The organism is Paramaledivibacter caminithermalis DSM 15212 (assembly GCF_900142245.1).
In the GTDB taxonomy this organism is placed as follows: domain Bacteria; phylum Bacillota; class Clostridia; order Peptostreptococcales; family Caminicellaceae; genus Paramaledivibacter; species Paramaledivibacter caminithermalis.
The window spans coordinates 1-57,671 of the sequence record NZ_FRAG01000002.1; the positions used below are offsets into that span (position 1 = coordinate 1).

General features: G+C 29.8%; 49 protein-coding genes, 1 rRNA gene and 1 riboswitch (1 of these 51 running past the window's edge). Of the genes, 41 read left to right on the forward strand and 9 right to left on the reverse strand.

The features are described 5' to 3' along the window. Positions 1–234: 234 nt before the first annotated feature. The 6 genes from rrf to hisC all read left to right on the forward strand — a co-directional run bounded on the left by rrf (position 235) and on the right by hisC (position 8,664). Positions 235–351, forward strand: a 5S ribosomal RNA gene (rrf, locus tag BUB36_RS01000). Between the two features lie 223 nt (positions 352–574). Further along, positions 575–1,588, forward strand: coding sequence for a nucleoid-associated protein (locus tag BUB36_RS01005; RefSeq protein WP_073146527.1), 1,014 nt, complete (start codon positions 575–577; stop codon positions 1,586–1,588). Positions 1,589–1,700: 112 nt separating this feature from the next. Beyond that, the gene (locus tag BUB36_RS01010; RefSeq protein WP_073146528.1) at positions 1,701–4,106 is read left to right on the forward strand and encodes an ATP-dependent DNA helicase; all 2,406 of its coding nucleotides are present in this window, start codon (positions 1,701–1,703) and stop codon (positions 4,104–4,106) included. A 487-nt stretch (positions 4,107–4,593) separates the two neighbouring features. Further along, positions 4,594–5,226 (forward strand): hypothetical protein, encoded by a 633-nt coding sequence (locus BUB36_RS01015; RefSeq protein ID WP_073146529.1) that lies wholly within the window; start codon positions 4,594–4,596, stop codon positions 5,224–5,226. 229 nt (positions 5,227–5,455) lie between these two features. Next, entirely contained in the window at positions 5,456–7,168 is a 1,713-nt protein-coding gene (gene recJ, locus BUB36_RS01020) for a single-stranded-DNA-specific exonuclease RecJ (protein ID WP_073146530.1), read from the forward strand. Positions 7,169–7,554: 386 nt separating this feature from the next. Beyond that, positions 7,555–8,664, forward strand: coding sequence for a histidinol-phosphate transaminase (gene hisC / locus BUB36_RS01025; RefSeq protein ID WP_073146531.1), 1,110 nt, complete (start codon positions 7,555–7,557; stop codon positions 8,662–8,664). 511 nt (positions 8,665–9,175) lie between these two features. On the opposite strand, the gene BUB36_RS01030 is transcribed toward hisC, so the two are convergent. After that, positions 9,176–9,823, reverse strand: a complete 648-nt coding sequence (locus BUB36_RS01030) for a GntR family transcriptional regulator (protein ID WP_073146532.1) — start codon at positions 9,821–9,823, stop codon at positions 9,176–9,178. Between the two features lie 306 nt (positions 9,824–10,129). On the opposite strand from BUB36_RS01030, the gene BUB36_RS01035 reads away from it, so the two are divergent. The 5 genes from BUB36_RS01035 to BUB36_RS01055 all read left to right on the forward strand — a co-directional run bounded on the left by BUB36_RS01035 (position 10,130) and on the right by BUB36_RS01055 (position 17,635). Further along, positions 10,130–10,900 (forward strand): dimethylarginine dimethylaminohydrolase family protein, encoded by a 771-nt coding sequence (locus BUB36_RS01035; protein ID WP_073146533.1) that lies wholly within the window; start codon positions 10,130–10,132, stop codon positions 10,898–10,900. 318 nt (positions 10,901–11,218) lie between these two features. Then, positions 11,219–12,676 (forward strand): alanine/glycine:cation symporter family protein, encoded by a 1,458-nt coding sequence (locus BUB36_RS01040; protein ID WP_073146534.1) that lies wholly within the window; start codon positions 11,219–11,221, stop codon positions 12,674–12,676. Between the two features lie 496 nt (positions 12,677–13,172). Beyond that, entirely contained in the window at positions 13,173–13,541 is a 369-nt protein-coding gene (locus BUB36_RS01045) for an ArsR/SmtB family transcription factor (RefSeq protein ID WP_073146535.1), read from the forward strand. 23 nt (positions 13,542–13,564) lie between these two features. Next, positions 13,565–15,730 (forward strand): heavy metal translocating P-type ATPase, encoded by a 2,166-nt coding sequence (locus tag BUB36_RS01050; RefSeq protein ID WP_073146536.1) that lies wholly within the window; start codon positions 13,565–13,567, stop codon positions 15,728–15,730. A 540-nt stretch (positions 15,731–16,270) separates the two neighbouring features. Then, positions 16,271–17,635, forward strand: a complete 1,365-nt coding sequence (locus BUB36_RS01055) for an MATE family efflux transporter (protein WP_073146537.1) — start codon at positions 16,271–16,273, stop codon at positions 17,633–17,635. A 28-nt stretch (positions 17,636–17,663) separates the two neighbouring features. On the opposite strand, the gene BUB36_RS01060 is transcribed toward BUB36_RS01055, so the two are convergent. Continuing rightward, on the reverse strand, positions 17,664–17,978 hold the full coding sequence (locus BUB36_RS01060; RefSeq protein ID WP_073146538.1) for a hypothetical protein: 315 nt from the start codon (positions 17,976–17,978) through the stop codon (positions 17,664–17,666). Between the two features lie 221 nt (positions 17,979–18,199). Here BUB36_RS01060 and BUB36_RS01065 point away from each other — a divergent pair, with 221 nt between their 5' ends. From BUB36_RS01065 to BUB36_RS01145, 17 genes are all read left to right on the forward strand, one after another. Then, complete coding sequence (locus BUB36_RS01065; protein WP_084111571.1) at positions 18,200–18,883, forward strand: response regulator transcription factor; 684 nt, start codon at positions 18,200–18,202, stop codon at positions 18,881–18,883. A gap of 15 nt (positions 18,884–18,898) precedes the next feature. Continuing rightward, the gene (locus tag BUB36_RS01070; RefSeq protein WP_084111573.1) at positions 18,899–20,314 is read left to right on the forward strand and encodes a sensor histidine kinase; all 1,416 of its coding nucleotides are present in this window, start codon (positions 18,899–18,901) and stop codon (positions 20,312–20,314) included. 94 nt (positions 20,315–20,408) lie between these two features. Then, positions 20,409–21,626 carry a S1C family serine protease gene (locus BUB36_RS01075; RefSeq protein WP_073146539.1) on the forward strand — a complete coding sequence of 406 codons (1,218 nt, stop codon included), beginning with the start codon at positions 20,409–20,411 and terminating at the stop codon, positions 21,624–21,626. A 137-nt stretch (positions 21,627–21,763) separates the two neighbouring features. Further along, a complete protein-coding gene (locus BUB36_RS01080) occupies positions 21,764–23,824 on the forward strand; it encodes a hypothetical protein (protein ID WP_073146540.1) in 2,061 nt (686 codons plus the stop codon). Then, entirely contained in the window at positions 23,817–24,098 is a 282-nt protein-coding gene (locus BUB36_RS01085) for a hypothetical protein (RefSeq protein WP_073146541.1), read from the forward strand. Before BUB36_RS01080 ends, BUB36_RS01085 begins: the two co-directional genes overlap by 8 nt. A gap of 17 nt (positions 24,099–24,115) precedes the next feature. Beyond that, the gene (locus tag BUB36_RS01090; RefSeq protein WP_073146542.1) at positions 24,116–24,637 is read left to right on the forward strand and encodes an RNA polymerase sigma factor; all 522 of its coding nucleotides are present in this window, start codon (positions 24,116–24,118) and stop codon (positions 24,635–24,637) included. Next, positions 24,634–24,942 carry a zf-HC2 domain-containing protein gene (locus tag BUB36_RS01095; protein ID WP_073146543.1) on the forward strand — a complete coding sequence of 103 codons (309 nt, stop codon included), beginning with the start codon at positions 24,634–24,636 and terminating at the stop codon, positions 24,940–24,942. Before BUB36_RS01090 ends, BUB36_RS01095 begins: the two co-directional genes overlap by 4 nt. A 182-nt stretch (positions 24,943–25,124) precedes the next feature. Beyond that, positions 25,125–25,214: riboswitch (glycine riboswitch) on the forward strand. Between the two features lie 217 nt (positions 25,215–25,431). Beyond that, the gene (locus BUB36_RS01100) at positions 25,432–25,701 is read left to right on the forward strand and encodes an ACT domain-containing protein (RefSeq protein ID WP_073146544.1); all 270 of its coding nucleotides are present in this window, start codon (positions 25,432–25,434) and stop codon (positions 25,699–25,701) included. Positions 25,702–25,721: 20 nt separating this feature from the next. Continuing rightward, a complete protein-coding gene (locus BUB36_RS01105; RefSeq protein WP_073146545.1) occupies positions 25,722–27,080 on the forward strand; it encodes a PFL family protein in 1,359 nt (452 codons plus the stop codon). Positions 27,081–27,342: 262 nt separating this feature from the next. Continuing rightward, a complete protein-coding gene (locus BUB36_RS01110; protein ID WP_073146546.1) occupies positions 27,343–28,347 on the forward strand; it encodes a tripartite tricarboxylate transporter substrate binding protein in 1,005 nt (334 codons plus the stop codon). Positions 28,348–28,479: 132 nt separating this feature from the next. Then, positions 28,480–28,911 carry a tripartite tricarboxylate transporter TctB family protein gene (locus BUB36_RS01115; protein WP_073146547.1) on the forward strand — a complete coding sequence of 144 codons (432 nt, stop codon included), beginning with the start codon at positions 28,480–28,482 and terminating at the stop codon, positions 28,909–28,911. A 35-nt stretch (positions 28,912–28,946) separates the two neighbouring features. Next, positions 28,947–30,443 (forward strand): tripartite tricarboxylate transporter permease, encoded by a 1,497-nt coding sequence (locus BUB36_RS01120; protein ID WP_073146548.1) that lies wholly within the window; start codon positions 28,947–28,949, stop codon positions 30,441–30,443. Positions 30,444–30,650: 207 nt separating this feature from the next. Further along, on the forward strand, positions 30,651–31,313 hold the full coding sequence (locus BUB36_RS01125) for an MgtC/SapB family protein (protein ID WP_084111575.1): 663 nt from the start codon (positions 30,651–30,653) through the stop codon (positions 31,311–31,313). Positions 31,314–31,650: 337 nt separating this feature from the next. Then, the gene (locus tag BUB36_RS01130; protein ID WP_073146550.1) at positions 31,651–32,352 is read left to right on the forward strand and encodes a response regulator; all 702 of its coding nucleotides are present in this window, start codon (positions 31,651–31,653) and stop codon (positions 32,350–32,352) included. An 8-nt stretch (positions 32,353–32,360) separates the two neighbouring features. Next, on the forward strand, positions 32,361–34,133 hold the full coding sequence (locus tag BUB36_RS01135; RefSeq protein ID WP_073146551.1) for an ATP-binding protein: 1,773 nt from the start codon (positions 32,361–32,363) through the stop codon (positions 34,131–34,133). A gap of 35 nt (positions 34,134–34,168) precedes the next feature. Next, positions 34,169–34,666, forward strand: coding sequence for an AbrB family transcriptional regulator (locus BUB36_RS01140; RefSeq protein ID WP_073146552.1), 498 nt, complete (start codon positions 34,169–34,171; stop codon positions 34,664–34,666). A 419-nt stretch (positions 34,667–35,085) separates the two neighbouring features. Beyond that, positions 35,086–36,828: a copper amine oxidase N-terminal domain-containing protein gene (locus tag BUB36_RS01145; RefSeq protein ID WP_073146553.1), complete on the forward strand. Its 1,743-nt coding sequence runs from the start codon at positions 35,086–35,088 to the stop codon at positions 36,826–36,828. Positions 36,829–36,908: 80 nt separating this feature from the next. On the opposite strand, the gene BUB36_RS01150 is transcribed toward BUB36_RS01145, so the two are convergent. Then, a complete protein-coding gene (locus BUB36_RS01150; protein ID WP_073146554.1) occupies positions 36,909–37,253 on the reverse strand; it encodes a hypothetical protein in 345 nt (114 codons plus the stop codon). Beyond that, positions 37,253–38,527, reverse strand: a complete 1,275-nt coding sequence (locus tag BUB36_RS01155) for a DUF1576 domain-containing protein (RefSeq protein WP_073146555.1) — start codon at positions 38,525–38,527, stop codon at positions 37,253–37,255. The genes BUB36_RS01150 and BUB36_RS01155 overlap by 1 nt, the downstream gene beginning before the upstream one ends. A gap of 201 nt (positions 38,528–38,728) precedes the next feature. Here BUB36_RS01155 and BUB36_RS01160 point away from each other — a divergent pair, with 201 nt between their 5' ends. The 4 genes from BUB36_RS01160 to BUB36_RS01175 all read left to right on the forward strand — a co-directional run bounded on the left by BUB36_RS01160 (position 38,729) and on the right by BUB36_RS01175 (position 43,382). After that, complete coding sequence (locus tag BUB36_RS01160; RefSeq protein WP_330390360.1) at positions 38,729–39,703, forward strand: MBL fold metallo-hydrolase; 975 nt, start codon at positions 38,729–38,731, stop codon at positions 39,701–39,703. Positions 39,704–39,890: 187 nt separating this feature from the next. Then, the gene (locus BUB36_RS01165) at positions 39,891–40,988 is read left to right on the forward strand and encodes a Fe(3+) ABC transporter substrate-binding protein (RefSeq protein WP_073146557.1); all 1,098 of its coding nucleotides are present in this window, start codon (positions 39,891–39,893) and stop codon (positions 40,986–40,988) included. Between the two features lie 76 nt (positions 40,989–41,064). Further along, positions 41,065–42,708, forward strand: a complete 1,644-nt coding sequence (locus BUB36_RS01170; protein ID WP_242655695.1) for an ABC transporter permease — start codon at positions 41,065–41,067, stop codon at positions 42,706–42,708. Beyond that, positions 42,708–43,382 carry an ABC transporter ATP-binding protein gene (locus BUB36_RS01175; protein ID WP_073146559.1) on the forward strand — a complete coding sequence of 225 codons (675 nt, stop codon included), beginning with the start codon at positions 42,708–42,710 and terminating at the stop codon, positions 43,380–43,382. Before BUB36_RS01170 ends, BUB36_RS01175 begins: the two co-directional genes overlap by 1 nt. Positions 43,383–43,650: 268 nt before the next feature. Here the strand turns inward: BUB36_RS01175 and BUB36_RS19530 are convergent, their stop codons facing one another. Further along, the gene (locus BUB36_RS19530) at positions 43,651–43,794 is read right to left on the reverse strand and encodes a hypothetical protein (protein ID WP_165613007.1); all 144 of its coding nucleotides are present in this window, start codon (positions 43,792–43,794) and stop codon (positions 43,651–43,653) included. A 221-nt stretch (positions 43,795–44,015) separates the two neighbouring features. On the opposite strand from BUB36_RS19530, the gene BUB36_RS01180 reads away from it, so the two are divergent. The 4 genes from BUB36_RS01180 to BUB36_RS01195 all read left to right on the forward strand — a co-directional run bounded on the left by BUB36_RS01180 (position 44,016) and on the right by BUB36_RS01195 (position 46,899). Next, a complete protein-coding gene (locus BUB36_RS01180; RefSeq protein ID WP_073146560.1) occupies positions 44,016–44,510 on the forward strand; it encodes a hypothetical protein in 495 nt (164 codons plus the stop codon). Between the two features lie 50 nt (positions 44,511–44,560). Beyond that, positions 44,561–45,526 (forward strand): hypothetical protein, encoded by a 966-nt coding sequence (locus tag BUB36_RS01185; RefSeq protein WP_073146561.1) that lies wholly within the window; start codon positions 44,561–44,563, stop codon positions 45,524–45,526. A gap of 712 nt (positions 45,527–46,238) precedes the next feature. After that, positions 46,239–46,586: a type II toxin-antitoxin system RelE/ParE family toxin gene (locus BUB36_RS01190; RefSeq protein ID WP_073146562.1), complete on the forward strand. Its 348-nt coding sequence runs from the start codon at positions 46,239–46,241 to the stop codon at positions 46,584–46,586. Positions 46,587–46,599: 13 nt separating this feature from the next. Continuing rightward, complete coding sequence (locus BUB36_RS01195; protein ID WP_073146563.1) at positions 46,600–46,899, forward strand: helix-turn-helix domain-containing protein; 300 nt, start codon at positions 46,600–46,602, stop codon at positions 46,897–46,899. Between the two features lie 228 nt (positions 46,900–47,127). Here BUB36_RS01195 and BUB36_RS01200 read toward each other — a convergent pair whose 3' ends face one another. Beyond that, the gene (locus BUB36_RS01200; protein ID WP_073146564.1) at positions 47,128–47,370 is read right to left on the reverse strand and encodes an SHOCT domain-containing protein; all 243 of its coding nucleotides are present in this window, start codon (positions 47,368–47,370) and stop codon (positions 47,128–47,130) included. 438 nt (positions 47,371–47,808) lie between these two features. Between BUB36_RS01200 and BUB36_RS01205 the strand changes: the two genes are divergently transcribed. After that, positions 47,809–48,945 (forward strand): TMEM165/GDT1 family protein, encoded by a 1,137-nt coding sequence (locus BUB36_RS01205; RefSeq protein ID WP_073146565.1) that lies wholly within the window; start codon positions 47,809–47,811, stop codon positions 48,943–48,945. A gap of 38 nt (positions 48,946–48,983) precedes the next feature. Beyond that, on the forward strand, positions 48,984–49,643 hold the full coding sequence (locus BUB36_RS01210; RefSeq protein ID WP_073146566.1) for a pentapeptide repeat-containing protein: 660 nt from the start codon (positions 48,984–48,986) through the stop codon (positions 49,641–49,643). Between the two features lie 258 nt (positions 49,644–49,901). On the opposite strand, the gene BUB36_RS01215 is transcribed toward BUB36_RS01210, so the two are convergent. Both BUB36_RS01215 and BUB36_RS20305 read right to left on the reverse strand, forming a co-directional pair. After that, positions 49,902–50,255 carry a hypothetical protein gene (locus BUB36_RS01215; protein ID WP_073146567.1) on the reverse strand — a complete coding sequence of 118 codons (354 nt, stop codon included), beginning with the start codon at positions 50,253–50,255 and terminating at the stop codon, positions 49,902–49,904. Between the two features lie 179 nt (positions 50,256–50,434). Continuing rightward, entirely contained in the window at positions 50,435–52,489 is a 2,055-nt protein-coding gene (locus tag BUB36_RS20305; RefSeq protein WP_073146568.1) for a 5'-nucleotidase C-terminal domain-containing protein, read from the reverse strand. Between the two features lie 448 nt (positions 52,490–52,937). Here BUB36_RS20305 and speE point away from each other — a divergent pair, with 448 nt between their 5' ends. After that, the gene (speE, locus tag BUB36_RS01225) at positions 52,938–53,789 is read left to right on the forward strand and encodes a polyamine aminopropyltransferase (protein ID WP_073146569.1); all 852 of its coding nucleotides are present in this window, start codon (positions 52,938–52,940) and stop codon (positions 53,787–53,789) included. Positions 53,790–53,813: 24 nt separating this feature from the next. Further along, the gene (locus tag BUB36_RS01230; RefSeq protein WP_073146570.1) at positions 53,814–55,457 is read left to right on the forward strand and encodes a M20/M25/M40 family metallo-hydrolase; all 1,644 of its coding nucleotides are present in this window, start codon (positions 53,814–53,816) and stop codon (positions 55,455–55,457) included. A 43-nt stretch (positions 55,458–55,500) separates the two neighbouring features. On the opposite strand, the gene BUB36_RS01235 is transcribed toward BUB36_RS01230, so the two are convergent. Then, complete coding sequence (locus BUB36_RS01235; protein ID WP_073146571.1) at positions 55,501–55,983, reverse strand: Lrp/AsnC family transcriptional regulator; 483 nt, start codon at positions 55,981–55,983, stop codon at positions 55,501–55,503. A gap of 466 nt (positions 55,984–56,449) precedes the next feature. Here BUB36_RS01235 and BUB36_RS01240 point away from each other — a divergent pair, with 466 nt between their 5' ends. Further along, on the forward strand, positions 56,450–57,671 hold the 5' portion of the coding sequence (locus BUB36_RS01240) for a sodium:solute symporter family protein (RefSeq protein ID WP_073146572.1). Its footprint extends 266 nt past the window's final position; 1,222 of the gene's 1,488 nt are visible here — the first part of the coding sequence; it begins with the start codon at positions 56,450–56,452; its stop codon lies off the right edge, out of view.

The following is a 57,671-nucleotide window of genomic DNA, read 5'->3' on the forward strand; positions in this document are numbered from 1 at the left end:
TTAGCTGATAGGTACTAATAGGTCGAGGGCTTGACCAGATTTTCCATTGTTCAGTTTTGAGGGAACAAAAAGACGAGATATGTTAGAATGTTGAAGGTTAAAATGTTTTAGGATCAATCTTTAAAGAAAAAGCTTTATAGAAAGACCTCATTACAACATACAACATTAGAACATATAACAGACCCTCAAAGGTTTACTAAAAAGACTTAAAATTGCACCGAAGGTGCAAATATATCTGGTGACTATGGCGAAGGGGATACACCTGTTCCCATATCGAACACAGAAGTTAAGCCCTTCAGCGCCGATGGTACTTGGTGGGTAACCGCCTGGGAGAGTAGGTCGTTGCCAGTTTTATAAAAAAGTCAAGAGAAATAATTTCTTTTGACTTTTTTTATTTTTTTGTATATACGAAAATCATCTGCTATTGGGATACTTCTAAAGATCTTCTAGCGGTTAGAAGAAAAAGAAAGCCTCCTTTGTTAAATAGGAGAGATATTGTATTTACTAATAAATTAAGGTTGAAAAAGACCATTTATTTTAGTAAGATTTTAATAGCTGTCAAGGAGGGAAATTTATGGATGATAATATAATAATAAAAAAATCAATTATTCATGTACTAGATGCATCAGTTGGGATTCCAGTTTTATCAGATTTAGAATATGATTTAGAGCCTGAAATTAAAGACTATTTAAAAAAACACATCGTCAAGTTTTTTAAAGATATAGATTTAAAAAGAGTTTATTTTAACAATGAAAATAATAGAATAAAAACAAACTGTTTAAGATTAAAGAATCAAGAAAATGACTTTATCCAGATAAGTAAAAACATTGCTTCAATAATCCATGGATTTATTAATGAAAATCCAGATATTCCTTCAGCAGATTTAATATGCATTTTATTTAAGGTAGATGATGTCGATTATCTTGGAATTTTTAAGTTTAATTATAAAGAGTCTTATATTCATTTTATAGCAGAAAGTCAAAAAGGCAGAGATATTAAGATTATTAAACAAAGAACTGCATTACCTTTGTCAACACAGAAGATTGATGAAGGTATAATTATAAATATGGATGATTTTTCAATATTGTTAAAGGAAAAGAAATATGATATAGATGGTGAAAAACAATTTTACTTATCAAGTAGAATACTACAGTCTACAGAAGTATTATCAGATAAAGAAAAAATTGATATAATAAATAAAGCATCAAAGCAGGTTGTAAAGAAGTATTGTAATGATGATTTAACTAAGATTGCTGAAATAAGAAATGCAATGGCACAGAATGTTGAAGATTCTAATATTATTAATATTGAAGAGGTTGGAGATAAAGTATTTGGTCATAATATAGAAATGAAAAGAATTTATACTGAGGAAATAGAAAAATATGGATTAAAAGATAAGATTATAAATGTAAGTGAAAATCTAGAAAAAAGAGTTGTGAAAAAACAACGATTGGTAACTGATGATGGAATCGAGATTAAAGTTCCTGCTTCATTTCTATCTAGACAGGATAAGATTGAATTAATATCTAATATAGATGGTACAATTTCAATAATATTAAAGAATATAAGGGAAATAGAAGATAAATGATGGAAGTCTTATTAATATAATATAAATAGCAGGTTTTATAAAAAATTCTATATTATTCCAATTTTCAAATATAGATTTTTAAAATGATATATATGGTTAAGAGGCAGATAATATGTGTAATAAACGAGAAATAAAAATATCAGTTAGAAATTTAGTTGAGTTTATTTTGCGTTCTGGAGATTTAGATATAAGTTTTCGAAGCATGTCTAGGGCTGTAGAAGGAACAAGAGCTCATCAGAAAGTACAAAAATCTAAAGATGAAAATTATCAATCTGAAGTTACCTTAAAGCATAGCTTTGAATATAAAGGTTTTATATTTATGATTGAAGGTAGAGCAGATGGAATTATAAAAGAAAGAGTAGAAGACAGTATACAAATTGATGAAGCTGAAGTAGAAAAGCAATCTATTAGCAATATTTGTATAGATGAAATAAAATCTACTAATAAACCTCTTGAAAGAATAGATGAAAATCATAATCAGGTTCACTGGGCACAAGTAAAATGCTATGCATATATTTATTGTTTACAAAATAAATTAGATACTATTGATGTTCAATTAACTTATTTTCATCTAGAAACTGAAGTTACTAAATGTATCAGAAAAAAATTGAGTCTTATGGACTTGGAAGAATTTTTTTATAACATTTTAGATAAATACATAGTATGGGCTAATTTTACTTTTCAATGGACCATTATACGAAATAATTCAGTACAGGAATTAGTGTTTCCCTTTGATAAATATAGAATTGGACAAAGAGAGCTTGCTATTTCTGTCTATAGAACTATTAGAGATGGTCAGAAAATATTCGTTCAAGCACCTACAGGAATAGGAAAAACAATCTCAACACTTTTTCCTACTGTGAAGGCATTTAGTGAAGGTCACACGTCAAAGGTATTTTATCTTACAGCAAAAACCATAGCTAGGCAAGTTGCTGAAGAAGCCTTTAAGAAAATGAGACAAAAAGGCTTAAGATTTAAAACCTTAACATTAACAGCTAAGGATAAAATATGCTTTAAAGAAGAATCAAGATGTGCCCCAGAGTATTGTGAGTATGCCAATGGCCATTTTGATAGAGTTAATGACGCATTATTAGATATACTTAACAATGAAGATGAATTATCTAGAGCTATAATCGAAGTATATTCAAAAAAGTATAATATTTGTCCATTTGAGTTTTCGCTGGATTTAGCCATATGGGCGGATTGTGTTATATGTGATTTTAATTATGTATTTGATCCTAGGGTTTATCTTAGAAGATTTTTTGATTTTAATGGTAATGATTATACATTTTTAATAGACGAAGCACATAATCTTGTAGATAGGTCTAGAGAAATGTTTTCAGCAACTCTTTTCAAAAAATCATTTTTAGATTTAAAAAGAGTTTTTAAGGATAAGGAGCCTAAAATAGCTAAAGCTCTAAACAAAGTCAATACATATATGCTCAAAATGAAGAAGCTTTGTGGAAAGGAAAACTTTTATATACAAAAGAAAATGCCTAATGATATTATACAGATATTAAACAGTTTAATGTCTGAAAGTGAAGAATTTTTAGCTAAAAAACAAGGAACAGAAGGGCATAAGGAATTATTAGAATTATTTTTTGAAGCCTTAAGCTTTACAAGGATATTAGAGCTTTATGATGATAGATATGTAACTTATGTAGAAAAGGATAATAGAGATATAAAGCTAAAGATATTCTGTTTAGATCCTTCATATCTATTAAGTGAAGCAGTTAAAAGAGGAAAGGCATCTGTATTTTTTTCAGCTACATTATCGCCTATAGAATATTTTAAGGATATTTTAGGTGGAAATAAAAATGATAAGATAATGATATTGCCCTCACCCTTTGATAAGAAAAATTTATTACTTATGATAGCTAGTAATGTATCAACAAGATACAAGGATAGAGAAAATAGTTATAACATAATTGCAGACTATATTGAAGCAACAGTATCAAATAAAAAAGGAAATTATATGGTTTTTTTTCCTTCATATAGATATATGAAGGCTGTATATGAAAGATTCACAGAAAAACATCCTAGGTACAATACTATTATACAAACAAATACTATGACAGAAGAAGAAAGAGAAGAGTATCTCAATAAATTCCGTCATAATCCAAGGGAAACTTTAATAAGTTTTGCCGTAATGGGAGGAATATTTTCAGAAGGGGTTGATTTAAAAGGTGACAGACTATCGGGAGCAATAATAATAGGAGTTGGTTTGCCACAAATATGCTTAGAAAGAAATATTATAAAAGACTATTTTAACGAAAGAAATAATAAAGGATTTAATTATGCTTATATGTATCCTGGCATGAATAAGGTCTTACAGTCTGCTGGTCGAGTTATTAGAACAGAAAAGGATAGGGGAATAGTCTTATTGATTGATGATCGTTTTTCTTATAATTATTATAAGAGGATTTTTCCAAAGGAATGGAGACATAATATTCAAGTTTTTTCTCCAGAACATACAAAAATTATGACGACTTCATTTTGGTATAATAGCAATAGTTAGTGTTTTAATTTTGATATTTTTGGTATATATAGATATTCCAGTAAAACAGTTAATTTATACACATCAGAAATCCTCAAAAACTCTGGATATTTTAATATGTATAAATTAAGTTTCACTATGGAAAATCTATATTTTTAGAAAATTCTAAAATATAGGAATGATAGCATATAAGAAATAAACAAGATTTAAATGATAAAGATAAACAATTTTAAAGAACAATAAATTTTAGATAAAATTAAACCTTAAGGTTATCTATATCTATAATAAAATCAGACTTTCTACACAGTCTAATACCCCTTGTCATACTATAGTAGTGAAAACAGAATTAATAATTTTATGTATAGATATTCCAGTAAAACAATTAATTCATACATATCAAAAATCCCCAATAACGTTGGATATTTTGATATGTATAAATTAAGTTTTACTATTGAAAATCTATATAGTAAAAAAAGTAATAAGAAGGGGGAAATAAAAATAAATTATTATGTATAGAAGAAGATCTTTAAAGTTAGTAAAAGATGGTTATATTGATGAGAAAAAAATAATTGATATAGATAAAAATAATGAAATAAGTGCTAATTACTTAGTAAAACAAGATAATGAAGTAGATGATAATATGTCTACAAACCAAATAAGTTCTACTCAAGAAAATTCAGCAATTAATCCCGATGAGCAAGTAAATTCATTAGAAGAATTAATAGAAAAACTTTACAAAGGAGAAGATGAAGAAACTTTAGAGCAGATGAAAAGACTTATACAGATATTCAAACAGATACAAGGGCCTTTGAGATTTATACAGCAAATACAAGGACCGCTACGATTTATTCAGCAGATACAAGGACCTTTACAGCTTGTAAGACAATTGCAAGGGCCATTACAGATGCAGCAACAAATGATGAAAATGCAGCAACCTCTAAACGCTATTGGTAGAAGCCAAATCAACCATTATGCTCAAAGACGAATGCAAGAACAGTTTAAGAAACAGTTGGAAGGAGTATTATATCAGCAAATGTATAGTATGCTGCAAAGACAAATTGGTCAACAAATAAAACAGCAATTAAGTAAGGAGATACAAAATCAATTACCAAATATTCTTAAAAATTTTTTGAATAAATAATTGTAATAAATCCAGGGGTAATTCCTTGGATTTACTACATGTAATTTATAACAAGAAACTTAAGGACTTAATGTCCAATTTTTTTGTATAAAATAAAGGATATGATAAAATATTTGTATGAGTATATAACTATAATAATACCTATTATTGTAGGTTATTTTTAAAAGAGGAATTTAATCGAAATGGAAAAGAATTTATGCTTCTAAGTTTTATTGATTGGAGGATTTTCATGGAGAAGGTTTGGAGAATAATTACTGAGAAGAAGTCTGAAGAATTATCTATAGTTGAAAATATACTTTATTCTAGAGGGATTACAGATAAAGAGGAAATAAATGAATTTTTAAGTCATAAGCCCCAAAAAACCTATAGTCCTTTTAGTATAAAAAATATGATAGAGGCTGTGGGTAGAATTATTTATCATATAAAAAAGGGCAATAAGATTGTAATATCTGGAGACTATGATGTTGATGGTGTTACAGCTACAGCATTATTATTAGATTTTTTTGGAGATATAACTAATAATATTGATTACTACATACCTAATCGATTTACAGAAGGCTATGGATTAAATTTAGAGGCCATTAAGTATATGAAAGAAGAAATGAAGGCAGATCTAATTATTACAGTTGATAATGGAATTAGTTCTGTAAAGGAAGTAGATTATGCCAAGGAATTAGGGTTGGAGATTATAGTTACTGACCATCATAATCCACCTGAAAAATTACCAGACTGTTTAATTATAGATGTAAAGCAAGAAGGAGATGAGTATCCCTTTAAGGAACTATGTGGCTGTGGCGTTGCATTTAAGCTTGCACAGGCAATTCAAAAGACATTGGGATTACCAAAAACTATATTATCAAAGCTTCTTGATTTGGTAACCCTAGGTACTATTTGTGATATTGTACCATTAATAGATGAAAATAGGACATTAATAAAATACGGATTGAAAAGCATTAATGCAAATAAACGTTTAGGCATAGCTATTTTAAGGCAAATCCTTGGGCTGAAGGATAAAGAGATAACTGCAGGAAGAATAGGTTTTGGATTGGGTCCATGCTTTAATGCGGCTGGAAGGCTTGAAGATGCAAAGCATGGTGTCCAACTTCTTCTTGAAAAAGATATACATAAAGCTACGAAATTAGCAAAATATTTATATGACTTAAATAGAGAAAGACGATCGGTGCAAGAAGCTGGAGAGAAGCTTTGCAAAAGGATTGTTGAAGAAAAATATATGGATGATGACTTTTTAGTTCTTCGAGCAGATGAGATTTCTGAAGGTGTTATTGGTATTGTTGCTGGGAAAATAAAGGATACTTTTTATAAGCCAACATTGGTTGTTACGAAAAGCGAGGATGGACAATTAAAAGGAAGTGGAAGAAGTATATCAGGAATAAATATTTATGAAGAAATGAAAACCTGTTCTGATCTTTTTTTAGGTTTTGGTGGTCATGAAATGGCTTGTGGCTTCTCTATAGAAGAAGATAAATTAGATGAATTAAGATCAAGATTAGACTTTAGAGCAAAAAGAATCAGGATAGAAAAACCTGATATATTTGTTCCTAAATTAAATATTATGGCTGAGATTTCTCCCAATGAACTTACTATTGATCTAGTTGAAGAGATATCTAAATTGGAACCATATGGAATGAGTAATCCTAAGCCATTATTTATGGTGAAAAACATAAAAGTAGATACTACTAAGACAAGGGGCTGCGGTACTGACGGCAAGCATTTAAAATTTGTTGGAAATAGGGATAATGTTAATTTAGATGGAATAGGATTTTCATTAACCCAGAAGTATATAAAGATAGGAAAACCAGACACTGTAGATATAGCCTTTTTCGTTGATATAAATGAATGGAATGGAAATGTAAAGGCACAGATGATCATAGAAGATTTTAAAAAGACAGAAAGCATAGATGATAGAGTAATAAATAGTTAGTTGATTGAGCAAATTGCATAATTATCTTACTCAAAAACTTACTACTACATATATTTTTAAAATCCCAAGCTTGATACAATATATATTATGCAATTCTGCCAAGAAATAATTATGCAATCTTACAAATTACAAAAAAAACACAAACATTACAAAAAAATTAAAAATATCAAGAAAATTTATTAATTATCTGTTATAATTGGATATAGATATATAGTTGAGGAAATTGCATAATACATTTATAAAATTTTTCAATACAAAATGTAGTATAGAGAGTAAAGAAAGTTTTTACATATTGTATTTAAAAATTATTAGTGTTAATTATGCAAGTTTCTCAGTTAAAACGAAAATATTTTTAAAACTAATAACTTCTAAAGGGAGGAAAATATATGAATGATAATAATTTATTCAGAAAAGAAGTACTTACTTTAAAGCGTTATGTTCCAGGTAAACCTATTGAAGAAGTGAAAAAGGAATTGGGCTTAGAGGATATAGTAAAGCTGGCATCAAATGAAAATCCTTTAGGACCTTCAAAGAAAGCAGTTGAGGCTATAAAGCTAGAAGCGGAAAAAATTAATATTTATCCAGATCCAGGTGTAGGGACTTTAAGAGAAAAATTAGCGCAAAAGTATGATTTGAGTCCAGAACAAATTGTAGTAGGAAACGGTGGAGAAGAAATAATTAAGTTGATAGCTCAGACCTTTATTAATGCTGGTGATGAAGCAATAATGGCTTCTCCATCCTTTGGATTATATGCAACCAGTGTTTCTCATATGGGAGGCATACCAATACAGATTCCACTTAAGAATTACAAGCATGATTTTGAATCATTTATAGAAAAGATAAACGAAAAAACTAAATTAATCTTTGTTTGCAATCCAAATAACCCAACAGGAAATATTATGACTGAAGAGGAAATGGATTACTTATTTAATAATATTCCAGACAACGTTGTGGTAGTTCTTGATGAAGCATATTATGAATATGCTATAAAAAATCCTAGATATCCAGATAGCTTAAAAATACTTAAAGAAAGACCAAATACCATTATACTCAGAACATTTTCTAAAGTGGCAGGTCTTGCTGGAGTTAGAACAGGATACTGTTTAACATCTGAAGAAATAGTAAATGAAATGACTAAGGTTAAAGGAGTGTTCAATGCAAATAGATTGGCACAGATAGCTGCTATTGCAGCCCTTGACGATGAAGAACATATTGAAAAAACTGTAGAATTAAATTATCAATCTATGAAAGTAATGGAGAAATATTTTGAAGACAATAATTTAGAATATATAAAATCAAATTCAAACTTTGTTTTTGTTGATGTAAATATGGACTCTAGAGTAGTATTTCAAAAGCTGTTAGAGCAGGGAGTCATAATAAGACCAGGATATCTTTGGAATTGGGATAATTGGTTAAGGGTTAGTACAGGAACTATAAAGCAGACAGAAAAATTTATTGAAAAGCTAGATTTAATATTAAATAGTACTGATTCTTAATTTTTAAAATGAATCTGCGTTTAATAATATATTTCATAATATATTGAATTGTTTTAAAAAGATTGGAGAATATAAGAATATTATCTCCAGTAGTTTATAAATTAGACTTTGAAAATTTATTTAATAATTCAAGAAGATCAAAGATACAAGTTAAAACCAGATAGTATAAAGAACTATCTGGTTTTAACTTGTTATATAGAAACCACAAAAGATTTTTTTTATTTGTAAGGTTATGATACTTAAGCAAATTGCATAATTACCATCTTAAAAAATCAACTACTACATATAGTTTTAAAATCTTAAAAAGTCATACTATATTATTACACAATTCCTCACCTTAACGTTTATGGCGAAAATTTAATTGGTTTCATGTAAAATCATTTTTGCCATTTATATATTAAGAAACTAAAGCTTTTTTATAAGAAATTGCATGTTTGAATTTAAGTAACATAGAAAAAATTCAAACTATTAACAGTAAATATTTGTATAAACTAATCAGATATCCTTTATGCTATATAGAATCAAACTTAGCGTTTTGAGTATTCCAATGAACATCTCTAATATAACTTCTAAGTTTTTCTTTATCCTTTAATTCAAATAGTTTAATTATTTCCTTATGTTCTGAATTAGTAACTTTTAAGATTTCATAAAGATTATCACTTTCTTTATTAATATAAGTTTGTCTGATAAAGCTTCTTTTTAATTGATTAATGAGACGAATAAGTTCTTCGTTATTGCAAATATTGACGAAGGTATTATGGAAAACTGTTTGAATCTTATAATAGTCATCATAAAGTTCTATGTCAATAGCCTTATCCATGCTGATTAATAATTCTTTCATATAACTTATTTCTTTAGAAGTAATATAATCTACAGCATTATAAGCAGCTAAACCTTCCAAAACACCGATTATCATATAAAACTCTATAGCTTTATTTTCATCTATAGGTCTAACACGAAAACCCTTTCGTGGAATATTTTCAAGATATCCTTCTGTTGCCAACTGAATAAGGGCTTCTCTTACTGGAGTTCGACTAATATTAAGTTCTTCACATATTAATTGTTCATTAATTTTTTCATTTGGTGTAAGGCTGCCTTCGTTAATTTTTTGCGATATGTAATTATAAACATGATCTTTTAAGCTCATATATTGATTCATTTTAATCCTCCTCAAGATTATTATACTATACTATGAAGATTTTCTTAATAGAGAAACTTGCATAATTAACACTAATAATTTCGAATTATAATATATAAATAGCTTTTTTGAGTTTTTCTACCACATTTTATATTCTAAATCTCTTTAAATATATTATGAAGTTTACTCAAAAATTTATGAAATCTAATAGAATATATAGAAATTTCAAAAAAATATATACAATTTTGAAATACTATGTTACAATATATTATATATTAAATATAATATATTGTATACAATATTAAAACATTAAAGGAGGACTTAAGAATGTTTAAAAATGTTATCGTAAGAAGACCAAGTCGTTCAATGGTAAATGGGATTACGTCAGCACCTGAGTTAGGCAAACCAGATTATGAATTAGCTTTAAAGCAACATGATGATTACATTAATGCTTTAAAATTATGTGGTGTTGAAGTAACTGTTTTGGAAGCCGACGAAAGGTACCCAGATTCATGCTTTGTTGAAGATGTTGCAGTATTAACAAAAACTTGTGCTATAGTTACTAATCCTGGTGCTCAGACGAGAAAAGGTGAAGAAAAAGAAATAATAGAAACTCTGAAAAAATTCTATTCAGAAGATAAAATAGAATACATAAAAGACCCTAGTACTATTGAAGGCGGAGATGTGATGATGGTAGGTGATCATTTTTATGTTGGTTTATCAGCAAGAACCAATGAGGAAGGTGCAAGACAATTTATATCAGCCTTAGAAAAGCACGGTTATACAGGTAGTGTTGTTCCTCTAGAAAAGGTACTTCATTTAAAAACAGGACTTGCATATTTAGAGAATAATAACTTATTAGTAGCAGGAGAGTTTGTTCATAGTCCAGTCTTTGAGAAATTCAATAAAATCATAATCGACGAAAATGAAAGTTATTCAGCAAACTGTATCTGGGTAAATGGGAAAGTAATTGTCCCAGAGGGCTACGAAAAAACTAAAAAAGCCATAGAAGATGCGGGTTATGAAGTTATATTAGTTGATACTTCTGAATACAGAAAGCTTGATGGAGGTCTAAGCTGCTTATCTCTTAGATTTTGAGATATACACGTATGATTACAAAGATTCATATATAATAGAATAATTATTAAATCATAATTTGATTTCTTTTAAAACTTATTAGAAAGACCCTAACACTTGCAGCATGGAACTTGGAACTCAAAACGCGCCCTACGGGCGCCTTTGTTATAAGCTGTTAACAGTTAGCTGTAAATCAAATAAATTGGTATATATGATTGGAAGTATAGAATTTTATAAATACACATTAATAATGGAAAAGCATATAAAAACTGACCCACAGAGTAGACATAAGTAATATCCTTTTTAAAATATTAAAAGATAAAAGGAGTGTTAAATCTTATGGCATTGATAGAAAAGATAGTATGGGACATATTGTGGGGATTACCATTAATCATTTTAATATTAGCTGTAGGAATATTTTTCACCTTTATAACAAGATTTTTCCAATTTAGATATTTTGGTTATTCCATGAAGCAAGCTTATAAAAAGTTCTTTAAAAACAATAATAACAAAAAAGATGAAGGCTCTATATCCCCGTTTGAAGCATTAAGTATAGCAATTGGGGCAACAGTAGGAGTTGGAAATATTGGAGGAGTTGCATCTGCAATAGCATTAGGTGGACCAGGAGCTATATTTTGGCTATGGGTGGCAGGAGTATTAGGTCAAATAATTAAGATGGCTGAGGTTTCTTTAGCAGTGCACTATCGTTCAAAGGATAAAGAAGGAAATACATACGGCGGACCAACATATTATATGAAAAAGGGACTTGGTGAAGAAAAGAATCTGAAGATATTATCTAAAACTTTAGCTTTTATATTTATATTTGGTTTTGGTGTAGGATTTTTTATCACAATGCAGAATTATACTGTATCAGAAGCAGTATCAAGTACTTTTAACTTAAACATGATAACTGTGAGTATAGTATATACCGTTTTATTATATTTAATGATTAGTGGAGGGCTTCCATCTCTAGGTAAAATTGCTTCAAAAATTGTACCATTCATGTGTGCGTTTTATATTCTTGGCGGGATTTTCATTATACTTAAAAATGTTTCTCAGCTTCCAGGAACTTTAGGACTAATATTTAGCAGTGCTTTTAACGGTACAGCAGCTTTAGGTGGATTTGCTGGAGCAGCTTTTGCACAGGTTATAAAAGTAGGTATGTCAAGGGCAGTATTTAGTAATGAAGCAGGCTGGGGATCTTCACCTATGATTCATGCCTCTGCCAAAACTGACCATCCAATTCGACAAGGTCTTCTTGGAATATTTGAGGTATTTATAGATACGATAGTTATATGCAGTATAACTTCACTAGTAATTGTCATTACAGGGGAATGGTCATCAGGAGTATCAGGAGCAGCTCTTACTCTTAGTGCATTTGAACATGGACTTGGCTCTTTAGGTAGAATTATATTAACTTTAGGAATTTTACTTTTCGGAGTAACTACTTCATCAGGTCTTTATGCACAAATTGAAGTATTATTAAGATATATACTTGGAGATAATAGTAAAAGTAAAGACAAGATTCTTACAATCTATAAATGGGCATATCCTATTCCAGGCTTGGCACTTGTAATCATTGCAGTAATAAATGAATTACCAGGAGTTAGTGTATGGCTCTTTGCAGATATGTCTACTGCTCTACCTATTTTTGCAAATATCCTAGCACTTCTTATTCTCAGTCCTAAGTTTTTAAGCTTGTTAAAGGATTACAAGGCAAGATATATGGGTATTGGGAAATTAGATCCAAGCTTCAAAGTATTTTATGAAGAAGAAAAAGAAGTATCAGTTAAATAAATTAACCGATCATGTTAGTTTCTATCACGAGAGTTTTAATATTTTTTACCTTCATATAATAAACTTGTTTTTTTATAAGATATTGAAAAGTGGAAAGTAGGTTTATTAAAATCACTTAAATGAAATATTAAAACTCTCTGAGGTGCTTTATACATAAAGAGTTAAATTAATACAATTTAAAGTCAATGATTAGTTAAAGATAAACTATTTCAAAGTTTAATATATTTTAAAGAAAAAAAGTAGAAGTATTAATTATTTCCTTTGAAATATATTTTAAACTTGACGTTTTTTTATCTATAAAAGACTTTCAAGAGATTTGATTCTCTTAAAAGTCTTTTTATTTATTGCTAAAATTTAATTCGTTCCATTTAAAATTATTTTTGCGATTTATATATTAAAAAAAAGTGTTTGACTTTTATTAGAATCAAGTATATATTATTATATATGAACATATGAACAATAATTCATATAATATATAACTATAAGAGGTGATTTAATGGTTAATAATAATTCAACTAAAGATAACTGTAGTTGTAATGTTATACATCAAGACATTGTTGATAAAGTGACAAAAAATATGCCTGAAGAAGAAAAACTGTATGATTTAGCAGATTTATTTAAGGTGTTTGGAGATACCACTAGGATAAAAATTATATGTGCTTTGTTTGAAGAAGAAATGTGTGTATGCGATATTGCAACGGCACTTGGTATGTCACAGTCTGCGATTTCCCATCAGTTAAGGGTTCTTAAGGCCGCTAGACTTGTGAAATATAGAAGAGAAGGCAAGGTAGTTTATTACACCCTTGATGATGAACATGTTAAGAATATTTTTGATCAAGGATTTAGCCATATAAGTCATATGTAGCCTTTCAAAGGGGGATATTAACTATGAAAAATAAAACAAAACTTGAACTATTGTTAGAGGGACTTGATTGTGCAAATTGTGCAACAAAAATAGAATCAAAGGTTAATGAATTACCAGATGTTAAAGTAGCTTCATTAAACTTTGTTACTAAAACCTTAGCTATGGAAATATCAAGTGTTAGTAAAGCTCATGCCGTTATAGAAGATGCAAAGGATATCGTTAGAAAATATGAACCTCATGTAAATGTAATTGAAAAAAATGAAAGGGGTATAAATAGACATATCCATAAACATGAACATTGTGATGGACATTGCCATGAGTACACCTCTGGACATAGTTACGGAGAAGAATACAATAAGAAAGAACTGATAAGGTTAGGTATAGGAGCAGCATTATTTTTTACAGGTTTGTTTTTTAAGTTCTCTGATACGATTGAATTGGCTCTTTTCTTTATCAGTTATATTTTAGTTGGTGGAGAAGTACTTATTAGGGCTGGAAGAAATATATTAAGAGGTCAAATCTTTGACGAAAACTTTTTAATGGCGATAGCAACCGTTGGTGCTTTTGTAATTGGAGAGTTTCCTGAAGGTGCAGGAGTTATGATATTTTACCAGACAGGAGAGTTAATGCAAGGCTTAGCAGTGAATCGTTCAAGAAAATCAATTGCAGATTTAATGGATATAAGACCAGACTATGCAAATCTTAAAATTGGAAATGAGCTAAAGAAAGTATCTCCAGAAGAAATAAATATTGAAGACATAATAGTAGTGAAACCTGGTGAGAAGGTTCCTCTTGATGGAATAGTTATAGAAGGAGCATCTACTTTAGATACATCAGCACTTACAGGAGAGTCTATTCCAAGAGATGTCATGGTAGGAAGCGAAATCTTAGGAGGTTTTATCAATAAAAATGGTCTTTTAACTATTAAGGTTACTAAAGATTATAGTGAATCTACCGTATCTAAAATATTAGATTTAGTTCAAAATTCCAGCAGTAAAAAAGCACCAACTGAAAAATTTATAACAAAATTTGCAAGATATTATACACCTATTGTAGTGTTTAGTGCTGTAGCTCTAGCTGTTATTCCGCCACTAGCTATTAGAGGTGCTACATTTTCAGATTGGCTATACAGAGCCCTTATATTTTTAGTAGTATCTTGTCCTTGTGCTTTAGTAATATCTATTCCACTTGGATTTTTTGGAGGTATAGGAGGTGCATCAAAACATGGAATTCTTGTAAAGGGAGGCAATTATTTAGAGGCACTTAACAATGTAGATACAGTGGTTTTTGACAAAACAGGGACACTAACAAAGGGTGTATTTAAAGTAACTGAAATAAAAGCTAAAAACGATATGTCAAAGGAAGAACTTTTGGAGTTTGCAGCCTTAGCTGAAAGCTATTCTAACCATCCTATAGCAATATCTATATTAAAAGAATATGGAAAAGAAATTAATAAGGATGATATTGAGTCATATGATGAAATATCAGGTTATGGAATAAGGGCAATAGTAAAAGGAGAAGAGGTATTAGTAGGGAACGATAAATTAATGAAAAAAGAAAACATTAAATTCGATGACATTGATATAGCTGGAACGGTAATTCATATAGTATTAGATAAAGAATATGCAGGATATATTGTTATTTCCGATGAAATTAAACCAGATTCAAAAGAGGCTATAGAAAAGCTTAAAGAGATAGGGGTTAATAAAATTGCAATGCTTACAGGGGATAACAAAAATGTCGCTTCAAAAGTGGCTGAAAACCTTGGGTTAGACAATGTATATACAGAGCTTTTACCCCATCATAAGGTAGAAAAGATAGAGCTTTTAGAAAAGGAAAAGAAATCTAAAGGAAAGCTTATTTTTGTTGGAGATGGTATAAACGACGCACCAGTTCTTGCAAGGGCAGATATAGGCGTAGCTATGGGGGCATTAGGATCAGACGCAGCAATTGAAGCCGCAGATGTTGTCCTTATGACTGATGAGCCTTCTAAATTAGTTAGTGCAATAAAAATAGCGAAGAAAACGAAAAAAATAGTATGGCAAAACATTGTATTTGCACTTGGAGTAAAAATAATTGTGATGATTTTGGGAGCCATGGGCATTGCAAACATGTGGGCAGCAGTATTTGCTGATGTTGGAGTAGCATTAATAGCGGTACTTAATTCTATGAGAGCATTGAAAGCGTAACTTATTCATATAATATGAAAGACCGTAAGAAGTCTTGTAGTTTTATACATATCTTCTTATGGTCTTTAGCCTATTTTGTATAGGAGCTTAAGTTAACACTGTAGATAACTTTATGGATTTCATCTTTACTTAATTCCATAAAGACCACATAAACACTAGTTATTTCTACTATGGAAAATATAAAGTCGTTTCTATTCACTTCTTATCATCACCTACCAATTATCAATACAGTATTTTATCAAATTTAAATATGATTCTGATGCAAAAAACTTTTTTGAGGATTTTTTTGAAATTCTTTATCTGTATACTTGTAAAAAATCACAATTAAGCATTAAAAATCCCTACAATTATGCAAGTTCAAATGATTGATTTGCATAAAAAAATCAATTTTTGACTTTTTTCACTGGAATCAAATATAAATTTTTTCTTACATAATAATATTTATATCCAATTTGCAAACTAATTGTGGTATAATTTTTAAACCAAAGGATTTTGTTATAAATTTTACCATGAAAAAATAAAGTAAAGAAAGTGATGTAGATGAGTAGATTAAAAAGATTTATAAAAGCTCATAGGATTTTATTAACTTCCATTATTACCATTGCTCTTCCAGCTATTGGAGAAATGAGTTTAAATACTTTACTTGGGTTAGCTGACACCTTGATGATTAGTCGTTTTATAGGACCGAAGGCTTTATCTGCTGTAGGCTATGCAAATCAAATAGTTTTCACATTGATTTTTATTTTTTCTTCATTCAATACAGGAGCTACAGCAATGATATCGAGAGCTTATGGTGAAGAAGATTATCCTAAGCTTAATAACATTGCAGGACAAGCAGTTTGTATCAATGTATTAATAGGTATAATAATTACAATACTAGCATTTTTATTTGCACATGAAATATTTAGCATATACGATATTTCAAGGGAGGTATATGGTCTAGCATTAAATTATTTTTATATTATTGTACTTGGAATGATATTCATGTTTTTATCATTTTCCTGTGCAGCGATTTTGAGGGGAGCTGGAAATACTGTGGCTCCTATGATAATTACGGGTATTGCAAATGTAATTAATATTATTGGAAACTATATGTTGATTACTGGATTTGGGCCCTTTCCAGAAATGGGTATTGCTGGTGCTGCATGGTCTACTACTATTTCAAGAGTAATAGCCCTTATTATGTATGTAAATATCCTATTTATGAAAAAAGGACGTGTCCGTATTAAGATGAAGGATATGAAGGTTACAAAAAACATACTGAAACCTTTATGGAATTTAAGTTATCCAGGAGCAATTGAACAAGCACTAATGCAAATTTCCTTTGTTATAGTAGGTATTATTGTATCAAAGTTAGATACAAACTCTGAAGCAGCTTTTCGTATTTTAATCAATATTGAATCTATTTCATTCATGCCAGCAGTTGGATTATCTATTGCTGCTGCGACATTGGTTGGAAAAGCTTTAGGTGAAAAGAACATTAAAAAGGCATCGAATACAGGATATACAGCTGCTACTTTAGGGCTGTTATGGGGTATTCTCATTGGATTGGTATTTTTTATTCTTCCTGAAGCCTTAGTAGGTATATTTACACCTGAAAAGAAAATTATTATGATTTCATTGACAGCCATGTACTTTATAGGGATTAATCAACCATTACTAAACTTTATGATTGTTATGTCGGGTGCACTTCGTGGAGCAGGAGATACATTTAGCGTTATGATAATAACCCTACTTAGATTATGGATTGTGTTTGTTCCCTTAACATATTTGTTTATTATAGTATTAGATAAAGGAATAGAAGGAGTATGGTATGGAGAAATAATATCATTTCTTATCTTTTGTATAGTTATTTTTATAAGATTTAAGAGTAAAAAATGGACAGAAATTAAAATAGATACCTAAATAATAAAAGCGTCATCAGACGCTTTTATTATACAGGTATAAAAGTTTTTAAATCATACATATGATATTCAATAGGTAAAGAATCCGTTACGATTTTACCTTGGAGCATATTATTTTTTTCAATCATTGATTTTAAACTTTGAAAATTTATATCAGATAGTAATATATCTGCTGCTTTATCATTTGAAGTATTAGTGATTAAGCCACATTTTCCAGTTTTCTGACATTCTAGCTTAATAGTTCCTTTGTAGTCTAATAAAACATTTCCAAGAATATTTTTTGTTTGACTAATAATTTTACCTTCAAATAAGCTTCCATTTTCTAATAATAAATAACCCTTCATTTTTTTGCCTCCTCTTATTTTTGTTTCGCTGAACAAAATTAATAAAAAAGAGTACAATTTATACATTTTCATGTATAAATATACATAACCCTTTTATAAATTATATCACATTTTAGAATTTTTTCAAGAACTTTTATAAATTTCATAGAAATCAAGAAAAAAAGATTATAATATAAGAATAATAAGAAAGTTTTCTATGATTTATAAAGGAGGAATTTATTTTGAATAAAGACATAAAGATTATGATTGTTGATGATGATGAAAATATTGCAGAATTAATATCTTTATATCTTAATAAAGAAGGATATAAAACAAAGAAATATTATAGTGGAGTAGAGGCTTTAAAGGATTTTAGCTTATTTACACCAGATTTAATAATTTTAGATATTATGCTTCCCGAGGTAGATGGATATGAAGTATGTACAGAGATTAGAAAAAAAAGCAATGCTCCCATAATAATGCTTACGGCGAAGGGTGAAACCTTTGATAAGGTCTTAGGATTAGAGCTTGGAGCAGATGATTATATTGTAAAACCCTTTGAACCAAAGGAATTGTTAGCTAGAGTAAAAGCGGTATTAAGAAGATATAAATCAAAAAATATAGACAATAAACAATTGGTAATACCGAATCTTACTATAGATTTATCTGATTTCTCAATCATATATCATGGAAAAAAATTAGAAATACCCCCAAAGGAGTTAGAGCTATTATACTTTCTAGCCTCTAATCCAAATCAGGTTTTTACTAGAGAACAAATACTTGATAATATTTGGGGGTATGATTTCGTAGGAGAAACAAGAACTGTGGATGTTCATATAAAGAGACTTAGGGAGAAATTAAACAAAAAAGATCCATGGCAAATAAAAACGGTTTGGAGTGTAGGATATAAGTTTATACTAGACTGATGAGGTGATACTAAGTTGAAATCACTATTTGGTAAGATGTTTATAATCTATATAGCTGTTATTTTAATAAGCTTTATAGCATTGATATTTATATTATCAACCACCTTTGAAGAATACTTTATGAGTCAAAAAGAAAAAACATTGATTGAGCAGTGTCAAAAAATTCAAGAACAGTACTCCTTGGTTTACGAAAGAGGTCCAAGGTATATAGAAAGTTTAAAGAGTGAAATGGAGGCTTTAGATAAATATTTAAATGCTCAAATATGGTGGGTAAATAGAAAAGGAGAAATATATGTTGATCCTCAACTTAATGATATTATATGGATGGGTGCAAAACTTCCCTATGAAGATATAGAAGAAGTATTTAAAGGATATATAATAAAAAGGAAGGGACAATTTAGAAATTATTTTAAAGAACCTGTACTTACCATTGGATATCCAATAATAATTAATGGGAAGGTTGTAATGGCACTGTTTATGCATTCTTCAATTCCTGAAATAAAAAGAACTGTATCAGATGTATATAGAATAACTATAACAGGGCTTATTTTTTCCATATTAATAGCATGTATAGCTGTATTTTTTTTATCTAAAGACTTAAAAAAGGATATTAAAAATTTAAATGATGCAGTAAAATTTGTTTCAAAGGGGAATTTTGAGAGGAGATTAACCATTACCAGAAAGGATGAATTAGGTCAACTGGCACAGAATTTCAATTATATGGCTGTAGAGCTCAATAAGCTAGAAGAATTGCGTAGAACATTTATATCCAATTTATCTCATGATATTCGTTCTCCACTTACTTCCATCAAGGGATTTCTTCAAGCAATTTTAGATGGAACTATTCCAAGAGAAAAACAGGATAAATATTTAAATATTGTCCTTAAGGAAACTGAAAGATTAACTAAAATGACAAATGATATTTTAGACTTATCTAAGATGGAAGGTGGGCAATTGGAGTTATCTAAAACAGAGTTTAGTATCAATAATTTACTAGTCAATGAAATAGAAAAACATGAAACTAGATTAATAGAAAAAAATATTAATGTAGAATTTCATTTAACTGAAGGAAATGATTTAGTGTATGCAGATATAGAGCAGATTACAAGGGTTGTATATAATCTTATTGATAATGCTATAAAATTTGTTGAGTATGGCGGTAAAATTAGTTTAGGGACTAAAATTAAAAAAAATAAAATTTTTATTTCGATAAAAAATACAGGAGAAGTAATCGACGATGAAAATCTAAGATATATATGGCATAGATTCCATAAACTAGATAAATCTAGAGGAGAAGATAAAGGAGGCTCAGGGTTAGGCTTATCTATTGTAAAGGCTATTATTAAAAACCATGGAGAGGATATAGAGGCAAAGAGTAATAAAGAAGAAGGAACTGTATTTACTTTTACGTTAACAAATATAAATTCATAATTCTATTGATTTGTTCACAAAATATTCATATTTTCTTAAATTTTATATTTTATTATATAACTATAATAATTTTAGAAATTAAGGAGGTATAGATATGTTTGATAATAAAAATGAATTTCTGAGGGATTGTAAAGAGATAGTAGAGGTAAAAAGTAGACCAGTAAAAAGAAGAAAATCTTTTAAAAACATATTGATATTTGGGATTATATTTTCAATTATTGGAGGTTTTTCAATAGGAGTAGGCTATAAATTTAGCGAAAGCTATTTATCAGGATATGCTCAAAATAATGGAATAGTAAAAGAAGAAAATCAAACTGAAATTATTGATTCATCTTTGGCACAAAAGGTAAAATATAATCAAACTAGTTCGCCTATAGCCGATATAGCTGAGGAGGTAGGACCTTCAATAGTTGCTATTACAAGTAAGGTTAAGGTGAGAGATTGGTTTGATAATCAATATGTTCAGGAAGGTCAAGGCTCTGGAGTAATATTCGATGTAAATAATGGTGATGTCATGATAGTTACAAATGAACATGTTGTGGATGGGGCAGCAGAGGTATTGGTAACATTATATAATAACAAAAAGGCACCAGCTAATATTGTTGGAATTGATTCAGAAACTGATCTAGCAGTATTAAGAATAGACAAAAAAGATATACCGAAAGATATAGCAAATAAAATTGTAGCTGCAAAATTAGGCGATTCAGATATATTAAGGGTTGGTGAAACGGCAATAGCTATTGGAAATCCTATGGGATATAATAATACAGTAACGGTAGGGGTGATCAGTGCCCTAAATAGAGAAATTAGGCTTCCAGATAAGAAATTAGAGCTTGTTCAAACTGATGCAGCTATAAATCCAGGTAATAGTGGAGGCGCACTTGTAAATATAAATGGTGAAGTTATAGGCATAAATACAATAAAAATTACTGACACAAAGGTTGAAGGAATAGGATTTGCTATACCGATTAATTCAGCAAAGCCTATAATTAATGAATTGGTAGAGAATGGTTCTGTATCGAGACCTTATCTTGGAATATATGGCAAGGATATTGATAAAAATATTTCAGAGCTTTATGAATTGCCTATGGGAGTTTTTGTTGCTGATGTAATAGAAAAAAGTGCTGCTGATATTGCAGGTATTAAAAAAGGCGATGTAATAATCGAGTTTGAAGGCGAAAAAATATTCTCCATGGAGCAGCTATCCCAGTTAATAAAAAGCAAAGAAGTAGGGGATAAGGTTATAATAAAAATTATTAGAAATGGAAATCAGAAAAAAGAATTAAAAGCAGTTCTACAGGAAAAAAGCTAAAAGGATTCTATAGATATCAAAAAGCCCAGCAAGTAATTTGCTGGGCTTTAAGCATTTTTTTCTTTATTGATGTAACTTTTTAATAACAATAGCGTCTATAGTAATGAGGCCTCAATAAAGAAAAGGAGTAGAAATTTATGAACATAATACAAAAAATTATATGGCATGTTACTAAGCACAGAATTTTAAGTCAGACAACAATTTTTTTAATGGGTACTTCTATACTATTAATGGCCATTGTCAGTCTATATTATATATTTATTAAGAAAAAGGATTATGGCAGAAATATGGCATTGGCAGGGGTGGCTATAAGGATTCTCATGCTTATAGCCTTTACAGTAGAATTGTATCATCAAATGTCCATATATCCCCTTAAAGGCGCTGATTTATTATCAAAAGAAGATGCACTTGAGCATCTTAATTACTTGCTTTTATTAGGTTATATGGTGGTAGTGGGGATATATTATATTTTGACCATAGAAAAATCAAAATATAGGGGGTTCTTCTATACCTTTGATATTGGAATGATGATTATACCTATATTTAACATTTTTCCAATATTGATACATGTAATCCTAGAAGGTCAGATACAACAATCTATTGAAATAATAGTATATATTTCAATAGTAGTTCTATCTATTTATTTATTCTTTAGAATGTATTGGAAGAAAAATATATTGAGCTATATTTTATTATTCGCAGCAGCCATATCTCCAATAATTCTGTTTAATATACTTGGCTATAGTGAAGCAGAATATAATCCTATTTTTATAATAGAGATTTTCTTAATGCTGCTAGCTTCCTATGAAGGAACTCGGAGTATGTTATCAGTAATAATAGAAAAAAAGAATTTGAACCTGCAAAGTCATCTATATGTCTTATCCATATTTCCAGTATTATTAATATTTTTAGCAAATCCTTTTTATAATATTTGGGATATTGGAACTGATTTGGGAAAATATGAAGTAAGAGAAACCTTCTACATAGGTACACCCCTTACCAATTTAAAGCGAGCTGAAGAGGTTGCTAGAATTACTACTGGAAATACAACAGATAAAATTAGACCGAAATATTCAATAAATGAAAACTTTCACAATGGCTATGACCTTAAGATAGGAGATTATTGGGTACAGGTAGCTTCAACAGAGGGTACACTTCTTACTGTCAATCGTATAGGCTGTCATAAAATAAAGGATAAGAAGATGCTTTTAAAGAAAGAAGACGCTCAGCAGCTTTCGATTGATTGGCTCAATAATGTAGGACTTGATTTTAACCCAAAGGAAATTGATATTGAAATAAGTGAGGAAGATAGCAGCTTTAAGGTAAACTTCAATAAAAAATTCACCGATGGAAGTCTTTTAAAGGATAATACCAATGACTATATTGCGGATTCAAGCATTTCTTGGTATAAGGATGGTGCTTTGGCTGGCTTTGAAAATGGATATAATTTCTTTGCAGCCAGCAGTAATTCAAAAAAAATACTAGATGGCTTAGATATAGAAAAAATAATTAAAAATTGGTATCTTGATCTTGGAGAAACTTCACAGCCCTATATAATAATACATGAAGGTTTTGGGTTTTTCCCTGGAGATCCCTACCGATTAGAGGTAATTTTGAAAAATAAAGATCATATATTATTGGATAGGAATGGAGAAGTTGTGAGCTTTCAAAGAGAAAGGAATGATGATGAGGATATATTCAATGGGTCCTATGAAGAAGGGCTTATAGTAGCTGAAAAATATTTAAGTGAAATATGTAAAGAATGGTCAAAATATGATTTTGAAATATTTAAAAGAGGAATTGATAAAGGCAGTAAAGGATATTATGAATTTATATATCCTATTGATGAATTAAATAGCTATTATATAAATATAGCTTTAAATTCACATGGGAAATTAATAAGATTTAATAAAGGTAAAAGAGTTATAAATAGAGAAAAATATCTTGTAAAGGATGATTTTCCTATTTCTAGAAGACAAGCATTGAACTTAGTTAGTAAATACTATAAGCCCTTTGAAATATATAATAAAAGAATAATGATGGCACTTACTAGTGATAATGATGAAAATTATAAATATAATTGGATGATTGTAGTATTTCCCTTCGGTAAAGTAGAACATCATGTGTATTTTGTAGATCCATATACAGGAGATATAAAGGAGGTATATGGTTATAAGGACGGTGTCATAGGTGAATAGAAAAAAGTGCTTTGTAATAAAAGACTTGATTAAGTTTTATGGAAAGGATGGCTTAGAAGGGGAGACAAAGAAATGGGTTGATGACCATCTTCTTACATGTAGTGATTGCAAGTCATGGATGGATACTTATAAAGAAGATAATGAGGATTTTGAAAATATATCCTTGACTGATAAAGAGAAGGCTTTAATAAAAAGAGTTAAATTAGTATTTAAGTTAGGTATTGGAGTTATAATATTTCTTGCGGCATGGGTATCGATTTGGCTGTTCGTATAGGTTAGGAGAATAAAATAATGAAAGATAGTATAAATAGCCTTGAAGAAATATATATTGCATATAAGTCACATATATATTCATATCTCTATAATCATACAAATAATCCTCAAGTTTCCGAAGAACTTTGTCAAGAGGTGTTTTTGAAGGCCTTTAAGGGACTTTCAAGCTTTAAAGGAAGATCTAGTATTAAAACCTGGCTCTACAGAATAGCTCATAATGAATATGTATCTTGGTGTAGGAAGGAAGTAAAATATAAATGTGTATCAATAGAAGGTAAAGAGGCATACAAAGCCCTTGTTGAAAATAAAAGCCCATTAGATATAATTGAAAGCTATGAAGAAGCACACAATATAAAAAATGTACTTTCAAATATGAATGATGAATACCGCAGTGTCCTAATTTTATGTGATTTACATAATTTGAGCTATAAAGAGATATCTAACATCCTCCAGTGCAGTTTATCAAAGGTAAAGATAACAATATATCGAGCCAGAATAAAATTTAGACAATTATATGAAAAGGCAGGTGAGAAGTATTGAAATGCTCAGTTGTTTTAGATCTCCTGCCCCTTTATGAAGAAGGTGTATGCTCTGATATAACAAAGGAATTAGTTATTGAACATCTTAAGGAATGTAAAGAATGTAGAAGCATATATAATGATATGAAGATATCGATTAATTATGAGATAATGAAAGAAAGAAATAGACTCGATTCTTATAGTCAAGAAAATAATAGAGAGTTTTGGTATAAGTATTATAAAAGACTATTCAAAAAGGGAATAGCTTTATATGTGGGAATATACTTTGCTTTAGTACTATTGGGTCTAATAATGAGTAGATTATAGTATTAAAGTCATGTATTTCTTATATTTGCACATAAAAAATTATTGATATTCAAAAAAGTATTGATTTTAGTAGTGATTTTATGCTAGAATCAATTTTATAAAATTTAATACTTGGATAATGGTTTTATTGTCATTATCATTACTGGATGAAGATAGCGGAAGTAGAAGCTGCAACCGTTATTGGACAGGCCTCTGGAGAGACTCGTCTGAGCACCGAAGGGGAAAACCAAAACATTGGTGAAACTCTCAGGTAAAAGGACAGGGGATTTAGGAATGTCAAGGATTTATAAGTGTTTTTTGATTTGAAAAACCTTTGTAAATTAAAAATCTTTGATTTAACTATGTTTTCCAGAGACTATTTCATTATGATTTAGTCTCTTTTTATTTTTATAATACATAGGAAATTATAAATTTATTGCTATTATGGATGAAATAATTTCCACTATGTGCTTAAGCAATTAGATGATTTGATAAAGGGAGGAAAATATAATGAAAGCAGTTATTACAGTTATAGGAAAGGATAAAATAGGTATTATAGCAAAAATTTCAAAGGTTTTAGCAGAAAACAAGGTAAATATTCTAGACATAAGTCAAACTATTTTACAGGATTATTTTACCATGATAATGATTGTTGAGCTTGAAAAAATGGATATCAATTTTATTGAGTTAAAGGATAAGCTTCATGATGCTGGTGAAAAGATTGGTATGTCCGTTAAGATACAGCATGAAGATATATTTAATGTGATGCATAAAATTTAATAGTAGGAGATGAAAATATTATGGGTAAGTTTAATAATATAATAGAAACAATAAAAATGATTGAAAAAGAAAAGCTTGACATTAGAACTATTACAATGGGAATATCACTATTAGATTGCTGTGATGCAGATGGCAAAAGAGCTAGAAAAAAGATATATGATAAAATAACTAGATATGCTGAAAAACTAGTTGAGGTTGGAAATAATATTGAAACTATGTATGGTATACCTATTATAAATAAAAGAATATCTGTAACTCCTATTGCATTAGTCGCTGGAGCAAGCAATGATGACAATTATGTAGAGTTTGCAAAGACCCTTGATAAAGCAGCAAAAGCTGTCGGGATTAATTTTATCGGTGGATTCTCAGCCCTTGTACAAAAGGGTTACTCAAAGGCAGATAAAATACTTATAGAATCTATACCCCAGGCTCTTGCAGAGACGGAAAGGGTGTGTTCATCAGTAAATGTGGGTGATACCAAATCAGGTATAAACATGGATGCGGTTAGAGATATGGGAAAAATAATTAAAAAAACAGCTTATTTAACAAGGCATAGCAATAGCATAGGATGTGCAAAGCTGGTTGTATTCGCAAATGCAGTTGAAGATAATCCATTTATGGCAGGAGCATTTCATGGTGTCGGAGAGGCAGAGTGTGTAATAAATGTTGGAGTAAGTGGGCCTGGTGTTGTTAAGGCTGCCCTTGAAAAGGTAAGGGGAGAAAGCTTTGATGTTGTATCCGACACCATAAAGAAAACAGCTTTTAAGATTACAAGGGCAGGTCAATTGGTGGCTATGGAAGCTTCAAGGATGTTAAATGTTCCCTTTGGAATACTTGATTTATCTTTAGCACCAACCCCAGCCGTTGGAGATAGTGTTGCAAGAATTTTAGAGGAAATAGGTATTGAAAGCTGTGGGGGACATGGAACAACTGCAGCATTGGCACTTTTAAATGATGCTGTTAAAAAAGGAGGCATAATGGCTTCATCCCATGTAGGAGGATTAAGCGGAGCCTTTATTCCTGTAAGTGAAGACGAAGGAATGATTAATGCAGTAAAAGCTGGTTCCCTTAATATAGAAAAGCTGGAGGCAATGACATGTGTTTGCTCTGTGGGGCTTGATATGATTGCAATACCTGGAGATACGCCCGATAACACCATATCAGCTATTATAGCCGATGAAGCGGCAATAGGAGTTATAAATAAGAAAACTACTGCTGTAAGAATAATTCCTGTATATGGAAAAGGACTTGGTGATGAAGTGGAATTTGGAGGACTTTTAGGAAGGGCTCCAATTATGGCAGTTAGCAAGTTTTCAAGTGATAATTTCGTAATGAGAGGTGGAAGAATACCTGCTCCTGTGCATAGCTTTAAGAATTGATTATGAAACATAGGGTTAATTTAATGACCATGTTGAACTAATTATGCCATATATTTTAAATTAAAATAAAATCAACTTTAAATGAAATTATTTAAAGTTGATTTTATTTTCGAAATATTTTAACAAAATCATTGACAAAATATTCTAAATATGATAGCATTAACATTAAATTAATATAATATTAATATTTCATTAACACAAAATTAATATAACGTATCTTTCTTAATATTATATTAATAAAGAAATAGAAAGGAGAAAAAATATGAAAAAACTCATAGTCGTCATTTTAAGTTTATTTTTAGCTTTAAATTTTGTTGCTTGCTCATCGAAACAAGAGTCGGAAACAGGAAGGGATGCAAATCAAGAAACTTCACCAGCAGATAAGTTTCCTGAAAAACCAATAGAGGTTATTGTTGCCTATAAAGCTGGAGGGGGTACTGATAGAGGCGCTCGTGTTTTAACAGCAGCGGCACAAAAAACAATTGAACAGCCATTAGTAATTATTAATAAACCAGGTGCAGACGGTGAACTTGGTTTTACTGAACTTGTTAATGCAAAGCCTGATGGATATACAATTGGTTTTATTAATCTTCCTACCTTTGTTAGTTTACCTCTTAGTAGGAATACTAAATATACGAAGGATGACGTTGAACCTCTTATGAATTATGTGTATGATGCTGGAGTTTTAGTAGTTAAGGCTGATAGTCAATGGAAAACATTAGAGGAGTTTATTGACTATGCAAAGAAAAATCCAGAAAAAATAACTATTTCTAACAATGGAACAGGAGCATCAAACCATATAGGAGCAGCTCATTTAGCTTATGAGGCTGATATTAAAGTTACACATGTACCATTTGGTGGAAGTAAGGATATGCTTGCAGCATTAAGAGGAGATCATGTTAATGCTACTGTTGCAAAGATAAGTGAAGTTGCAAATCTTGTGAAAAATGGTGAGTTAAGACTACTAGCTTCATATACTGAAGAAAGATTAGTGGATTTTCCTAAAGTACCTACATTAAAGGAAAAAGGATATGATATTCAATTTGGTTCTGCAAGAGCTTTAGCAGCTCCAAAGGGAGTACCTAATGAAATACTTGAAAAATTACATAATATGCTTAAGGAAACTATCGAATTACCAGAACACATGGAAGCAGCAAAAAATTCAAATCTTCAGATTAAATATATGTCACCAGAAGAGCTTCGGACTTTTATGGATAAGCAAGAAGCTTACCTAAAGGAAATAACTACCAAATTAGATTTAGACTAGCATTAAAGTAAAGAGATGAATTTTCTATTCATCTCTTTTAATTAATAATTATTTACTCAAGTAAAATTATATGTAAAACATAAGTATTCATAATACCTAAATTTTTACTATTATTTTTAAGGAGGGCAAGAAATGAAAAAGGCAGATATAAAATTAGGATTTACTACAATGGGAATAGCTATAACATATTATTTATTAACCTCCCAAATTCCAGAAAAGGCAGCATTTTATCCTAAGTTTGTAGCTATACTTTTATCAATACTGTCATTAATTTTCTTGGTTAAGACAGCAATGACTAAATATGAAGATAATGGCAGAAATCTTTTTGAAGATATGAAGGTCAAACAGTATTTTTTTGTTATTTCAGTTTCATTCGTTTATGTAAGTCTTATTAATATACTTGGCTATTTTGTATCAACCTTTATTTTTATAATTATATGTCTTTTAGGATTAAAGACTAAAAAGTTATACGCTTTTTTAACAACTATAGGATTCTGTATTTTTGTTTTTATAATATTTAAAATCTTGCTAAGAGTACCGTTACCTAAGGGATTTATATTTTAGTTAAATAACATAATAGATTGATAGAGGTGGAATATATGAATGATATATTATATGGATTTATTAACGCATTAAGTTTTACTAATGTTATTGCAGCGTTTTTGAGTGTTGCTGCAGGGATTTTAGTAGGAGGGTTACCTGGACTTTCTGCAGCTATGGGAGTAGCTCTTTTGATTCCAGCAACATTTACAATGCCCACAGAAACAGGACTTATTGCATTAGCAGGTGTATATTGTGGAGCAATATTTGGAGGTTCTATATCAGCTATTCTGATTCATACACCTGGAACTCCAGCTGCAGCGGCGACGGCGATTGATGGTTATCAACTTACCCTTAAAGGAAAGGCTGGTAAAGCCTTAGGAACAGCAGTTATATCTTCCTTTGGTGGAGCTTTAATAAGTTCTATTGCCCTCTATTTTTTCTCACCTTTACTTGCTAAGCTAGCTCTAAAATTTGGACCAGCAGAATATTTTTGGCTTTCTATATTTGGACTTACTATAATCGCTGGCGTCAGCACAAAATCTATTATAAAGGGTTTAATTTCAGGAACTTTAGGACTTATTATTTCTACAATTGGAATGGATCCTATGCTTGGAAGACCTAGATTCACAATGGGAAGTATGAATCTGATATCGGGAGTACCATTTACAGCTACTTTAATAGGGTTATTCTCTATGTCACAGGTATTAATTCTTGCGGAAAAAGCTATTAAGAAAGTTGCAAAGGCTAATGATTTTGATGACAAGGTTATACTTTCAGTAAAGGAAATAAAACTCTTAATTCCAACAATTTTTAGATCTGGAGTCTTAGGAAGCATCATTGGAATACTTCCAGGAGCAGGAGCAACAATTGCTTCCTTTGTTGGGTATAATGAGGCACGTAGATTTTCAAAAAATAAAAGTGAATTTGGGAAGGGAAGTATTGAAGGAATTTGTGGTGCTGAAGCTGCAAATAATGCTGTAACAGGAGGATCTTTAATCCCTACTTTGACACTAGGGATTCCAGGAAATAGTGTAACAGCTGTTTTGCTTGGGGGCTTATTAATTAAAGGATTACAACCAGGACCTGATTTATTTACAACCCATGGGAAAGTAACATATACATTCTTTGCAGGATTTATTATAGTTAATATATTCATGCTTATATTAGGATTATTTGGTTCTAGATATTTTGCAAAAATTTCTCGAGTTTCAAATAACTATTTAATACCAATAATCTTTGCCCTTAGCGTTGTAGGATCATATTCTATAAATAATAATATTTTTGATGTATGGGTAATGTTTACATTTGGAATTATTGGGTATTTGTTTAAAAAATTTGGTTTAAACCCTGCAGCTGTGGTTCTAGCCCTTATTTTAGGACCAATAGGAGAAGCAGGATTGAAAAGAAGCTTGATGATGAATCATGGTAGCTATACAGCGTTATTTAAAAGTCCATTAAGTTTCATTCTTATAATATTAAGTATAATTTCGATATTTTCACCGATGCTTATGAATAAATTACAAAGAACAGAGGAAAGGGTTGATTCAGTGTAAAGCTTTGAAAATAGTATGGATAAAGAAGCTAGAAATTACTATGTTTACATGTTGTAAAGGATAGTTTTATAATATAGGAATTTAAGTAAAGACTTTAATTTATACACGTCCAAAACGCCTAGGAACACTGCGTATTTGTACATGTATAAATTAAGTTTTACTATATAAATTCTATATGCTTTATCAAAATAAAAAAGGATGTTTCAGATGATTACAAATAATGAAATTATATTTAGACTTGTATTGGCCACAATATGTGGAGGATTGATTGGCATAGAAAGAGAATATCATAATAAGGCAGGTGGCTTTAGAACACATATTCTTGTTTCAGCAGGTTCAGCTCTTATTATGTCAATATCTATGTATGGGTTTTTAGGAGGTGATCCAGCTAGATTAGCATCTCAAGTTGTTAGTGGTATAGGCTTTCTAGGTGCAGGAACTATAATGAGGGAGAAATCCAATGTCAAAGGACTAACAACTGCTGCAAGCATATGGGTAACAGCTGGGATAGGACTGGCTTTTGGAAATGGATTTTATCTTGGAGGAGCTATAACAACAATTATAGTACTATTTTCTCTAATGGCCCTAGGTTTTTTTGAACATAGGTTGCTTAGTAAAAAATATAATATTATTGAAGTAACTTGCAAAGAAAGAACGGGACTTATAGGAGAGATAGGAAGTTTAATGGGAAATAATGATATAACAATTAAAGATATTAAATTCAATGATAGGCAAATAAGTGAAGATGGTGAAGTAATTAATTTTGCTTTATCTGTTAAAACTCCTGTAAACATAGATAGAGAAGAGCTAAGAGGAAAAATTGAAAAGATAAAAGGTATAATAGAAGTCAATATGTATAATTTAGGATAATTCATAAAATTATAAGAGATGTCTTTATAACTTACGTGAAAGCTAAGGTTAACTTATAAGACATCTCTTTATTGAGTTAATTGAATACTTTAATGCAAATAAATTTTTACTATAAATAATTTCAAAAGCTTCAAAGCTATGTCGTATTATTCTACTAAGTGAGAAGTTAGTAAATTTTGAGGCAATTGTTTTTTTTATTTTTCTAATATTATATACTATAGATATACAGATAAAAAATAAGTATTATAAAATGTTTTTTATTAGAAATATTATACTTATTTAAGTAGTAGTAAAATTTATATAGAAATATACATATTAGATGTTAAGAGGGATTAAAATGAGAAAAAGAAAGATTCTAGTTCTTGATGATGAGATTAATATTATTAAGCTTTTGAAAATGAATTTAGAGTTGCATGGCTTCGAGGTAGAATATGCATTGACAGGAAAAGAAGCAATTACTCTTGCAAAAACGATAAAGCCAGATTTGATGATAGTAGATTTAATGCTTCCAGATACCGATGGTTTTGAAATTTGTAGAAATATCAGAATGGATAATGGGCTTAGACATATACCTATTATCATATTGACTGCTAAGGTTGAAGAAACTGACAAGGTAATAGGTCTAGAGTTAGGTGCAGATGATTATGTTACAAAACCTTTTGGAGTAAGAGAATTAATAGCAAGGATAAAAGCTGTTCTTAGAAGAGTTGGTGGGAAAATAGAAATGCAAAATGGGTCGGAAAATATAATCAATATTTATGATATAGAAATTGATTTAGAGAAATATATTGTACATAAAAATAATAAAAAAATTGATTTAACATATATGGAGTTTAAGCTTTTAACAATATTTGCCCAAAATAGAGAAAAGGCTATGTCAAGGGAATTACTAATTAGCAAACTATTGGGAGAAGAAAGCTCCACTGATCCAAGAACTATTGATGTGCATATAAGGAATTTAAGAAAGAAACTCAATTCAATTAAACCTGAAAATGAATATATAGAAACCATAAGAGGGATGGGTTATAGGCTAAAGTAGGAGGAATTATGAAGAAAAAAATACTTTTAACCTATATTATTTTACTTTTAATTAGCACATTGATAACGGGAGTGATTTTTAGTGGTTTTGTAGAAAATCACTATATAAGTAAGTTGGATAAAAAGCATGATGCAAATATAAAACTGATAGAAGATATTCTAATTTTAATGGGAAAAAGAGAAGAGGGTATTAACTATTTTAATCTTGTTAAAAGACTTTCAAAACGTTTTGGAGAGAGGATAACCTTTATAAAAAGTGATGGAGAGGTAATAGCTGATTCTTTTAATAATAGTATTATTTTTGAAGATTTATCTAAAAAGCCTGAGATAGTAAAGGCCAATCTTGGTAAAATTGGAAGGGTTAAAAGGATAGATCATTTAACAGAAGAATTAACTTATTTTTCAGCTTTTCCTCCTATTGAAATAAATAATGAGGAAGTGATAATAAGAATTTCTTCTTCAATAGAAGAGATTAGAAAAATAAATAAGCTTATTTTTGAGTATAACATTGTAGCTATATCATTAGGACTTATAATAACCTTCTGTATAGGATATTTATATGTGGATCGCATTGTAGAACCTATAAAGGAACTGACAATTGCGTCTAGATTAATTTCTAAAGGATTTTATGTAAAGAGTGTCAATGCAAATACTAAAGATGAAATAGAAGATTTAACTAATAATTTTAATATTATGTCTTCGGTTATAAAAAGTACCATAAAAAAATTAAACACAAAAAATAGTGAATTAGATGCAATACTGGCTTCTATGTTAAGTGGAATCATTGCCGTTGACAATAACAATAATATTCTTCTATTTAATTCTGAGGCTGAAAAGATATTAAATATAAAATATGAAAATATAATACATAGTAATATAGATAATATTTGCATAAATAAAGAGGTTATTAAGGCAATAAATAGAACTAGAGATTTTGACGAAACTGTAAATATTGAAATAGTAGACAAGCAAAATGAAGAAAAGAAGATACTCAAAATACGTACTACAGTGATTAAAAATGATTTAAATAAAGAAAGAATTGGGGTATTATGTGTATTGCAGGATGTAACAGAAAAAAGGAAACTGGAAAGAATGAGGCATGAGTTTGTGTCAAATGTTTCCCATGAACTTAGAACTCCTTTAACATCAATAAGCGGCTTTGTAGAAACATTGAAATTATGGAAACAATTGGATGATGAAAATATTAATGAAATAATTAATATAATGGAGATAGAAAATTTTAGATTACAACGACTTATAAATGATATATTAAAGCTATCAGAAATAGAGAATATTATAGTACAAAGAGAGAATGAAGAAATTAATATAATTAAAATTATTGAAATCGTAAAGAAGACTTTAGAACCAATGTATAAAAGTAAGAATATCGATTTTTATACTGATATTGATGACTTTGATTATGAAATTAAGGGCAATAAAGATTGGTTTTATAATATGATATTAAATCTTTGCAGTAATGCAGTAAAATATACTAATGATAATGGTTTCGTAAGAATTAAATTACATGGAGATAGAGAAAAAATCGTGATTTCAGTAAAGGATAATGGTATTGGTATACCAGATGAAGATAAAGAAAAAATCTTTGAAAGATTTTACAGAGTAGATAAATCTAGAAGCAAAGCTGTAAAGGGTACGGGCTTAGGACTGGCGATAGTAAAATATGTAGTTGAAAGCTTTGATGGAAAAATTTTCGTTAAAAGTACCCTAGGAAAGGGGTCAGAATTTATTGTAGTTATACCTAATTTTAAGTATAAGGCATAGATTTTAAAACAATGAAAACTAGGGGATGCAGTTTTATGGATAGGATAATATATACACTTCTTATAGCAGGCGCTGGAGGTTATATCGGAATAAAGCTAAGAATACCCGCAGGTGCGTTAATAGGTTCTATGGCTTTTGTGGCAATTTACAATATTTACACTGAACAAGGCAATATTCCTACAAATTTTAAATTGGTTGCTCAAATTGTAGTCGGAGGAATGATTGGTCTTAATTTTACAATGGAAACAATTTCGGGTCTAAAAAAGCTAATAGTTCCGGCTTTAATTTTAGTAGTAGGCTTAACGCTCTTTAGTATATGTTTAGGCTTTATCATCCATAGATTAACAGGATTAGATTTAGTAACTTCTTTATTTAGCTGTTCTCCAGGAGGACTTACAGATATGACATTGATATCTGAAGCCTATGGTGCCCAAACCCACAAAGTAGCTTTATTGCATTTAATAAGGCTAATAACAGTTATAACTGTATTACCAATGGCTATAAAGCTATTTTCACAATTTGTTAAATCATAGATACCTAATCAAGCTTAAGATTATTTTAAGAAATAAGGTCTATATAAAGAGATAATTTCATTCTATTGTTGGTTGCCTATATATATAGATATCCAATAGTAAAATTTAATTTATACATACTAAAATATCCAGAAATTTTAAGGATTTTTGATGTGTACAAATTAACTGTTTTACTTGAATATCTATAAATTAGAGTAATTATAAAATGTAATTAAATATTAAGAATTATGATGAAAGCAAGACATATTGCTATAAGTAGAATCTATTTTTATTTTATAAATTCTTTTTTATTTTTGAAAACATTGATATATGTGTTAAAATTTAATATGGAGTAGTAATAATTAGTAAAATATAAAGATATGGGATTAAGGACATACTTTATATTTTTAAAATATTTGTAGACTAAGGGAGGAATTAACTTGAAGTTTAAAAGAAAAAAAATTGCTAAAAATCTTGTTGTTACTTTACTTTTAATATTATTAATGGGATGTAGCGTTGCCTTTGGTGTTGGCTATAGTAAACAAATAACAGCTTATTTTTATAACATACAGGTCAAGCTTGATGGAAATCCTTTGAAATTTTCAAATGAACCGTTTATCTATAATGATAGCGTATATATTCCATTAAGGGATGTCTCAGAAAATTTAGGGATAGAAGTTAAATGGGATGGGAATACCAAAACTGTGTATTTAGCTAAAAAGATTACTACTCCAAGCTATAACAATTATAACAATAGTTATGAGAGCTACTATAAACAACAATACACCTTTATAGAGAAGAAAAGTATTAAGGATATTCAGAAGAAATTGAATGATGATTATGAAAAATATAAAGATGGAGAAGAGGATTTAGAATTCAAATATTCCTTAGATGAAAAATCACGCTATATTAAAGTAGAAATAGAAGGTCAAAATTTTAAACGAGATTCTTCAGATTGGAAAAAAAGAGATACAAAGGACTTTAGAGATTTTATAGAGGATATCGTAAAGCTAATAAAAGACGATTTTGAAAAGGACATTAAAATCTTTGTATATGATGAAAAGAACAAAGAGGCTGGAGAATATGAATATGATGAAGATAAGAAGGAATTCAAAATAATCTCTGAATATGGCGAAACAGTTGGGCTTGAAGACATGGAAGATGAACTTGAAGATGATTATAAAGAATATACAAAAGGGAAAGAGGATTTTGAATTTAAGTATTCTTTAGACGATAAATCAGATTACATAGAGGTAGAAATGGAAAGTAACGATTTTAAACGAAGCTCTTCAGATTGGGATAAAAGGGATACAAAGGATTTTAGAAAGTTTGTAAAGAATATTGCAGAGAAAGTAGCAGATGAATTTAATAAAGATGTTGAAATACAGGTAAAGGATAAAGACAATAAAATTGCTGCAAAATATGAATACGATGAAAGCAAAGATGATTTTGAAGTGAAATATGAAGAAGGAACAGTAGATGAAGAAGATGATGATGAAGACCTTTCTAGTTTAGAAGATACACTTAATGATGATTTTGAAAAATACGAGGATGATAATGAAGATTTGGAATTTACATATTCCTTAGAGAAAAAAAATAACGAAATTAAGGTAGTAATGAAAGGTAAGAATTTCGAAAAAGATTCTTCAGATTGGGAAAAAAGAGATAAAGAAGATTTTAGAAAATTTGTAGAAGATGTTGCAGAAAAAGTTGCAAAAGAATTAGATGAAGATGTTGATATATATGTAAATGATGAAGATGGTAAATATATTGCTAAATATGAATATGATGAGAGTAAGAAGGAATTCACAGTAAAAGATGAACCAGGCTCAGACGATGATGACGATAAGAAGAGTATTGATGATGTAGAAAAAGAAATTAAGAAAAACTATGATGAATATACTGATGGCAAAGAGGTCTTAGAATTCAAATATTCTTTACAAAAAAAGAGTGATTACATTAAAGTAGAAATGGATGGTAAGAATTTTAAAATAAACTCTTCAGATTGGGAAAAAAGAGATGAAGATAAATTCCAAGATTTTGTGAAAAAGATTGCAAAGGATGTAGCAGAGGAATTAGAAGAAGATGTTAGAGTATATGTAGATGATGAAGATGGTAAAGATGTTGGTAAATATTACTATTATGAAAAGAAAAAAGAATTTGAAGTTAAAGAAGAAAACTAAAATTACTTAATAAGAGCTAACACAAGAAAAAAATCCTCCTAGCAAATGGTTTAAGACCAGAGCTAAGGGGATTTTTTTTTCTAGATTTTGTACCTAATTAAATTAACCTCTATTGTATTATCATTGCAACTAATTTCCGCTTCATCGGTCATCATTCCTACTAAAGTAAGTTCAGTATCAACATCGCTGTCACCAGCTAGCTCCCAAAAATATTCTTCCATTTCTTCTTGCTTTGCACATTTTAAGTATTTAATTAACTTGTCAATTTTTCCTTGATCTTTACATGAATAATTACATTTAACAGATATTTGATAATATTCCTTTTCCTCCTTTAAATTTATATCAATATCAGTTGCTCCTATGGAAAAGAAATAGGTGACTAACTCATCTACTATTTTTGCAATTCTTTTTTTGCCATGTTTCATTAAAAATCATCCTTTCTAAAAGCTTCAATTATGGGTACTAAAATTGCAGCAACAATACCTGCAGCAAAACCGTTATTATAAAGATTCAATCCGCCATGTAATACTCCCACATTGAGTACTACAGAAGAATGTATAAAGGCGGCTATTACACCGTAGTGCCATCCAAATTCTCCTGCAATTGGAGCTAAAGCAGTGCCAAATAAAGCTGCTAGTAGAATTGCAGGATCATTAATATTCCATATTTTTGTTAAAGATCCAATGAATACTCCTAGGAAAATTGGGAGTATATTTTTAGGATGTTTACCGAAGGCACCAAAGCCCACTACAGTAAAGATTCCGCCAATCGTAGGACCATTTAGATCACCTTTAACTAAAAGAATATAGATTGTAGCAATAAATCCATTTATACCCATATTAATAAGTGTTGGAGCAAATCCTTCCAATATAACGAAGTCTGCTACAAGTCTACCAGGATATGTTGTTATATCCTTTACCTTATTAAAAGATCGATTATTTAAATAGTATCCTAAAAGTATCATTGAAAAAAACATTAAAAACAAATACACGCTTAAAAGTTTGTTGTTGCCACTTGTCCATATAAATCTAGGGCTTGGTAAAAAACCATAGGATTTAAAGATTGATACAAAAACAGTTCCAATCATTCCTGCAGTAAATCCGATATTATACAAATTGAAACCTTGATGAACTCTTAATAAATACGTAGATAGAGGTGGTAGAATAAACCCTATGCTTATTCCAACAATAGCACCTAAAGGTATACTTATAGCTTTACTTAATGTAGTACTGAACAATATTTCAGTAACCATTGGACCCATAGCTGTACCAAATAGAGCGATATAAATATACTTGGAAAATTTATTTTTTTGTGTCTTTGCATATAGATATACCCCTAAAATAATGAACCATACATTTAGAAGGTTCTTTCCGAAGAGTCCAAAACCAGCTATTAAAAATAGTGAAGCAATGGAAACACCATTAATATTTAACTTTAACTTGTATAATATAAAGAGAAATATTAAGGTTAAAAGACCAGAATTAATAAAGGATGCACCTATACCTCCTACACCTATATAATCCGTTATTAGGGTATCAGGCTCAGTTAAAATATTATAGAGTCCTTTTAATATTTTTTCAGGTGTGTCTGTTAATAAACCAAATATAATTAGAGAAAGGGCATAACCGCCTAGTATCAAATATTTCATATTATTAGTAATTATATTTTCTTGTATTTTATTTTTTCTATAAGCCGCCATAAAAAACCCCCTTTTTTGTGTTTTATCTTTATTATTTACATACCCAGCTTTAAATATATTATACTTTAAAATTTATTGCGGTGATACTGTTAATTCAAAGATTTGAAAAAGGCAAACAAATTCAATATAATAAAATAGTGTTAAAAAATTTAAGTAGCCATTGAAACTACTACAAAATAAAATGATAAAGGTGATAAAATTATGGAAAAATCATATCCGAATATTTACAAAAATGAGATTCCCTTACCCAATAATCCTTTAAGAGCAGTTAATAGCTATATTATATTATCTGAGGATAGAAATTTAATTATCGATACAGGGTTTAATTGTAAAGAATGTAGGGAGACTTTATTTAAAGGAATTAAAGAACTTGGAATCGAACTTAATAAAACTGATTTGCTTGTTACCCATTTGCACTCAGATCATTCAGGTCTTGCAGCTGCTTTGAATAAAGAAGGAGTCAAAATTTATGCAAGTAAAATAGATGGAAAAATGATTAATAAAATGACAGAAACAAAATATTGGAAAAAACTTGAAGAATATATAAAAATGTTTGATCTAGAAAAAGATAAAATATCCTTTGCTGATCATCCAGGAGAAAAATATTGTCCAAAGGAACCTATTGAATTTACTCCACTTGAAGAAGGTGATGTATTAAATGTTGGAGACTATTCCTTCCAAATAATCGATATTCCAGGACATACTCCAGGACACATTGGTCTTTATGAAAAAAAGCATAAAATATTTTTTTGTGGAGATCATATTTTAGACAAAATAACTCCTAATATAGCATTTTGGGGTTTCGAATATAATGATATATTAGAGGTCTATTTCAATAGTTTGAAAAAGGTATATGAATATGATATAGATTATCTTTTTTCAGCCCATAGAAATATTATAAGAAATCATAAAAAGAGAATTGATGAACTCTTTAAACATCATGAAAAACGCCTATGTGAGATTATAGAAATTTTAAAATATGGTAAAAAAACAGTAAGGGATACAGCTGCCAATATGCATTGGGAATTAAGATATGATTGCTGGGAGGACTTCCCAAATCCACAAAAATGGTTTGCATCAGGAGAAGCAATGTCCCATTTAGAGCATTTAGTCTTTACAGGAAAAGCAAAAAAGACTAACGAAGAAGGGATTTTATACTATGAGCTGAATAAGTAATCAAAAGCGTGACAAGATATTATTTTTGTTACGCTTTTTTTCTGAATAGATATAAGTAATATTTGGAAATTCAAAATCTTTATTGACATGATAATTATTATCATTTATACTAACGATAGTGAAAACTGTTATCAATTTATCAAAGAATTAAATTGATAACAAATATCATCTAAGGAGGTTACATAATATGAAAAATAAGTTAATGAAAATTTCTTTAAGTTTAATGTTAGTTTTAGCTTTAGTAGCTCTTGCAGGATGCCAGACATCTCAAGAAACTCAAGCACCCCAAGAAAAAACAGAAGAAGCTACTGAAAATCAAGAAAAGCCTAAAAATCAGGTTGTAAATCTTTATACTGATAGACATTACGAAACCGATGAAGAATTATATAAAATGTTTACAGAGGAAACTGGTATAAAAGTTAATGTAGTAAAAGGTAAATCTGATGAGTTGATTGAAAGACTTGCAAGAGAAGGAGCAGATACGCAGGCAGACCTTTTAATTACTGCTGATGCTGGCAGATTATTTAGAGCAAAGGAAAAAGAGTTATTACAGTCTGTAGACAATGAAACTTTATTTGATAACATACCAGAGAATTTAAGAGATGAAGATAATCAGTGGTTTGGGCTTACTGTAAGAGGAAGAGTTATAGTATATTCAAAGGATAGAGTTAATCCATCTGAACTTTCAACCTATGAAGATTTAACTAGCGATAAATGGGAAAAAAAGATATTAGTTAGATCGTCATCAAACATATATAATCAATCACTTTTAGCATCTTTTATAGCTATAAATGGAGAAGAGAAGGCTAAAGAATGGGCTAAAGGAATAGTGAAAAATATGGCAAGAGACCCAGAAGGTAATGATAGAGCTCAAGCTAAAGCTATTGTTGCTGGTGAAGGGGATTTAGCAATAATGAACACATATTATATAGGTAAAATGCTTAATTCATCGGATCCCGAAGAAGTAAAGGTTGCTAAAAGCGTAGGAGTATTCTTCCCGAATCAAGATACAACTGGAACTCATATAAATGTAAGCGGTATAGGGCTTGCTAGACATGCTAAGAACAGTGAAAATGCAATTAAACTAATGGAATTTTTATCAAGTGAAAAAGCACAAAAGCAATTTGCAGAGGCTAACTATGAATATCCTGTAAATCCTGATGTTGAGCCATCAGAGTTGCTTAAATCATGGGGAGAATTTAAGACACAGGATATAAATTTATCTAAATTAGGTGAATTCAATAAAAGAGCAGTTGAGATATTTAATGAAATTGGTTGGAAGTAGTTTATTGATAGCAGTCCCAAGGGGCTGCTATTTAATAATATTTCTGAATTATTTGAAGTAAATGAGGTGTAAAAATTTGATTAGAACAAAATATATAAAGCATAGCTTAAATAGCTGGTCCATCCTAAGCTTCATATTTATAAGTTTAATTATATTTCCAAATCTAAATATATTGATGAATTTAATAAATAAGCCCAATGAAAATTGGACTCATATAAAAACATATCTTTTAAATGACTATATAATAAATTCTATGATATTAGTTATATTTACGGGAATACTTACTACTATTATTGGAATAAGTTTATCATGGATAATTTCCGCCTATGATTTTCCAGGGAGGAAATTCTTTGAATGGGGACTTATATTACCACTTGCAATACCACCCTATATAGCAGCCTATACCTATAATGGTATTTTAGATTATACAGGAGTTATTCAGGCAACCTTGAGAAATCATTTTAATATACAGTTGAGTCAAAAATACTTTGATATTATGTCTATGAAGGGTAGTATCTTCATATTTACAATTTTCTTATTTCCCTATGTATATATTATTACAAAATCTTTTTTAGAAAAGCAATCTGCTGCTTTAATAGAGAATGCTAGACTTTTAGGAAGAAGTCAACTTGAGATATTTATACATGTTGTACTGCCTATATCTAGGGCTTCAATCATTGGTGGCGTTAGTTTAGTAATATTGGAGGTTTTAAATGACTATGGAGTTGTAAAATTTTTTGGTATTACCACTTTTAGTACAGCTATATTTAAAACATGGTTTGGAATGGGGGATATAGATTCTGCAGTTAGAATATCAGCTATTTTATTACTTATTGTATTTGCTATTTTATTAATAGAAAAATTATTTAGAGGAAGGAAAAAATATAGCTTTTCTAATACAAAGTTCAGACCAATCACAAGAAAAGAATTAAAAGATGTCAAGGGAATATTAGCATTTTTGTTTTGTTTTGCAGTTTTCAGTTTAGGTTTTTTAATCCCTACACTGCAATTAGCTCATTGGAGCTTGATGACATATAAGAAAATACTAGATATAGAGTTTTGGAGATTTACATTTAGTTCACTTTCTATAGCATTACTATCGGCTGGATTAATTATCATAATAGCAATTATAATAGCAAATTATTGCAGAATGAATGATAACTTTCTCTCTAAACTTTATTCTAAAACTACTGCTGTAGGCTATTCTATACCTGGGGCAGTAATAGCCATAGCTGTTATAATATTTTTTATAGCCTTAGATAATAAATTGTTTTGGCTTTATAAATTAATAGATAAGAACTCAAGTAAGCTGGTATTAAGCACAAGTATTACAATGCTTATATTTGCTTATATTATAAGGTTCTTAGCAATAGGATTCAATTCTATAGAATCAGGATTTGAAAAGATTGGAAAGAAATTTTCAGAGGCATCTAGAACACTGGGTATGAATATAACTGAAACTTTTTTAAAGGTAGATTTTAAAATGATAAAACCATCCATAATAAGTGGATTTATTTTGGTTTTTGTAGATATTTTAAAGGAACTACCATTAACTTTGATTTTAAGACCCTTTAACTTTAATACATTGGCAACTAAATCCTTTGAATATGCTAATGATGAAATGATTCATGAAGCCTCAGTTTCTTCACTTATTATCATAATTATAAGTATTATTTCTATTTATATTTTTAATAAAGCTTCAGACAAGGAGGCGTCTTAATGTATATTGAGATAAAAGGATTATATTTTAAATACAAAAATGCTAAGGAAGAAACCTTGAAAAATTTTACTATGAGTATAGAAAAAGGGGAAATAGTTTCTATCTTAGGAGAAAGTGGGAGTGGCAAAAGCACTGTATTAAGGGTGATTTCAGGACTAGAAGTTCCAAGTCATGGTATGATTAAAATAAATAACAAGACCATAATCGACGAAAAAGAATTTATACCCCCTGAAAAAAGAGGAGTTGGTATGGTTTTTCAAGATTATGCATTGTTTCCTCATATGACGGTTGGGCAAAATATTAAATTTGGTCTTAAAGATATGAATAGAAGGGAAAAATTAAATAGGTTAAAAGAAGTTTTAGATTTAGTGAATTTAGAAGGCTTTGAAAAAAGATATCCCTATGAATTAAGTGGGGGGCAACAGCAAAGGGTGGCACTAGCTAGAGCATTAGCCCCTAAACCTTCTGTATTGCTTTTAGATGAACCTTTTAGCAATTTAGATGCAGATCTTCAGACAAAAATTAGGGAAGAGCTTAAAAAGATAATTAAAAAGGCGGGTATTACATCTATATTTGTTACACATGATAAAGAAGATTCAAAGGCTATTGCTGACAAAGTAATAATTTTAAAAGAAGGAGAAATAATTAAGGTAGGAGATGTAAATATATTATAGTTTAAAAATTTAAAAACATAAAGGAACGGTGTTTATCCGTTCCTCTTATGTTTAATTCTCTAATATTTTTTTCTATGAAGATATTCTTCCTCAGTAATCTCGGCATTTGACTCTTTTACTTACAATTTTCTTACAATTTCTAATTTGGACAACATTTCACATTTTTTTTAAATCTAGTATGCTATACTATTCTTACGAACACAAGATACAACTCAAAATATTCAGTAATTTAAAATATTCTATGAAAAACATGAAATAAAAAATCGTTCTAATCCGATACTGGTATATCCTTTTCAAGAGCAGAGCGAGGGCTTAAAAAGTTAAAGTTAACATATGCCACAGAACCATCACTTGAACTAAAACTATAGTTAGATCTGTAGTTAATCTTAAAAGTTCTATTGAGCCTTTTCAATGATTTGATTGAGTGGTCTTAGTTCCTTAGAAGCTAGATTATCTTTGATAAGCCTGATGACCTATGTGACATAAAAATTAATATCATGAGCTAAAAAAATGCTGAGCAATTAAATATATTGGGTTACCATAAACTACAAAATTTAAGTAAAATCAATGGGTTGAGTTAAAGATTATTCTTAAATCTTTGACAATACCCTATAAAGGCCAGAGGTGTAAAACATGAAAAAGAAAAATGTAATATATTTTAGCACATTATTAATAATTATTATCAGCCTTTATTTCTTATTCTTTCCTAGGTATTTATATGTGCATGAAATTATGAATCCTTATAAAGAAGATTTTACACCAAATGGAATTAACGTATCGGTTCGCTTTTCATATCTTTCAAGTAAAGAATTTAAATTAGATAGTAAATACTTAGTGAATGAATTGGTTGAGTTTCTAGGTAATATCAAAGTTAGAAGGGTATTGATTAGGCCAAAGGCAGAGTATTATACACCTAGGATAATGAATACTTATAAACTTACTATTCATTCTATTGAAGGCAAAGTATTAGGGATAGAAATTAAAGATCATAATTATATTGAAATTCGTGGACAAATTTATAAGATTATTGAAAATGTTGATTTGACTAAAATATATGAACTAATATTAAGAGGACAAGATAGAGATTCCGTAGATGAGTTTTACTTTGATATTATTAAGCAAAAATAATGGATATCAGTTGCGCGCGTTGATATAAATATACTTTTGGAGGATGTAAGATGAAAATACAAAAGAGAGTTATTAGTTTATTGATTTGTTTGTCAATGTTATTGAGTTGTTTAGTTGTATATGCTGATGGGAAAATATCACATATTCCATCGAAAGATGAATTTGATGTATATGAAATTCATTTTAATAATGATCGCAAGGGATTTTTTGCAAATAAAAAAAATGATGACTTCACAAGAGAACAAGATAACTTTACTAAAGCAAAGGATTTTGTTAAAACACTAAACTTAGAAGATAAGGGATTTAAAGGTCTCGAAGAAGTATTTCTTAAGGAATTGGATAGGTTAAGAGAAGATGGCAATGCAATTGATAGCTATAAGATTTATATTCCAAAAGGATCAACAAATCTAAGCTCAAATAAGCATGCCACAAGGATGAAGAACCAAGAGTATTATGGGTCTTACGAGGGTTATAAATTCAAGCAAGCTTTCTCAGTGACTACAAGACCTATAGAAAGTAAAAAAATTAAGAATAAAAATGAACAATTAAGTGACTTTATATCAGGAGCTACAAATTTTGTAGTAAATATAGGTATGTGTTTTCAAAAAGTAAAAGTAACTGTTCCCTATACCATTCTTACAGGTTTACATGGAATATTTGGAGATGGGATTGAGCTCCACCGTGACGCATATATACAATGCGTTGCAGAAGGGGATTTAACTAGTCGTGTCATTCTTATTCAAGATAAACATAATATGAATGAATATATTTATGTGCCAGTATTAATAGATGAAGCACAAGTATTTTCTGTTAGAATAGTAGGTCATGATGGACATTGGTGGACAGATACTTCATCAGATACTGTTGCTTATGGAGAAGAAGCACATACAGAGTATTTCTATGCATCTCCTAGGACTAACATGAAAAGAGGGTTAAGACATTATACATCAGGAGACTTATCAGAGCCTATAACACAAAAAGTTGGAGGTATGATTACCACTTTTGAGAATAAATAGTACGTTAATAAAAATAACCTAAATAGGCTAGTAACAGCTAAACTGTTATCAGAGACAAAGTAGATTTCAAAAGAATATGAAGTTTACTTTGTTTAGAAGATTCAAAAGCTATTGCTGACAAAGTAATAATTTTAAAAGAAGGAGAAATAATTAAGGTAGGAGATGTAAATATATTATAGTTTAAAAATTTAAAAACATAAAGGAACGGTGTTTATCCGTTCCTCTTATGTTTAATTCTCTAATATTTTTTTCTATGAAGATATTCTTCCTCAGGAATCTCAAAATTTTAGGACAATGGGGTCAGGATTGAAAAGTTGAATTAAAATAAAGATTAATTCAACTTTTCAACCCTGACCCTGTTTTTCTAATTTCGTAGGTATATTTCTAAACATGAGGAATTTAATAATTATTTCAAGAACAAAAGAAAAAATTTCAATGTTGCAGGTAAGTATCGGAGTAAAATATAAGGCTTAGATGCCCACGACATTTGCGACCACGCTGGTGAAGCCACTGGCAATGTCGGGGCGTCAAAATGAGAAAGCTAAAGCTTTCTTTTGGGGACAAAAAACAACCGTCTAAAAGGGATGATTGCATGAAAGTTTTCTAGGCCAAATAAAAAATTAATAAATATTGAAAATACATCAAATTTGGTGTATAATTTATATATATAACATCATATTTGATGTATATATTTGTACAAAGGAGAAATACTATGAATGTATATCGTTATACTACGAGAGGTGGTAAAGATGTTATTAAAAACTATTTAGATAAACTTCCTGTGATTGAAAAAGCTGAGGGTTATAGAATTTTAGAATTGCTAGAGTTGAATGGTTTACCAGCTTTAGAAGAATTAAATACTAGACAACTTTCTAAAAAGTTATGGGAAATAAAATTCAACTACAAAGATAGAATGATGTATGTTATAGCTGATAAAGATAATATTTATATTCTCCATGCTTGTAAGAAACAAAAGGGTAAGGCAGAAAAATTTGAACTCAACACAGCGAAAAAGCGAGCGAAAGAGCTGGGTCAAGAGTTAGGAAAAAAATTTGTGTAAAGGAGTGAATAAAATGCCTTTCGTAAAAGCTGATATTAAGCAAGAGATTGAAGAAATGAAAAAGAATGATAGAGATTTTGCCAAGGCATACAATGTAATTGAGGAAGAATACAGATTAATTGAAGAAGCTATAAATTTAAGAAAAAACATAGGAATTTCACAATGTAAGGTTGCAGAAGAAACAGGATTAACTCAACAAATGGTGTCTAGAATTGAAAAGGTTGGTAATTCTCCAACTCTAAGAAATTTTTTGAGATATCTTGATGGAATTGGCTTAGAAATAAAAATTAAGAAAAAAGCATCGCTTGGTTAAAAAAAGAGACTTATGTCTCTCAGATTAATGACAAACCCACGATTTTTAATCGTGGGTTTTACCATAGATTGGGACAATGGGGTCAGGGTTGAAAAGTTGAATTAAAATAAAGATTAATTCAACTTTTCAACCCTGACCCTGTTTTTCCAGGAGATGTAAATATATTATAGTTTATAGTTTAACAATTTAAAAACATAAAGGAACGGTGTTTATCCGTTCCTCTTATGTTTAATTCTCTAATATTTTTTTTCTACGAAGATATTCTTCCTCAGGAATCTCACCATTTGCATATTTTTCTTGTAATAAGGTTATAGCCTTGTTATATGAGGAAAAATTTCCATTAGAATTTTTTGTGATTAATTTTACAATCCATATTGCAGCCCCTATGATTAGTGTCCATCTTAATAGGCTAAAGCCAATCATCCATATCCAGTTACCACCACTAAAGTTTAAGCCCCAAAATCCACACATAATGAAAACCTCCTTATTTAGAATCAATAAAAATTAAAATCTGCATAGGATTTACATAGTAAAATTTAATTTATACATGTACAAATACGTAATGTTTCTAAAGATTTTGGATATGTATAAATTAAAGTCTTTACTTAAATTCCTATAATTATATTATAAAATAAATTTGTGAAGAAAATATGAAGACAAGAAATATATAAAATTAATATATTGTAATGTAATTATAGATATGATATAATACTAAACAAGCTAAAAGGGAGTAACTGTGTATAATTTAGCACGAATAGAGTCAACACACTGGTATAAATACCTGGCTTTATTCACATTAGAATATCTAATGGAGTGAGACTTTTAGTTTAATAAGGTTATGAAATTTTGATAACCTTATTAAACTATTGGTTTCACTTTTTTTATTTTATTAAAAAAGGAGGAAATACTTTGATAAAAGAGTCTTTACAATCACTATTTTTAATTTTTATGGCTGAAATGGGTGATAAAACCCAAATTTTAGCATTAGCCTTTGCTACACAGTTTGGAGTAAAGGAAGTATTATTAGGAGTGTTTATTGGGTCGTTGTTAAATCATGGACTAGCTGTTATTGTAGGTACGTATTTATCTAGTGTAATACCTATAGATATAATTCAGATAATAGCAGGACTTTCATTTCTTGGTTTTGCATTATGGACACTTAAAGATGATGATTCAGATGAAGAAGAAGAAACTAGCAATAAATTTGGACCAATACTTACTGTTGCTATAGCCTTTTTTATTGGAGAATTAGGAGATAAAACCCAGCTTACAGCTATTACATTATCAGTGGATGCAATTAATCCCCTATTTGTTTTGATGGGAACTGTTACTGGTATGATTTTGACTAGTGGAGTAGGGATTTTTGTAGGAAGCAGAATTGGAAATAAGATACCAGAATTTACAATTAAAATTTTATCAGCATCAATATTTATGTTTTTTGGACTAGCTAAGCTTTATACTGCTATTCCCAAAAACTACCTTACAAGCTGGAATATAATAATATTTTTAATAGTGCTTGGTTTTATTGTATATTTATTGATTAGACCAATGATAAAGAATAAAAGGATGGGTAAATCTACTGCTTTACAAGAAGCAGCATTAACACTTTATAATTATGCTCAAGAAATGAAAGAAAGAGTGGATAATATTTGTTTAGGTGAAGATATATGTATAAAATGCAAGGGAGAAAAATGTATTGTAGGATATATTAAGAATATAATCAATAGAATTGATAGAGATGATAATTATCTACCAGTAGATGTCATAGATGATTTTTCAGACAGCCTTAATAAGGGATTTAATGAAGATAAAGTAGTTCAAGGTTTAGCTATTATTTTGATAAGCCTTGAAAGTAAAATAATTGAAAAAGAAAATCATAGAATTGCCATAAATAATATAAGGAGACTTCTTGAGAGAATCTTATTTGGCAAAGAATTTACATATAACAGCAAGGAAAGCTATTTTCAGATGCTTCGAGATAATAATCAGAGACTAGAAAAGAAAATATTTAATTGCGTAATGGAGTTAGAAAGTGGAAAGTTGTAGAATGATATTAAATCATTATTAGAATGGGGGAAAACACGATGAAAAATAAAAAAGATAACTATAAAATTCTATGTCCTAGAATACCTAAACAATTACGAGAATTGCATGATGACATTAATAGTAATATACAAAACGAAGATTCTTTATGTGAAGGTATTATTGAAGATTGTTTAATTGAGAATCAATGGGCAGAGCATGTATATTTTAAGCAGATTATATTTAGAAATGTTACCTTTAAACGAGTTTCCTTTAGATTCATTGATTTAACAGATATTAGATTTGAGAATTGCGACTTATCTAATGTAGATTTTTATGGAGCTATAATTCATAGGGTAGAGTTTGTAAACTGTAAGCTTCTCGGTGCTAATTTTGGGGAAGCTACTTTACAAAATGTAATATTTGACAATTGCAATGGTAAATATGGTTCTTTTATGTTTTCAAATTTTAAAAAGGTAGATTTCAGAGATTGTCTACTGGAAAGTGTCAATTTTCAGGAGTGTAATTTTAGTAAAGTCAGATATTCTAAGTCTAACCTCCAGCAGTCTCAAATGGCAGGAACAAAATTAAAGGGGATTGATTTAAGTTGTTGTGAGATACAAGGAATGGCAGTAAGAATTGAGGATTTATATGGGGCTATAGTTTCTCCTATACAAGCAGTTATGCTGGCAAAGCTTATAGGGCTTATTATTAAAGATTAATTTAACCTGATAAGCAACAAATAAAATTTTCCAGTTTCATCATACTTAGGGAATTTTAATATTTCATTTGAGTGATTTTTATAACACATAGGAAATTATAGACCTATTTTCCCTTAAAAATATATTAAAAAATAGGTTTATTATATGAAGGAAAAATAAGCATTAAAACTTTCGTGATAGAAATTGGCATAAGCCTGAACTATTGTGAATAATTCAGTCTTATTTATAAAGGCTTAAATATCTTCCATGGTTTATTATTTAGCTATTTTTTTGTTTCATTTGTTTAATACTTCTTTCCTTAGTTAGACCTAAAATCTTATAATTACCCATTGATAAGCCTGTAACTAAGAAGCTATTAAGTATTATTAAAAATATTAATTCAATTATACTGTTATGAAATATCTGCTTATTATTTGTAAATATATTTATATGATGTAATGAAACAATAAAGAAAGATGCAGCTAAGCTTAAAATCTTTGGGATTCTTTTATCTTCATTATTCATTAAGAATATTTCTTTTATTATTTGAGTAATTAAATTAACTGCCATAACCATTCCTGTTACAGATGACAAATATTCTATATTAAAAAGTCCCAGATATTCACTATTCATTTTATACTCCCCTTTTTTTAGTTTAATTATATATATGCAGGTAATACTGTTTTTATAAAAAAATTAATAAATTTTTTATTTGTATAGTTTTACTGTAGTATTTATATATTTAGATATAATTAAAGCAGGTAGAGGAAAACTTCTACCTGCTTTAATTATATCTAAATATGTCTATAAAATTAATTTACGGGAACAATTAGTCTTTGCTGTGGTAAAATCAAGTTAGCATTTTTTAGGTTATTTAGCTCTGCTAATTTCTGCCAAGTTGTATTAAACTTATTTGCTATCTTCCAAAGGACATCTCCATCTTTAACGGTATAAGTTGTGGTTTGCTCAGTAGCAGGTTGCTTAGATGAAGCTGGATTAGTAGCTTTTTCAACAGGCACTGCTTCAGTGATTTGTTCAGCGGGTATTGAAGCAGGAGCATTTAATTTACCTTCAGCCATTAGTTTACCATAGTTCAATGCCACAACATTTAATGTTCTTCCATCTTCGGAAGTAGGAATTTTGATTTCTCCATTTCGTACTTTTTCAAAAACTATTTCTTGTTTTTCCTTGTCAATGTCAGTTCCAATTATCTTCCAGTTATTATCTATCTTAGGGGTGATTTTCCCACCCTGCTCTTCTTTAACGTATTTTATTATTAAATCTCTAATTCTACCAGCATCCTGTAATTCTTCATATGAATCATAATATTTATCTTCATTAGTTACCCAGCCATTCTTAAGGAGAGTTCCAAATCTGTAGTTGTTTACAGCTAATTTATAGGTCTTGGCTTCATCGAGTGGTTTACCTGCAATAAAAATGTTTTTAACACGATTACCAGCTTCCTGAGAAATGTCGATATCATAAGTCATACCAGAAAACATATCATAATTGTAACCACGTATTTCAGGGTTAAAGCTTACGGTTACATCTCCATCCTTATATGTATTATAATAGCTTGCTGACCACTCCATATATTTCTTAAGGTTTTCACCTGTTATATTGACACCATTTAAAGTATTTGCATATTTATAGATGAAGGCAACATCCTTTTTCTTAAAATCTCCTTGCTTTAAGTTAGAGCCAAAGTTAAATAGTGCAGCAGAGCTTATTTGTGAATTAGCATAAAACATTTGAACTTGGTTGATTAAGTCAATTACCGCAGTATCTTCTATTTGTGCAGTTGGCATGGTAGTAATTTCATCTTTTCCTGTTATATAATCAGGTCTTTCTATAAAATCCTTAGTTATTTGACCAACAATTTTATTAGCGTCAGTAACAGATTTACTATGTACGTATTCAAATTTATCTAATATTTCTTGGTCTGCATCTACCTCTTTAGTTTCTATATTTTCAGTATCAACACTTATAACTTCCCACTTGTCTCCATTTTTTGCAAGCTTTATATTGACCTTTGCTAAAGCCCATCCATATTTACCAGGTTCTATAATTTTAACACCATTAATCTCTTCATTTACCTTAGCGTGGGCATGACCTAGGAAAAGAACGTCAAATTCAGGACATGCATGTGCTATATCCTTAGCTCCTGTTGAACCATGCTCTCCATCTTTGCCTAAATGAAAAGCTCCAACTAAAATGTCATATTTTCCGTCTAGCTCTTTAATAACTTTTTTAGTTTCTTCTAATGGATCTGTGAAGCTTAAACCCTCAAAGTGTTCAGGAGCACTAGCTTCCCAAGTAGGGACATGTGGAGGTATCAGACCAACGATAGCTACTCTTATACCATCTTTTTTAATAATAGTATATGGCTCTACAAATCTTGTACCATCTTCTTTATATATATTTGCTGCTAATACTGCGTTGTTAAAGGCCTTGATATTTCTATCAAGAAAAGATTTTTCAAAGTTAAATTCGTGGTTACCTATTGTCCATGTATCATATTTCATAGTATTCATAACTTCTACCATTGGGTGTACAGGCAGGTCATTGAAAAGCTCTGCACTGTTATCTTGAACTGTATCACCACAGTCAATTAGTATAACATTTGGATTCTTAGCTCTTTCTTGTTTTACTAATGTTTGAATTTTTGCAAAGCCTGCATCGGCATCTTCGCTATCAGTAGCATAATCATGGGGATAAATCCTTCCATGCATGTCAGTAGTACCTAAGATAGTGATTGTTGCTTTTGGTGTTTCTTCTACATTTGCTGATACTGGGTTAACAAATAAGCCGAATATCAATATCAGCACCAAGACAATTAATCCAGTTTTTTTGATGAATAAATTCATAAAAAGTCCCCCTTTACAAAATTTTGGTGTTATTTTAATTATATAATTAAAGCAAAACGGAATAAAGGGGAAAATAGAAAATATAGTAAAGTTAGTATATTCTTAGAATAACTTAAAGAATTAATATAATTAAACCACTAAAGGATGAAAATATAGCATAAAAATAAGTTTAATAGGAAAAATAATATTTAGTATTCATTAAAAAATAGATAATTGAATTGCTTTAACACATTGATTTATAATATTTACGAAGGATTATAAAATTATAATTGACAATGTATATATTGCATGGTAGCATGAGAATCGGTAGATTATGAAAATGCAACTGAATTCTTTGAAATTGTAAGATATAGGAATGTTTTCTATTTAATCTGGATAAAAAATGTATTATGCAATTTCCTCACTTATAAATTTACAAAAAATTAAAAAAATTAAAGGAGGTATTAAAATGGAACTTTGGTATACACAGCCCCAGACCGACAATATACGATTTTCAATTAAGGTAAAGGAAGAATTATTTAGTGGTAAAAGCCCTTATCAGCAAATCAATATATTTGACAGTGATGAAATGGGCAGATTCCTGATTATTGATGGAATTGTCATGCTAACATCAAAGGATGAATTTATTTATCATGATATGATTGTTCATGTTCCCATGGCAACAAACCCAGATGTAAAAAAAGTACTTGTAATTGGTGGTGGTGATGGAGGTACGGTTAGGGAATTAACTAGATATGCAGGAATAGAAAAAATTGATATGGTGGAGATTGACCGTATGGTTGTAGAAGCATGTCAAAAATATCTTCCTCTTACAGCTAGCAAACTAAATGATAAGAGAGTACAACTGCATTTTGAAAATGGTATGGAATTTGTGAGAAGATCAAAGGAAAAATATGATTTAATTATTGTAGATTCCACAGATCCAATAGGACCAGGAGAAGGTTTATTTACCATGGAATTCTATAAATGCTGCTTTAATCTCTTAAGTGAAGATGGCATATTGGTTAACCAATGTGAGAGTCCATTCTATGAGAAAAATGCTAAAGAAATGAGAAAAGCTGTAAAGAAAATTAAATCCTTATTTCCAATTAGTAAGGTATATCAATATAATATGCCAACCTATCCATCTGGACACTGGCTTTTCGGGTTTGCATCAAAAAAATATGATCCAATCAAGGATTTTAAACCAGAGAAATGGGAAGCCCTTGGTTTGGAAACAAAATACTATAACACAGATGTACATATCGGTTCATTTATGTTACCAACCTATGTGAGAAAAATGGTTGAAAATCCAGAGTAATACTTGATGCAAGGAGGAGATAAAATGCCTCTAAAAAATACGAAAGAGGAAATCTATTCTTTTTTAATGAAATTTTGTGAGATTAGAAGTGTAACAGATTCAGAGGGAGAAAAGTTGGCTCCTAAGTTTATTTATGATGAATTAAAAAAATTAACATATTTTAAAGATAATCCAGAGGATCTTTTTATACAGGAAATTGGAGAAGATCGACTCAAAAGATCAAACTTATGTGCCTTTGTAAGATCAAAAAAACAAACTATGAATACAATTATTTTAATGGGACATCTTGATGTTGTTGATACTGATGTTTGTGGAAACTTAAGGGATTTAGCTTTTTATCCTCAAGTATACACAAAGGAAATTGCTAAGATAGACATTCCAAAGGAAGCTAGAGAAGATTTAGAATCTGGGGATTGGATATTTGGTAGAGGCGTTGCGGACATGAAAAGCGGTTTGGCAGTACAAGCTGGACTTGTTGCAGAACTATCGGAAAACACAGATAACCTAGATGTAAATATTTTATATTTAGCTGTAGCAGATGAAGAAAATAACGCATGTGGTATTCATAAAGCTCTAGAGCTTATTGAAGATATGAAAGAAAAAGGATATAAATTTTTATGCTGTATTGATAGTGAACCTACCATTACTCAGTTAGACAAGGGTGCTGGATGGATTCATCTAGGGACTATAGGTATGTATACACCTTTTACCTTCGTGTTAGGTAGAGAAACCCATGTTGGTGAGTATTTTGAAGGTTTGAGTGCAGCTTTGATTGCCTTTAAGTTAGGAAATCTTATTGAAGGCAGTGATGAATTTGCTGACAATTTTAAAGATGTAGTTTATCCGCCTCTTACTTGCTTGAAAATAAAGGATTTAAAACCTACCTACTCAGTAACGGTTATAGAGCGTATGGCAATGTACTATAATGTACTTTTTGTTCAAAGGACACCCGATGAAATATTGGCTGCATTAAAGAAAGCCGCAAGCTGTGCATTAGAAAAATCAATAGCAGAACAAAATATGAAAAGGCTTACGCAAGGGACACAGACTAAAGAAAAGATACTAAAGGGAAGAATAATTGAGTATAATGAACTCATAAGCCTTGCAGCAGATCAAGCCAATGAAGATATTCAAAAACTCATTGAAGCCTATTTAAGGACCCTTTCACCCAAAATGGAACTGCAAGAAAGAGGCATGATGCTTGTCAATCATTTAATAGATATTGCAAAGCTAAAGGGACCTGCTGTTATTGTTGGTTTTCTACCTCCCTATTGCCCAGCTTTATATAATGAACGTAAAACAAAGAGAGAATTAGATATTCTAGATACCGTCGAAGAAATTATCGGAGAAGCAGAAAAAACTTTTTCTGTAAAAATTCATACAGCTGAGATTTATGAAGGGATATCAGATTTAAGTGAGTTTGGATTTAAGGGTAGTAAAAGGGATGAGCAAGTCCTTGCAAAAAATATGCCTGGGTGGGGAATGGATTTTGTTTATCCCTTCCATAGATCAAAAAACTTGGATATTCCAGTTTTAAATATTGGACCCATTGGGAAGGATGCCCATAAACTTACAGAAAGATTATATCTCCCCTACGCACTAGAAGTTTTACCTTTCTTACTAAAAAAGATCGTATTAGGACTTGCAAAAAGAGCAAAACTACAGTAATAGAAAAGATTAAGAAATCACCGATTTTGATTGGTGATTTTTTTTAATCTTTAAAATCACTCTCTACTGGTAGCCATTGATCAATATTATATATTATCTTTGGAATTATAAAGAAATTGACTACTTCAACTCCTTTTGTTTCAGGGAGAGTATGATTTATAAAATTATACATTTCTTCATTATCCAAAAATCTTGTTTCTATGGCTAAATTTGCTTTTCCCCAACCAAAAGCAATATAACATACATTGGGATTTTTCTTACAATCTTCTACAAAATCATCAAAAACCTCTTCATCGACTTTGAGATTGATATCTGCTATAGAATTATATCCAAACATACTAGGTTCTACTATTGTTGCAAGGCGAATAGCTTTTGTTTCTATTAATTTGTCAATTCTTCTTCTTACAGTTCTTTCGTTGACATTAATAGCCTTGGCGATTTTAGAAGCAGAGGCTCTAGCATTTTTGTATAATTCATTTATGATTTTAAAATCAATCTTATCATAAGATTTTATTTTTTTTCGCATACTTATATCTCCTATTCTATTTATTTGATATATATAGTCTAGCACTTTTACTGTAAACAGACAAGGATAAATCAAAAACAATCAATTATATGTCCTGTAATTATATCAAATATACAATAAATAGACACTAATATTATAAATATTACAATAATAATGTCAATAATACAACAAATTGATCGAAATAGTCTAGGATTAAGAAATAATCAAAATTCTATATAGATACATGCTAATTATGGCCATTGTAAAATGTAATAAAATCCACATAATAGGCACAAAATTGCATTAATATAGATATAAAAATGACCGAATAGGACAACTAAAATATAAAAAATGCACATTATATATATAAAATTTGACAAAATCTCTTGATAAAATTTAAACATGATAGTATAATAATTCTTGTAAACGTTTACGAGTATTTCAGGAGAAAGTTTGGATACTTAAAAAAATTGAAAGGACAGATTCTGTGAAATTTGATAACCTTATTCCACTTTTAATTATCGGATTGTTTTTTATTGGGATAATTATGGTGGGGAAAATAGCTAGTAAAAAAGTATCAAACTCAGATGATTATTTAGTTGCAGGAAGGGGCGCGCCTCTTTTGCTCATAGTAGGTACTGTTTTCGCAACCTTTTGGGGAGGCGGTACAATTATTGGAGCAACTGGATCAGCTTACAATAGTGGTATCTTTGGTGTAATAGAAGATCCTTTTGCTGCAGGGCTGGCATTAATTCTTATAGGGGTTTTCTTTGTGAAAATCTTAAGAAAATTAAGGATTAGGTCAATTGGAGAACTATATAACTATCGCTTTGGGTCTACTACAGGATATTTTGCATCTGCTGTAATGATACCAACTTATGTTATATGGACTGCAGTACAATTTTTGGCAATTGGTAAAATACTAAATGTTCTCTTTGGCATAAATTTCACAATAAGCTATATTGTAGCCATAATCGTTGTAGTTATATTTACATATATGGGTGGAATTATGGCGGTTGTTTGGACGGATTTTATTCAAATGATTATTATTTTAATTGGCCTTATTTCAATTTTGATTATTGGAACCAATGCAGCAGGAGGCATAGACGCTATAATACAAAATACGCCAGAAGGATATTGGAATTTCTTACCCTCAGGAAAGGGGATTAGACCTTGGATAACATATCTTGCCATGTGGGTAGGAATGGGTCTTGGGAATATTCCAAGTCCAGATATTGCTCAAAGGGCTTTTATGGCTAAGGATGGGAAAACAGCTAAAAGGGGAATGATTATTGCTGGAGGGTTATATTGGACTATTGGGTTTATACCAGTTATTCTAGCACTCATTGGAATTACATTGGTTAATCAGGGAGTCTTAGAAGCAAGCTTACTCTCAGAAGATAGTGAATTATTGATTCCGTTTTTAGCAAAACAGCTTTTAGGACCTGTAGGATTAGGAGTTTTTGTTTCATCCCTTATATCTGCTATTTTATCCAGTGCTAGTACGTCTCTTTTTGCGACAGCGGTGCTTTGTTCCAATGACATTTATAAACCAATTATGACAGTTAAAGTTAAAGAAGAAAATATAAAAAAAGAAGATCAGATGTTAAAGATAACGAGGATGTTTGTAATTTTAGTAGGTTTGTTAGCTGCAATTTGTGGACTGGCCAGTAGCAACATTTATGATTTAACCATATTTGCATTTACCT

Bases quoted from the DNA above. Each gene is read 5' to 3' on its own strand.
- BUB36_RS01055 (WP_073146537.1), top strand. From the start codon at position 16,271: ATGAGTAGATTAAAAAGATTTATAAAAGCTCATAGGATTTTATTAACT.
- BUB36_RS01120 (WP_073146548.1), top strand. From the start codon at position 28,947: ATGAATGATATATTATATGGATTTATTAACGCATTAAGTTTTACTAAT.
- BUB36_RS01165 (WP_073146557.1), top strand. From the start codon at position 39,891: ATGAAAAATAAGTTAATGAAAATTTCTTTAAGTTTAATGTTAGTTTTA.
- BUB36_RS01105 (WP_073146545.1), top strand. From the start codon at position 25,722: ATGGGTAAGTTTAATAATATAATAGAAACAATAAAAATGATTGAAAAA.
- BUB36_RS01115 (WP_073146547.1), top strand. From the start codon at position 28,480: ATGAAAAAGGCAGATATAAAATTAGGATTTACTACAATGGGAATAGCT.
- BUB36_RS01175 (WP_073146559.1), top strand. From the start codon at position 42,708: ATGTATATTGAGATAAAAGGATTATATTTTAAATACAAAAATGCTAAG.
- BUB36_RS01060 (WP_073146538.1), bottom strand. From the start codon at position 17,978: ATGAAGGGTTATTTATTATTAGAAAATGGAAGCTTATTTGAAGGTAAA.
- BUB36_RS20305 (WP_073146568.1), bottom strand. From the start codon at position 52,489: ATGAATTTATTCATCAAAAAAACTGGATTAATTGTCTTGGTGCTGATA.
- BUB36_RS01080 (WP_073146540.1), top strand. From the start codon at position 21,764: ATGAACATAATACAAAAAATTATATGGCATGTTACTAAGCACAGAATT.
- BUB36_RS01230 (WP_073146570.1), top strand. From the start codon at position 53,814: ATGCCTCTAAAAAATACGAAAGAGGAAATCTATTCTTTTTTAATGAAA.
- BUB36_RS01010 (WP_073146528.1), top strand. From the start codon at position 1,701: ATGTGTAATAAACGAGAAATAAAAATATCAGTTAGAAATTTAGTTGAG.
- BUB36_RS01210 (WP_073146566.1), top strand. From the start codon at position 48,984: ATGAAAAATAAAAAAGATAACTATAAAATTCTATGTCCTAGAATACCT.
- BUB36_RS01215 (WP_073146567.1), bottom strand. From the start codon at position 50,255: ATGAATAGTGAATATCTGGGACTTTTTAATATAGAATATTTGTCATCT.
- BUB36_RS01110 (WP_073146546.1), top strand. From the start codon at position 27,343: ATGAAAAAACTCATAGTCGTCATTTTAAGTTTATTTTTAGCTTTAAAT.
- BUB36_RS01045 (WP_073146535.1), top strand. From the start codon at position 13,173: ATGGTTAATAATAATTCAACTAAAGATAACTGTAGTTGTAATGTTATA.
- BUB36_RS01160 (WP_330390360.1), top strand. From the start codon at position 38,729: ATGGAAAAATCATATCCGAATATTTACAAAAATGAGATTCCCTTACCC.
- BUB36_RS01190 (WP_073146562.1), top strand. From the start codon at position 46,239: ATGAATGTATATCGTTATACTACGAGAGGTGGTAAAGATGTTATTAAA.
- BUB36_RS01075 (WP_073146539.1), top strand. From the start codon at position 20,409: ATGTTTGATAATAAAAATGAATTTCTGAGGGATTGTAAAGAGATAGTA.
- BUB36_RS01180 (WP_073146560.1), top strand. From the start codon at position 44,016: ATGAAAAAGAAAAATGTAATATATTTTAGCACATTATTAATAATTATT.
- BUB36_RS01140 (WP_073146552.1), top strand. From the start codon at position 34,169: ATGGATAGGATAATATATACACTTCTTATAGCAGGCGCTGGAGGTTAT.
- BUB36_RS01125 (WP_084111575.1), top strand. From the start codon at position 30,651: ATGATTACAAATAATGAAATTATATTTAGACTTGTATTGGCCACAATA.
- BUB36_RS01040 (WP_073146534.1), top strand. From the start codon at position 11,219: ATGGCATTGATAGAAAAGATAGTATGGGACATATTGTGGGGATTACCA.
- BUB36_RS01195 (WP_073146563.1), top strand. From the start codon at position 46,600: ATGCCTTTCGTAAAAGCTGATATTAAGCAAGAGATTGAAGAAATGAAA.
- BUB36_RS01030 (WP_073146532.1), bottom strand. From the start codon at position 9,823: ATGAATCAATATATGAGCTTAAAAGATCATGTTTATAATTACATATCG.
- BUB36_RS01235 (WP_073146571.1), bottom strand. From the start codon at position 55,983: ATGCGAAAAAAAATAAAATCTTATGATAAGATTGATTTTAAAATCATA.
- BUB36_RS01100 (WP_073146544.1), top strand. From the start codon at position 25,432: ATGAAAGCAGTTATTACAGTTATAGGAAAGGATAAAATAGGTATTATA.
- BUB36_RS01035 (WP_073146533.1), top strand. From the start codon at position 10,130: ATGTTTAAAAATGTTATCGTAAGAAGACCAAGTCGTTCAATGGTAAAT.
- BUB36_RS01015 (WP_073146529.1), top strand. From the start codon at position 4,594: ATGTATAGAAGAAGATCTTTAAAGTTAGTAAAAGATGGTTATATTGAT.
- BUB36_RS01090 (WP_073146542.1), top strand. From the start codon at position 24,116: ATGAAAGATAGTATAAATAGCCTTGAAGAAATATATATTGCATATAAG.
- BUB36_RS01185 (WP_073146561.1), top strand. From the start codon at position 44,561: ATGAAAATACAAAAGAGAGTTATTAGTTTATTGATTTGTTTGTCAATG.
- speE (WP_073146569.1), top strand. From the start codon at position 52,938: ATGGAACTTTGGTATACACAGCCCCAGACCGACAATATACGATTTTCA.
- BUB36_RS01155 (WP_073146555.1), bottom strand. From the start codon at position 38,527: ATGGCGGCTTATAGAAAAAATAAAATACAAGAAAATATAATTACTAAT.
- BUB36_RS01200 (WP_073146564.1), bottom strand. From the start codon at position 47,370: ATGTGTGGATTTTGGGGCTTAAACTTTAGTGGTGGTAACTGGATATGG.
- BUB36_RS01130 (WP_073146550.1), top strand. From the start codon at position 31,651: ATGAGAAAAAGAAAGATTCTAGTTCTTGATGATGAGATTAATATTATT.
- BUB36_RS01005 (WP_073146527.1), top strand. From the start codon at position 575: ATGGATGATAATATAATAATAAAAAAATCAATTATTCATGTACTAGAT.
- BUB36_RS01135 (WP_073146551.1), top strand. From the start codon at position 32,361: ATGAAGAAAAAAATACTTTTAACCTATATTATTTTACTTTTAATTAGC.
- hisC (WP_073146531.1), top strand. From the start codon at position 7,555: ATGAATGATAATAATTTATTCAGAAAAGAAGTACTTACTTTAAAGCGT.
- BUB36_RS01150 (WP_073146554.1), bottom strand. From the start codon at position 37,253: ATGAAACATGGCAAAAAAAGAATTGCAAAAATAGTAGATGAGTTAGTC.
- BUB36_RS01050 (WP_073146536.1), top strand. From the start codon at position 13,565: ATGAAAAATAAAACAAAACTTGAACTATTGTTAGAGGGACTTGATTGT.
- recJ (WP_073146530.1), top strand. From the start codon at position 5,456: ATGGAGAAGGTTTGGAGAATAATTACTGAGAAGAAGTCTGAAGAATTA.